We start from the raw sequence: 57671 nt of genomic DNA, 5'->3' as shown, positions 1-57671 counted from the left end.
TAAGTTTATTATCTACCAAAGCAGAACCTCAGGAAGATGGTAGTTATAAAATCACCGGGAATAAAATTTTCATCTCCGGTGGCGATCAAGAATGGACCGACAATATTATCCACCTTGTTTTAGCTAGATTGCCAGATGCCCCTGCCGGCGTAAAAGGGATCAGCTTATTTGCGGTACCTAAAATTATGGTGTCAGAAAATGGCGAGCTAGGAGAAGCAAATTCATTGTCTGTAGGCAGTTTAGAAAAGAAAATGGGCATAAAAGCTTGTCCAACCTGCGTCATGAACTTCGACCAAGCTACAGGCTTTATTGTTGGCGCTCCTCATAAAGGATTAGCTTGCATGTTCACCATGATGAACGACGCTCGCTTTCAGGTTGGCTTACAAGGTCTTGGCATCGCTGAGGGTTCGTACCAAGGCGCACTTGAATATGCGCGAGATCGTTTGCAATCAAGAGCACCTCAAGGAGTACAAAACCCAGAAGGTAAAGCAGACCCAATATTAGCTCACCCTGATGTGCGCAAAATGTTACTGACTCAAAAATCCCTAACTGAAGGCTGTCGTGCACTGTCATTTTTATACGCTAGCCAAATGGATATTGAAAAAAGTGCGGACGATGAAGCAAGTAAACAAGCTGCTTCAAATGTAGTTGCGTTTTTAACTCCCATTGCTAAAGGTTTTATGACTGATGTAGGTCAGGAAGTAAGTAGCTTAGGAGTTCAAGTATACGGTGGCCATGGCTTTATCCGTGAATGGGGTATGGAACAGTACATGCGTGACAGCCGTATCACCCAACTTTACGAAGGCACTAACGGTATTCAAGCAGCGGATCTAATTGGCCGTAAACTATCCCGAGACAATGGTGACATGTTAAACGATACCTATCAGGTGTTTGACAAAATGGTGGGTGAAATCGCTGATCCTAGCCGTTTGGAAAAAGCAAAATCGATATTGGAAGAGTGGCATCAAATGTCATTGCAAGTTAAACAGCAGTCGGCGGTAAACGTGGCTGGTTCGGCATACGATTATATGAATTACAGTGCCTATAGTTTGCTAGGGATATTGTGGTTGAGCATGGCAGACAGCGCTTCACAAAGCGACAACCAGTCGATTCAACAGGGCAAACAAGCGACCTGTGACTTCTACATCAAGCGTATGTTACCTCGTAAAGATGTTTATAAAGTTAATCTATTAGAAGATGCCAACGACTTAATTGAGGTGGCAGATAATTTATTTGATTATCAATAAGCAACTTTTTGCTACATGGTGAATTGAAAAAGCGCCTATAACCTAAAGCAAGACATAAAAAAAACCGGTAAAACTTAGTTTTACCGGTTTTTTATTTATCTAGGATTTAATTAACGAGTAGAACAAGCTAAGCGTGTACATAAACTGCGTTGTGCAGATACGTCACGGGCATCAAGTAGTCCGTCGTTATTATAATCATGCTCTTCAACAGTCGCCTCACCAGCTTGGATAAGTAACATTAACGCACGTAAATCATAATAATCTACGTCCGAATCACCATCGATGTCACCTTCAAGAGTTGGAGACTCAAGCTCAAAGCTTATCATCACAGGATCATGGTCTGACACTCTAAATACATCAGCAGCGTAGAAATCATTCACTTGCGCGTCTGATTTAAATTCTACGTTGTAATCCAATGCATAAGGCTCGTCAGCATTGATATGCCACTCAACAGTATCAACGGCTTGTGCAGACAAACTCGCACTGGCTAAAGCATGATCTAAGTAACCAAATTCACCGCTGAAGGTATAAGAGTAAGCTTCAGCACCTTGGAAAGTTTCAACCAAGTTTACAAAACCTTGATCTTCAAGGGCAGCAATTGGGTCTTCTTTGGCATATGAATTCAAATCACCAATGATTAACACGTTATCTTTAGTCGATAATGACTCTTCAGAAGCTAACCATGAGGTCAGTGCTAAAGACTGTTGCGTACGTTTAGCATTGTAACAACCTTGGCCATCGCCTTGATCAGCATCATCGCCGCTGGCACTCGTACAACCTTTAGATTTAAAGTGATTAACTACAACAGTAATATCGGCACCATTTGCAGCAGTGAATGACTGTGCAACGGGAGGACGATTGAAAATACTATCGAAGTTGATTTTCACGTCACCATCTAAACTAAGGTTGGCAGGTTTGTACAACAATGCAACAGCAATAGCATCGGTACCAATTGGGCCAGAGTAGCTTACAAAATCATAAGTTCCTTCACCCATTTCTGCATTCAAACGGTTGGTTAATTCAGCAATCATACTAAACTCGTCAAATCCGTCATTCTCGATTTCCATCAAGCCGACAATATCCGCATCCATAGTAGAGATGGCTGCAACGGTTTTAGTAATCTGACGCTCGTATTCAAACAAGGTGTCAGCACCACGCTCGGTTGGGAAACCTTCACCTTGTCCGTCGCCATTAAACAAGTTCAATACATTTAAGCTAGCAACCGTCAGGTTACCTCGCGTAATTGCAGGCTCAGACTCACGTGCATTTGATTGCACTATGGTTGGTGTCTCTACTGGATGAATACGGAACGAACTAAAGCTGTAATCCAACGCACCTTTAACCGTCACCACTGTATCACCAGTACGCAATGTATTAGACGCTGACAAATTACCGTCAGGATAAATAACAGTTTCTGGATTTTGAATGTCTAAACCATCATCCATAATAATGTAATTAAGGGCATTTTCAGCAGCCAAATCAACAGCTTCTGTAGAAAGCGGAGCATGAAGATTGGTTGGATTAAATAGTCTACCGAAAGACAAACCCACTTCTCCGAAACGCGCCAAAGTATAGGTATCAGTTACAGTTAATGGAGATTCATTTACTACCAACATATTCTCTAATGATTCAGCTTCTAAAGCGCTGCTAAATGGCATAGTAAATACGGTCGGAGCGACACTACCAGTGCCACATACAACAAGTGCAGAAGACACATTAAGTTGAGTACGACCAAAATTCTCAGTCACAGTACCAATTACACGTACCACACTCCCTTCTTCAGGTAATGTATCCGTATCGTAATAACTGACGTAAATCCCTTCAGACGTGGCAGAATCTCCATCAGCGTCAAAATCTTCTTCTTGTAAGTAGAAACCACCAAAGTCAGTTACTACTGAAGTCACAACAGCTTCGACTACGTGCTCTTGCGCTTCAAGAAGAGAAGCAAAGTCATTACCTTGAATAGTACTAATTAGAGTCGCAGGGTCAGTACAAACACCAATTTCTGGTACTTCTTCTACCGGATCATCTTCACCACCACCGCTAGTGCCGCCGTCAGGGCCAGAACCAGGAGTACCGTTGTCACCGTCACCATAAGTTTCAGTTGTTTCAGTAACCCAGTTTTCACCCACATTGTTATCCAGACTTGCTGAAATCAATGTCATTGATGCACCGTTAGGATCTGGGAACACAGGTCCACCATCGTATTCGACTATATCTTCGATAGTACCATCAGGGCGAACCAGAACAACTTCGTCACCACCGTTAGCAGCAGTAAACCCGCTGTATTGATAAAGTACGTCTATGCCACCATTGGTTTCAGAATCACCGTTGATTGCTAATACAGCATAAGTGCCAGCAGGAACATATACATCACCAACAATAGTGTGAGAATCACTATCGTTATCACGTAACACCCAACCATTTAAGTTAGCTGCAATCACACCGGTATTAAGTACTTCAATCCACTCACCGTTTGCATCACTTACCGCACTCGGATTTTGCATAATCTCGGTGATAACTAAACTAAAGCTTGCATCACCTGTACCTGGTGTACCTGAGTCGGAGCTACCATAGAAGTTAGTAGTGTCTTCTGCCCATTTAGTGCCTATGTTGTTGTCTCCATAAAGGTCAACTAGATACATAGACGCGCCATTTGGATCAGGGAAAGTGTCACCATCATCATAAGCTATCTCGTCGATGATATTGCCTTCAGGATCGACCAACACGACTTCATCAGAACTGTTTGACAAAAACATTGAATTACCAAAGGCATAAGCCAAAATAATTCCGCCATTTACTGATGTATCTGCATTTTTACCTAATACGGCATATTCACCAACACCAATAAAGACATCTTCATCGACCACAAAAGAGTCTGTATCGTTGTCGCGGATAGTCCAACCATTTAGGTTAATCACTTGCGTACTGGTATTAAGTACTTCAAACCATTCACCGTATGAATCACTTACCGCACTCGGATTTTGCATGATTTCGGTAATCACTAACGCGTTAGCTTCTACTAAACCAGTATCAACGGGATCTTCGCCGTCGTCACCGCCACCATCATCACCACCACCATCATCGTCTCCACAGACTTCAGCAGTGTATAAGGTTGCAACCCATTCAGGGTGATCAATATAGGGGTTACGGTTGCCTTGGTACTCGTAAATGGTTTCATTACGTTGTTGCTCTAAAGCGTCAACTGGATCACCATTGTGCCATTCAATCAAACGGCAAAGTCTGCCAAGCTGTGCTTCACCGACACTAGTCAAACCATTACTTAATAATAAATCAGGTGTAAGGTCACCTAACCCTTCATAACGTGTGTCCATATAAAACATCATACGGGCCACATCACCTTTGACTTCATCTCTTGGTTCAAAAGAATCACCGTCAACACTATTACTAGGTGCTTCCGCTAGCGGTGTATCACTATTGTCAAAATCTAGGTTGCCGCGAGAACTATTGACTGAAATATCAGAAGGACGTAAATGATGGATATCTGTATAGGCTTCATAATCACGATCCGGAAAGCCATGGCTATTAGGCCAAACGTGTTCACGGTTCCAATTATCAGGGTTAGAGCTTTGTTCTGCACTACCGTTTGACAATTTAGCCAGTGAAATACCTTTATAAATAAGTAGCACGTTATCTGCATTACTTGGATCTTCATCAGACTCAGTTAAAGCAGTCCAAACTTGATCATAAGTTAGTACGCGATGATCAGTAGAGATAACATCGGTCAATGCCGATTTAATCATTGTAGAAGTAGAACCATTCTCCACTTCAGTAATAACAGTTGCATAATAGCTGGCGTCATTAAACTCAGCGGCATCGGCAACTTTATCTAAATCTGGGCAGTTAAAACAAACGCCCTCTAGGCTGCCTGTATCATCACCGCCACCGTCATCGCCGCCACCATCATCGCCACTACCAAACGTTTGGCCTGTATTGACTGCACTAAAGGTATTAGCGCTAGCACTTTGCCATGTAAAGTCAGCGTAAACAGTACCTGAACCAGAAAGCTGCAATGAATCACCAACAGCTGTACTGCCACTTTCTGAAACACCGATATTAATGGATGTCATGCCATCGGCAACACCACCTGATGCAGTCAGAGAGCCTTCGTAGCTAATGAATTGTTTCACCGTATTGCTAGCATCAACTAGCGCAATAGCGTCAGGACCATTTTGAATACCATTAGATGGATAAGAAACCGTTAAGGTACCAAAACCGTCTTGTTGATTGGGTATGCTGCCGCTTAATGAAGTTGTTCCGTAGGCTGAATTATTACTGCCGTTATATAAAACTAAACTCCATCCTGTTAAGTCAGTGCCTGCAGGACCAGCAACTTCAATTGCTTCGCCGGTATCAGAACTAACATTATCGTAATGAAATTCGTTGATGAATACGTCTGCATGAGCAAAAGGTGCACACACAAGCGCCAGCAACGCTGGATACTTAACTTTCATAGCCTCTCCTAACCTGAGTACTTAGAATGCCATTTAATGGCTTATAATTTGTTATTTTTATTGGGCTGAGCCCTTTATAGTGGTGGTCGGATGGTATTGTCTATGTGTGACATTAACATGACAAACTGGACCTTTTTCCGTCAATGATATTGTCAGAAACAGGTCAGTAATTCAACGGAATAAAAAGGTCTAGAAACCTATTGAGGGTAATATTATTTCACAAGGAAATTAGTGAAATAATTGTTTCATGTTGATTTTAAAGGATTATTCAAATAAAAAACCTGAACAAATGGTCAGAAAAAAACCGCCAAATGGCGGCTTTTTTTTCATTTTTTGGCAATTAAATCTGGAAATTCATCTTTGAACCATTCTTTAATCATTTTCTTTTCATATCGTAGTGAGTCATTTCTTGATAAGAAATTAGCATTATCCATAAAGGTCATATCTTTCAATTTCACCTCCTCTGCCGAATGCAAAACCACACCATTGGTATCTGTTAGAGAGTAAGAGAAGGTCATTCTTGGGATGTCGAGTTGCTTCACTACTCTCACTTCACCGCCACCTGTACCCATGCCAACAAAAGCAGATGGCCAAACTTCACCAGCCAAGTCCAGATCTGTCACAGTGATGGACAGTTTTTGCCCATCGGGTAAATCCTCAGCGAGCTCATTAATATACTCTTCAAGATGACTAAAGGTTTGCTCTCTGAATTTAGTTCGCGATTGTAGTGTGGGTTTAACATCTCGAAACTCTTTCGGGTTTTCCCATGTAATTTCCACATCGGCTTTGGCATAACTGAAACAAGAAGCCGTTGTTGCAACCATAGCAAACAGTGTTAATGACAATTTTTTCATTATTAAACTCCTTAGATTAAGTTAAACAATCAGTATTGTTACAGTTTAAACCCCATTTATGAACGTTCACTGAATAGCCCGTTTACTTAAATAATTCCATGCCTATTTATTTAACCCAATTCACTGTATGAAAAATAGACGGATAAAGCAATTAAACTCTATGCTACAAAAAAATAGACAGGGAAAGTACCTAAAATGTTCCCAATACAATCCCACTGCTAAAATAAAAAATAGCCGCCTTAATAAAAAGACGGCTCTTAAGGCCTAATACCCCGACTCAGAGGGCATTACATGGACAGCCTTAAAAAGGTCCGGTTACGGCACTTGGGTTTTTCCAAAGCGCTTGCCAAACGTGATTTCCATGGAAGAAATACACGTAATCCCCTTGGATAACACTGCGATCTTCACCAGAATAACTATAGTCGTTAGCACCATCATCCGCTTTGACATTCCCTAACCATAACAACTCCGGCGTTGTACTCTTCGATTCAACTTCAAACAACATCAAACTGTTGTTAGGTACATCAACGACATTGCCTGCAGAGCTGGTATTGATAGAGACGTTCAGTTTCTCCACTGGAAATGCAAATCGATACGAGCCATCAGTTTCTAATACACTTAAGGTTTTATAGTTAAACTCCACAGGTGTATATGCATCCGCGGCTATTATCGACGAAAGTTCAATGGGATGACTGGGGTCACGAATGTCAAACAAGCTTACTTTCATTCCAACGGGCTCAGCAGGTGGTGGAGAAAGCATTACCTCTGCAACCTCCTCAGATTTGGACTGATTATCTTCATTGTTAGTTGTTTCACTATTAGTAGGCAGATCTTCAATCTGCACCTGTTGCCCAACACCCAACAACAAACCATTTTGCAGAGGATGCAAATAACTAGAAAATCCTGGTATTTCCAAACTCCCGGCAATAAAAGGGGCGGTGTTGTCGCTCAAATCAACCACATAGAGGGGATCGATACTTTCGAAAGTCACTATGTATGCTTTATCATCAATAAATCTCACTGCATAAATATCTTCTCCAGGTTTACCAATCGCTTCGCTTTGAATGTCATTGGGCAAACTCGCAACAGCAGTTAATTGATTGCCATTTTGAGTAAGCACACTGAGTTGATGGGCAACAGGGGAAACTGAGTTATCTGTGGTGACTACCCGCAGATAATCGTCACTTTCATCAATTTTGAACAAAGGATCACTGCGCCAACTCAAAATACCATTAACCTCACCGGAAGCCTGATAGCTCATATTCGCCAAACTAATTTTATGGAATGCCGTTTGTTGATCTTTAATACTGCTGGCTAGATAGATTGACTGTTCAGACATATAGAGTAAGTAGGCTTGAACACTCATACAGATGGATTGGTTATCGTTTGGGTTATCTATATTGATTCTGGTTACTGATAATATCTGCCCATAACCGTCATTTTCGGTAGCCGCTTCAGGTACATAACATTCAGCCATGTGATTCAATGTATTGGAATGACCGTCAATATCCAATTGCGGCATCAATTCATCGGAAGCGAACTCCGTGACTTTTTGGTAGTTGGTGAGTTTATCTTCATCAGTAGTGGCAAAGGGATGAAGCCCATCGATATAAGGCACATAACTACTGGCAATATAAAGCTGATTATCAATGCGTCGAGTTGCAAGCAGTGAACCGTCAAAAGTAAGTAGGTTTTCTGAACTAGCATTCTGTGGATCGCTAACATTAAAGATTTGAATACTAAATTCCTGTTCTACCGGCTCCCAAGGCGCAATGGCTAGAACATGAATAGGATAAATAGGCGATTCAGAGCTTATTGTAACTAGGCGATTTTGGTATAAATAAATACCGACAATATCGTCATTTTCTCGTGTTAATTGAAGACTATCTAGACGACTTAGGGTCTCGTTAGCCTGTCGCTGAACAATACCTATTTGCGCTGGGTTTTGATTTTCATCGGATGCAAAGGAGGAATTTGCCAGATAGAAAGTTTGTCCATCATATTTAACTCTATCGGCCTCATCTACGCCACTTTCTATGGTATTAGTTGTTGAAAAATTGCTGCTTCCCACAGTAGGGCTTGATATATCCTCTGCAGACACATAATCAGCGCTATCTAAAGATGCGGCATAAATACCATTTTTAATATAACTTTCGGCTTGCCCTGAACCTTGCACTAAAGGTCCATTAAACCCTGTAGCTTGATTAACCTGAGGAGGTTTATTGTCAATCTCCTTGGAGGTGGTTTCATCCTTACCTCCACCACCTCCGCACCCAAAAACGAGTAGGGCTGTAGACAAACAAATTAGTGCAACTTTATGTCCATACATAGCAAACACCTATAATTAAATCTTGAGACATTTATTGAACTAATCCTAGTCGTTGAATTTGCCATTTTCTATTGCGAATTTGGCAATAATTGTGAATATTTGTAACCCTAAGATGTAGGTTTGTAAAAGGTCTGTTAACCTTTCAATATTGAGGGAATATTTGCTTAATAAAATTGGGCTTACGAAAGGTTGAAAACAGGGTGTTTAAACACTATCTGATATACGTCATATTTTTCATTACAGTGGGCTTTGCAAGCCCTACTTTGGGCTGTGATACATCTAAAAACTGTATTCAAGAAGGCGAATGGGATGTTGGCTTAGCCCTAGGAGTAGGCTTACGCACCAACCCGTTGGTCGACGGCGATAACTTCCCCAACCTAATTTTGATTGATATAGCTTGGTATGGCGAACGGTTTTATTTTGATAATGGAGAAGTTGGTTACCAATGGCAGCAATCCACAAACTTTGGCGTTGAGAGCTATCTAACCCTAGATAGAGAGAAGACATTCTTTGAACTCTGGCATCCTGGTAATCTCACTGTCCCAGCGGTCATCCCCTCCTCCCCTTCGGTGGACTCTCCCGATAAAGGCTCAGGCGATGATCCCCCTCCTGAGGATTTAAGGCTATCAGTAAATGAAATAAGTGACCGAAATTGGGCTATTAATTTCGGTACTCGATTGCATTATTACTATGGTAATCACGAAATTAGTTTCTCTATTGAAACCGATGCGAGCAATGTTCACCATGGACAAAAAGCGAATCTATCCTATCAATATTTTTGGGCTAGCGATGACTGGCAATTTATATTACGCCCCAGTTTAATTTGGAAAAGTGCAAAGTTAGCCAACTATTATTATGGAATTAACGAAAAAGATACTATTGAGCCCAATTTCCATTATTCAGTCTCGTCTGGAATACAACCAGGAATATCCTTTCTATATACTAAAAAAATTAATGAACAATGGCACTGGGTAAGCAACCTAGCATTTCGCAAGCTTCACTCTTCAATGGTCAAAAGTCCCATTGTTGAGGAGAATAATGTAACTAATGTATTTTTAGGTGTGGGGCGTCGATTTTGATGAAACACCTCGAATCCAAAACTATATTAATTTACTTTTTCATGCTGACTTTCATGTTACTTGCCTATTTGCCAAAGGCATGGAGCAACTCTCCTAGTTGGCATGTTCAGCCAAAAGTGTGCATCGTAGAAAATCTAGGTGATACCTGCGAAATGGTGTTAACCATGCATTTTAAGAATCTAGCACCAGGGGCTTACTGTTACTATCAAGGGCAAACGCCCTTAAACTGTTGGACAGACGCTCCTCCAGAGAAAACACTTGTTATTCGCTTTATAGAAGAAACGACCTTGTACCTTAAATCGCAAGATGGCAGCGTGATTTTATCCCACACCATGGACATCAAAGCGAGGGCCAACAAGAAGCAAGTTAGACGTGTAAGGCAACCTTGGAGTCTATTTTGAGCAAACGTATTCTACTGATTGAGGATGATAAACGGCTAAGTCAATTGATGGCTAATTTTCTAAATCAGCAAGATTTTGAAGTCCAGTGTTTATATGACTCCGTTAATTTGTCCAGCACCATGGAAACATACAAACCTGACATTATTATTCTGGATATTATGCTACCAGGGGAAGACGGCTTTGAATTATGCAAAACTTTGCGTAAAACCTTTACCGGTCCGCTGCTATTCGTGACCGCAAAAAGCTCTGACTTTGACCAAGTGTTAGGGTTAGAGCTTGGGGCTGATGATTATGTAATTAAACCGGTTGAACCCCGTGTATTGTTAGCTCGGATAAATGCCTTGTTAAGGCGCAGCGAAACACAAAGCAGTGATACGCTGTTCCAAAGCGACCAATTGCGTTTTGGAAAGTTGAAAATAAACCGCAATTCTCGACAAGTGCTTTTGTCAGATGAACTCATACAACTGACTAGCCATGAATTTGATATGTTGTGGAAATTAGCCAGTAACCCATCTAAATTGGTTGAACGTGAGACCTTATACAACGAGTTAATTGGTCGTGAGTACGATGGTTTAGACCGTTCAGCGGATGTGCGTATTTCTCGTTTACGTAAAAAGCTACGAGATAATCCGCAAAATCCTTACAAGATCAAAACAATTTGGGGCAAAGGCTTTTTCTTCGTTCCTGACGCTTGGGAGTAACCCAATGTTAAACACACTTCCAGCCTCAATATGACTCGCTTATTTTTAAGTTTATATATATTTATTGCCCTGTCCCTTATTGCGCTGAGCGCTTTACTTAATCATGTATTTTTTAATGACGACGCCGTAAATCAAAGTGACGCAGCGTTAATTAATTCACTTACAGTTTTGCAGCAACGAGGTGGGATCACAGCCAAAGACCTAGATAAAAGCTTATTTTCAGTGAAAACGTTGAATATGGGCGATATGGCATGGAACGCAGAAGAATTAGCTAAGCTAGAAAAGCAATTACCCATCGTTTTGTTTGATGACCAAAATGGTACGCAAATTTACTTCCAATCAACTGATGCTAAGTTACTTGAGATCACTCTGTTACATAATCAAACCAGTAGTAGCAAGTACTTACTTTACAGTGGCTTATTTTTCTTTTTATTAGCAGGTTTAATTGCGCTTTGGTTATGGCCCTTATGGAAAGATCTTCTGCAACTAAAACAAACCGCAACTCGCATTGGTCCTAGTGGAGATTTTCCCCCCATTGATATTGAGCGTACGTCGGTTGTTTATCCCATTGCCATTGCATTGAACGACTTAGGTAATCGTGTACGTGAATTATTAAACACACAACGAGAGTTAACTGGTGCGGTGGCCCACGAATTCAGAACGCCGTTATCACGTTTAAAATTCGCCATTGCGGCCCATGACTATGATGAGTCTGGTCCTTGGACTGAAATGAATAAAGATATTGATGAATTAGAAAAGTTAGTTCAAGAAATGTTGAGCTACACCAGTATGGAAGTACAACAGCCAGAATTGAATATTACTGAAATCCCCCTTCTCACCTTATCTAGACTACGCATCGCCTATTTACAAAAAAGCATCCCACAGCACATTAAAATTGATATTGTCGGTTCAGAGTCTACTATTTTAGGTGATGAGCACTTCATCGAAAGAGTTATAGATAACCTTATTAACAACGCCAGTCGATACGCCCACTCGACGATTAAAGTTGATGTTTCCGAAAATTCGAAAGGTATATTATTGCGTATGGAAGACGACGGTTTAGGTGTGCCTGAAATTTATCGAAAACGTATTTTCGAGCCCTTCTTTCGACCTGATAATAGCCGAGATAGAAAACGAGGTGGAGCCGGATTAGGTTTGGCGATTATCAAGCGCATAATGCACTGGCACCAAGGTGAATGCTGGGTAGAAAACGCTGAGTTAGGTGGAGCAAGCTTTTGTCTTTTATTCAAAACAACTCGCATAATTAATCCACCTCATAATTAACTTTTACGGTCATTTAACTCAAACGAACAGGCAAAGCTATTTCGATTGAAAACTAAGTGGACTCTTCAGTTTCTAGCAAAGTGGAGTTACTAATGGTGTGACAAACTAGCTCTAAGTTTGAACCATTTACGAAAGGGTTTATTTCACGCTGAACACAATATTTAGCGTGAAAATTGACTAAATTTTCGGAGGTATCCGTAATTTCCAGAATGTAATCACGCTGAAAATCCCGCATCTGATCAGTATAAGGAGCTAAAGAATAACGCACCTCTTTAAGCTGCGCTTTTTCCATTTTCATTGATATATCAGTCATTAATTGAGTCAAACTATTTTGCATATCAGATAACAAATACTGGGCGAATGACGAGCGTAGCGCCATAACCAATATCACTATTTCTGCTAAAATAATTAAATACCTAAACATACTTTCACATCTAAACGCGGCAAAATAGCCCCAGAACCAAAATGAACGATTAACTTAGACTAACTAGTCTAAACTTTAAAGGCCTCTGTATTATCCCAGCTTATACAAGAGTCTTTTAATCAATACCCATATAAACAATTACTTAGCTCTTGTTACCCATTAAATGACGGTTCTATTTGCTGCTTCGCAATACCCAATGGCAACTCGAATAATATGAAAAGCCTTGGAGTGTCTAAATCTTGCGGTCTCCTACTCGTTATATAAATCCCTGGACCTCATTTGTGCTTCACTGTGAATACTGTTTATTTGGTAATTAAGTATCGATGGGATTGCTTATTATTAAAAACTTGGTTAAAACATAATGGACAGGGATTAAATTATAATGGGATATGAATAGACAGATGACTTATACAATGCGGAACAAAACATCCAACAAGTCAACACGTGTATCTAGCCCAACAACGCAGAGTAAACGCACCGAAGCAAAACGAAATAAACGTAAAGTGATTTTGCAGGCGGCTCTAGATTTGTTTTCTAGTAACGGTGTACACGGTACAAGTGTTGAACAGATTGCAGAGTTAGCAGAAGTTTCCAAAACAAATTTACTCTACTACTTTGCCAGCAAGGAACAGCTTTATTTAGATGTAATTCAGCAGTTATTAGATGTTTGGCTAAAGCCTTTACAGGGCTTTTCACCAGAACAAGATCCCATCGAAGCTATCTCGAGTTATATTGAAGTGAAACTCACTTTATCCCGAGACAATCCGAAAGAGTCTCGATTGTTCTGTATGGAAGTTGTACAAGGAGCGCCGCTTTTATTTAATCAGCTAGAGTCTCCATTAAGGGCCATTGTACAAGCTAAAGTCGAGGTTATTTCTGGTTGGATAGAAGCAGGAAAGCTAGCGCCAATTGATCCCTATCATTTAATCTTTAGCATTTGGGCCACAACTCAACATTACGCTGATTTTCGGGTTCAAGTGGAGGCAGTGACAGGTCAAAGTTTAGACGACCCCGAGTTTTTTGCAGCTACATTACATAACATTCAATCAATTATACTTAACGGTGTAAGGCCGCAACCCAGTTGAAAGTGCAAAAAAAACAGTTGATTCATTGATCCAGATTAACAATTTGCGGGCAGTCTGTGCGATAATAGGGGGATTAATTACTAACCTATAAAAATTTCGATGTCATCGAGATTTTTAGTAGTCCCGTAAAGGATAATTGAATGAGTGAACGCATTCCAATCAAAGACGTAACCGCAGTAAAAGTTCACCAACCCGAAGCCAGTAAGCATGAAAATGCATACACACCACGAAGCCGCATATATGTCCGAGCAGTTGAAGGTACTTTAGAGACTTTTCGACGCTTTTTCGGACTATTTTTCCTTGGCATTTTTGCACTCATCCCTTGGATTCAATACAACTCAAATCAAGCAGTTTTGTTCGATATAGGCGCCCAGCGTTTTAATATTTTTGGACTTACCTTGTGGCCACAAGATTTAACCCTACTGGCTTGGATTTTAATTATTAGCGCCTTCGCTCTATTTTTTGTCACCACTTTTGCCGGAAGGGTTTGGTGTGGGTTTATGTGCCCCCAAACCACATGGACTTTTATTTATATTTGGTTTGAAGAAAAAATAGAGGGCGCTAGAAACAAGCGAATTAAACTAGATCAGCGCAAAATGGACTTCGACAAGTTTTGGCGAAAAGCTTTAAAACATTTTGCTTGGATAACAGTTGCCTTGCTTACGGCACTAACGTTTGTGGGCTATTTCACCCCCATTAACCAATTGTTTATTGACTTTTTTACCTTCGATGTCAGTTTTTGGGCAGGTTTATCAGTTATCTTTTTTACTGTTTGCACCTATGGAAATGCCGGCTGGATGCGGGAAATCATGTGTACACACATATGTCCCTACGCTAGATTTCAATCAGCCATGTTTGATAAAGACACTTTTACTGTGGCTTATGATCCTACCCGTGGCGAGAAGCGTGGACCGCGCTCAAGAAAAACCAGTCACGAAGAAATCAAACAAAAAGGCATTGGCGACTGTATAGATTGTAACTTGTGCGTTCAGGTATGCCCCACAGGTATCGATATCCGCAATGGTTTGCAATACGAGTGCATTAACTGCGGTGCCTGTGTTGATGCTTGTAACGGGGTAATGGAAAAAATGAATTACCCTAAAGGATTGATTAGTTTTACTTCTGAACATGAACTAGCCGGAGGTAAGACTAAAATATTTCGACCTAAATTAATTGGGTATGCGGTTGTACTATTTATAATGACCTCCCTCTTAACCTATGAAATTATTGCTAGAGTGCCATTAGAAGTCGACATTATCAGAGATCGCAACTCACTATTTAGAGAAACCAACGACGGTCTTATTGAGAACGTATATACCTTAAAAGTACTGAATAAGTCACAAACTGAACACACGTATAAAATTGATGTTGTAGGCTTAGAGGGGAATAAATACATAGGTCCAGACCAAGTCACTGTTGCAGGTGGTGAAGTCTTAAACTTGCCCATAAGCCTTGCTATTGACCCTTATGCGTTAAACGAAACTGTAACAGAATTCCAATTTAAGGTTACTTCAATTGATGGCAACAGCGATCCCGTTGAGATGAGCGAAACTAGTAAGTTCATTTATCGATGAATGACTTAAATGCAACGACCTTTGATTTTGCACAACTCGGCCCTGATACCATTTTAGATGCCATTGAGTCTAAAGGATACTTAGTAGACTCAGGCCTATTGGCATTAAACAGCTATGAAAATAGGGTTTATCAGTTTGTTTGTGATGACAAACGACGCTATGTGGCCAAGTTTTACCGGCCTCAGCGCTGGACTCGAGAACAAATTCAAGAAGAGCATGATTTTGCTCAAGAATTGCATGACCATGAAATCCCTGTAGTGGCTCCCTTACGGACCAAAAGCGCATCATTACACAGTTATCAGGGGTTTTATTTTGCTATATTTCCTTCCGTTGGTGGCCGTCAATTTGAGGTTGATAATCTTGACCAACTGGAATGGATGGGACGCTTTATTGGTCGTATCCACCAAGTGTCAAAAGGCCAGTCGTTTGCTTATCGACCAACGTTTAGTATTCAGGAGCACTTGCTTGAAGCAACAGCAACCCTACACAAAACAGAACTTATTCCGAGCAGCTTGCACACCGCATTTTTCACTATTTTAGAGCAAGTGACAGCGTTAGCGGCGAGCTTATATAAACCCAACTCTTCCATACGTCTTCACGGAGATTGCCACCCTGGCAATATTTTGTGGCGAGACGGTCCAACTTTCGTAGATTTGGATGATTGTAGAATGGGACCCGCCATTCAAGATTTATGGATGATGTTGTCTGGTGATACCTACCAGCAACGAATACAAATGGATACCCTAGTTGAAGCCTACGAAGAGTTTGCTCAATTCGATAGTGGGCAATTAAGCTTAATTGAACCTTTACGCGCAATGCGCATGGTCCATTATATGGCGTGGTTGTCGCGTCGTTGGCAGGATCCCGCCTTTCCTCAAGCGTTCCCTTGGTTTGCAGATGCTAAGTATTGGGAACAACAGATTTTAGCCTTAAAAGAACAATATTCCGCCCTCCAAGAACCAAGTCTGACTTTATTTTAATAACAGAAAGCATAAACCCCTATTCTTTTAAGAACAGATGGATATAATGCTCACCTCTTAGGTGCCACCATCGGTGGTTAAACGGGAAGACAGTGCAATTAGAGTAATATCTGATTTATGCTGACGCTGCCCCCGCAACGGTAAACAAGTGATACCCAAAGGTATTGATGATTAATAAGTTACCACTGTTTGAAAGAATGGGAAGGTATTAATCGAGTCTGTTAAGACACTTGTAAGCCCGGATACCGGCCTGAGACGCATAGGTTTGTGCACAAAACCACAAACTGTCACTCATATGATCTAGTACTCGGGCGGAGTACTTAACAAGGCTAAACAAAATGCAAAATAAAACTACTCTTATAGGGGTAAGCGTTAGCTTGGCTCTAGCATCTTCCAATCTCTATGCTCAATCAAACTCGCCAGAACAACAAGACATTGAAAAGATGACCGTTGTATCTAGCCGAATTCAGTTACCCACTAACCGACTAGCGACCAGTGTTTCTGTGCTAGACGAAAGTGATATTGAAATGCAAACAGCAATCAATGTAACTGAAATTTTGCGTCAAACCCCAAGTGTTGGCGTATCAAATTCAGGCGGTTTGGGTAAGAGTACAGCTGTCAGAATTCGCGGTGAAGAAGCATTCAGAACCAAACTTTATATAGATGACGTAGAGCTAAGCGATACATCTTCTCCACAAGTTGCTCCAATTTTTGATGATGTGTTAATAAACCAATTATCTCGAATAGAGATTTTACGTGGTACTCAAGGGCTTTCTTACGGTGCTGACGCTGGTGGTATTATCAGTATGTACAGTAAGCAACCAGTAAAAGGGTTTGAGGCTAGTGGCACCTTAGCTGCGGGTTCATTTGACACACAAATATTTAATGCTGACATTGCTGCTGGCAACAATAGCGGTTCTTTCTTCTTATCGGCTTCAAAAGTCAAAAGTGACGGTTTTAACGCGAAAACTAGCGATGAAAGTGGCGAGAAAGATGGTTATGACAACCAAAGCGTGCATTTTAAAGGACAGCTGGCCTTAACGGAAAACATCGCGGCGTCTTTAGTGTTTCGAAATGTCGATGCCGAAAATCAATACGATGGTTGCTACGATAATGCCACTTTTGCGCTAATCAACGCCTGTAGCACTGAGGCTGAACAGCAAACATTTCGCGGCGCTGTAAATTATCAAGGGGACAATAGTCAGCATCAAATTGCTTATAATAAAACTGATGTAGATCGAGATTATATTAATAATGGCGAATACGGGTTTAGCAATTCAGGTAGCATCGATAAGTTCGAGTACTTAGGTAGCCTAAACTGGAAGCAGCACGACTTCGTCTTTGGCTTGGAAAAAGAAACCCAGGAAATCGATGGCAATGATTTAAGCCGAGATCAGAAAAGTCTATTCGTAGAATGGCTAGGTCAATTCGACAATCAACTGGCATTCAACCTAGGTTACAGATACGACGATAATGATACCTTCGGTAAACATAATAGTGTGCGCTTAGGTGCGGTTAAAATCGTACCATTTGATTTTGCTGACGTGAAGTTTAAAACCACCTATGGCACCGGCTTCCGCGCACCAAGTATTTATGAACAAAGCTATAACGATGGTCCTTATGCATACGGTGACGCTGCAGGATTGCAATTGGCTGAAGAAAACAGTGAAGGCTTAGATCTAGGTTTTGTCATCGATACCAAAAATGGATTGAGTGCTGAAATGGTCTTTTTCAAACAGTCCATAGAAAACGAAATTGTTTTCGATTTAGCATCTTATCAAGGGTATTTACAATCTAGCGGAGAAAGTAAATCCAAAGGTATTGAAACTAGCCTAGAACAAGTGTTCGCCAACGGATTGAAAGTGTGGGCCAACTATACATACAACGACGCAGAAGACAGTGCTGGTGAAGCTCGCTTGAGAAGACCTAGAAACAAATTCAATGTCGGAGTTAGAAACGCTTGGTTAGACGACAAACTCGCTGCAGAGCTAACATTTAGAAGTGTTAGAAATGCGGTGGATATTGCTGGTGTAGAAATAGATGACTACCAAGTAACAAACTTAACAGCTCGCTGGCAAATAGTTGAATCAGTGAGTGTTAAAGCCGGTGTAAATAATCTTTTTGATGACGATTATCAGGAAGTAAATGGCTTTAATACGGCAGGTCAAAACTTTTTTGTGTCAACCACCATTAGCTTGTAGAAAACTTAAATATACAAAAAACCGCTTCTTGAAGCGGTTTTTTTATGCATTTCATCCGCAGATTATATTCATCTGGCTGATTAACTATACCTAATCTTTTACTAGCTATGATAACCTTTAGCAAATTTTTGAAGGAATTGATTGATATGAAAAAACTATCAACTGTATTTGCGTTATTTATACTGTTATCACTGCAAGCCTGCTCAAAAGAGAGCCCATCGGAACCATCTGCTCCACCAGCTAAATGGAAAGAAGGCACTCACTACCAAATCATTAGTGACGAGGTTTCAGAAGAGCCCGAAGTACTTGAGTTCTTTTCATTCTGGTGTCCACATTGTTTTAACTTTGAACCTATTGTAGAACAGATAAAGCTTAAATTAGATAAAGATGTCACGTTCAAAAAAGTGCATGTAAACTTTATGCGCTTTACTAGCCCAGAAATTCAAGATGCGGCAACAAAAGCCCTGCTAATTGGCAGAAGTATGGACAGAGAAGAAGAAATAAATAGCGCTATCTTTAGTTATATTCATTTACAACGTCAACTGATTACCGGTACGCCAGAGTTACGAAACATTTTCTTAGCCAAAGGCGTTGATAACGGCGAGTTCGACAAAATGGAGACTAGTTTCCAAATTAATAATCTGCTTAAACAAAATAACCAAACCATCGAAACCTATCGTCAGCACTTGAGTGGGGTTCCTAACTTTATTGTAAATGGAAAATATCAAGCAACCGTTGCACAAGGTATGACTAGAGACGATATCGCAGATTTAGTTGTTTGGTTATCTAAACAACGTTAATAACATTACTTTTATAGGATTTTATTTATATGATTTTTAAATTAACGCGCAATTTTTTAATAGCATTTATATGCGCAATTCCAGCTTTAGCCATGGCGCAATCGAAGTGGGAAGAAGGTGAACACTACACTGTAATAAAAGAGATACCGAGCCAAACTAAACAGGTTCGTGAAGTGTTCTCGTTTTGGTGCCCACACTGCTTTACTTTCGAGAGCATAGCAAAAGAACTTAAAGGTAAATTGCCCAGTGATGTGACTTTCACCAAAGCCCATGTGAACTTTATGGGTGGTGCCGAACAAGATACCCAGAATGCAGCGACCAAAGCAATGTTAGCCGCGCGACAATTAGGTGAAGCAGACAAATTTAACACTGCGCTTTTTACTGCTATCCATAAAGAACGCAAAAGCATTGCTTCCATGGATGATATTTTGCAAGTTTATTCTGAAGCTGGCGGTGATAGTGAAAAGTTGAAAAAGCTAGCCAATAGCTATGGAATACGTGGCGCAGTGCGTAAAAATGATAAATTAACCCAAGGGGTCCGCAGCGTTCCAACGTTTATTGTGAACGATAAATACAAGGCAATTTTTGGCGCGAAAATGACGCCAGATGAGTTTGTTGAATTGATTATTTGGTTAACCAACCAATCATAATAGGTTGTTATTCCATGGCCTAAGGGCCATGGAATATATCATACCAACAGCGGCACCTTTCCCCCTCACTTGTAGCATGGCCTTTAGGCCATGGAATATGCCTAAACGTCACCGATACCTTTTACGGGGCTAAAGCACCCGCCTACAACGGAATGAACCATTCCCACAAGAGGCTAAACACCCCAACCTGTAGCATGGCCTTTAGGCCATGGAATATACCTAAACGAAACCGGCATCTTTTACGGGGCTAAAGCACCCGCCTGCAAGGGAATCATCCATTCCCACACGAGGCTAAACCACCTCACCTGTAGCATGGCCTTTAGGCCATGGAATATACCTAAAGGAAACCGACACCTTTCACGGGGCTAAAGCACCCGCCTACAAAGGAATCATCCGTTCCCACAGGAGGCTAAACCACCTCACCTGTAGCATGGCCTTTAGGCCATGGAATATACCTAAACGCCACCGATACCTTTTACGGGGCTAAAGCACCCGCCTACAAGGTAATGATCCATTCCCACAAGAGGTTAAACACCCCAACCTGTAGCATGGCCTTTAGGCCATGGAATACACCTACCTTTCACGGGGCTAAAGCCCCGCAAAAGTTTCGCTGTGCTTAACCTAATTTATCCGAGGCAATGCGATAACGAGGATCTTCATTTACATTCATTTCCACGTAATCCTGTGCTTTGGTCAACAAATTACTGCACTCGGGGCTGATATGACGAATATGTAACTTTTTACCCTGAACTTTGTACTTGTCAGCCAAACCGTCGATGGCATCCAAACCAGAGGAGTCCCAAATTCGTGACTCACGGAAATCGATTACCACATCTTGTGGATCGTTCTGCGGGTCGAATAAATCTCGAAAATGTAATACCGAACCAAAAAATAGCGGTCCTTCAAGGTCATAAACTTTCCAACCATCTTCATCGGTATGGGTTTTAGCACTAATATGAGTAGCGTGTTTCCAGGCAAATACCAACGCCGAAACAATCACACCCACTACCACAGCAATGGCCAAATCAGCGGCAACGGTAATACCGGTTACCAAAAACAACACAAATGCATCTTCTTTGTTTACACCACGCACAATGCGGAAAGAAGCCCATTCAAAAGTGCCAATGACAACAATAAACATAACGCCAACCAAAGCGGCTAAAGGGATCATCTCAATTAATGGCGCAGCAAAGAGAATAAAACCAAGTAAGACTAGCGCTGCGGTAATCCCAGATAGACGTCCACGACCACCTGAGTTAATGTTAATCATGCTTTGACCAATCATCGCACAACCACCCATGCCACCAAAGAATCCATTAACTGTGTTAGCAACACCTTGACCTACACACTCTTTGTTACCACGACCACGGGTATCGGTCATTTCATCTATAAGCGATAAGGTTAATAAAGATTCAATCAAACCCACTAAACATAAAATTACTGAGGTGGGTAAAATGATATACAAGGTTTCCATATTCAACGGCACCATAGGTACATTAAAACTGGGTAGTTCGCCCGCTAGAGTAGCGGCTGCTCTTTGATCTTCAGGTAACATGCCTCTGACAAAATCGATAACTGTGCGCGCTTCGAGATCCAACCCATGAACTAATAGAGTCACGGTTACAATGGCCACAAGGGAAGCAGGAACCGCTGTGGTTAACTTCGGTAAAAAGTAAATAATGGCCATAGTTAGGGCCACTAAACCTAACATCAAATAAAGCATACTGCCCTGCATCCACTCTTGAACACCTAGCTCATTTACGACTTTAAATTGGCCTAACTGGGCGAGGAATATAACAATTGCCAACCCATTAACAAAACCTAGCATTACTGGGTAAGGCACCAAGCGGATGAATTTACCTAACCTGAAAACTCCCGCCAGGATTTGTAAAATACCTGCTAAAATCACCGCGGCAAAAAGGTATTGAATACCATGTTGAGCCACCAACGCCACCATGACCACAGCCATAGCACCCGTTGCGCCTGAAATCATTCCAGGTCTGCCGCCAATTGCGGACGTAATTAAGCCCATCATAAAAGCAGCATATAGCCCTACCATAGGTTCAACACCAGCAACAAAGGCAAATGCAACCGCTTCAGGAACCAATGCTAAGGCAACGGTTATTCCTGATAGCACGTCATTTTTGACGTTACTGTCACGGTTGGTTATCAGGTCAATCATTTACTACCCCAAATTTATAGTTTATTAATTTAATTGTTAATCGTTCATTTTAGCAGCTAAGCTAGTTCAGGTCTTTTAACGGTTTGTTAAAAGACACAAAAAAAGGCCGGATAAATCCGACCTTTTCAATCGATAGTTGCAAATATTAAGCAACGATATCTAATAGTTCCACATCAAATACTAATGTACTGAAAGGACCAATTGCGCCACCAGCACCTTGCTCACCATAAGCCAAGTCGTGTGGTACGTGTAAACGCCATTTAGAACCAACTGGCATCATTTGTAATGCTTCAGTCCATCCTTTGATAACACCATTAACTGGGAACTCTGCTGGTTCACCGCGCTCATAAGAACTATCAAATACATTACCGTTAATTAAAGTACCGTGGTAATGTGTACGTACTTTAGAAGTTGCAGCAGGTTTTTCACCTTCGCCAGCAGTCAACACTTCGTATTGTAAGCCAGAAGGCGTTACTGTAATTTCAGAACGCTTAGCATTTTCTGCTAAATATGCAGCGCCTTCTTCGATAGCATCTTTATGCTGATCAGCTTTAGCCGCTTGCATGCGTTGATGAATTTCGTTGAATGCAGCACCCAAGGTCTGATTGTCAACTTGTGGCGCTTGCTTAGCAAAAGCGTCTTCTAAACCAGCTTTTACTGCTTCGATGTCAAGACCTTCAAATGGATTAGAAGCCAATTGTTCGCCCATTTGGTAACCAATACCATAGCTTGCTTGAAGCTCAACACTGTTATATTTTTCTGTCACGTTATATCCTGTTTTGATTGGGAAAAGATAAAACGTCAATGGTAACATAGTTCAGGTGTTGCCTTGTACCCCAAAAGCTAATTGGTTAGATACAAAATTAGTAAAATAATAAAAGTCGTAAAATAAGCGTCAAAATAACAATAAAAGTTTATTAAAACGACCTGAAAATAAAAGAATGATTTAACTTTGTACCCGAACTAAAACATATTTTTATAAATAATAAATTCTAATTTGTATATTCAGTTTGGAGGATATGTGAAAGAGCAACTAGCAGTTCAATTAAAGGAATCTGTTCGATTTCTAGGTTCGACTCTCGGCGACACAATTCGTGCTCAGCTTGGTGAAGAGTGGCTTGAGCGTATTGAGTCGATTCGTATCGGCGGGCGCAAGTCTCACTTAGGCGAAACAGATTCAACTCAGCAGTTAAAAGATTTATTTGCTGAACTTAATAACGAAGATCTTCTGACCGTTGGCAGAGCATTTTCACAATTCCTTAATTTAGCCAATATAGCCGAACAGGAATTCAATAGCATTTCCATTACAGATGATCCTGTGGAAAAGTTATTCGAACATTTAGATGACGCTAAAGTCGAACAAAAAGATTTCGCTGATGCTTTTGAGCAGCTTAAAATCGACTTAGTACTCACTGCCCACCCAACCGAAGTAACTCGTCGTACGCTTATTCATAAACACGGTGAACTTGCCCGCTGTCTCCGTGAAATGCATCAAAGTATGCTATCGGAAGAAGAGCGTAGTGAAATAGAAACTCGCATAGCTGACCTTATCAGCCAAGCCTGGCACACCGAAGAGATACGTTCAGTGCGCCCTACTCCAGTTGACGAAGCACGCTGGGGATTTTCAGTTATAGAAAACTCCTTATGGGACGCTGTTCCTGCCTTTATTCGCTCATTGGATAAAAAGGTTAACAACAAATTTGGTATTTCATTGCCAATCGACGCATCGCCGGTGCAATTTAGTTCGTGGATGGGCGGAGACCGTGACGGTAATCCGAATGTCACCTCTAAAATTACCCAAGAAGTTTTGTTATTAGCCAGAAAACGCGCGGCTAAACTATTTGCTAAAGATATTGATGGCTTGCAGGTAGAGCTATCCATGGGTGATTGTAACCAAGCCCTAAAAGATCTTGTCGGTGACGATAAGCTAGAGCCCTATCGTGCCTTACTGCGCCCTCTTTATCATAGGCTTGCTAAAACTCAGGAAGGTATCGAAGACTTCTTAGCCGGACATCAAGTAGACGACAGTAATTGGGTTACCTCCCAAGATGACATACTTTCACCTTTGTTAGTTTGTTACGAATCCTTACACGCATGTGGAATGCAGGTAATCGCCGATGGCAAATTACTCGACACCATTCGACGTGTACATTGTTTTGGTGTTCATCTGCTTAAACTTGATATTCGTCAAGACTCAGAGCGCCACGCCGAAGTATTCGGTGAATTAACACGTTATTTTGGCATGGGCGACTACATGCACTGGAGTGAAGAGGATAAACAAGCATTCTTATTAAAAGAGTTGAGCTCAAAACGTCCACTCATCCCTGAAAACTGGGAACCTTCGGCAGACGTACAAGAAGTATTAGATACTTGTCGTATTATCGCCAAAAACAATCAACAAGGTTTTGGAATCTATATCATTTCCATGGCCAGCCTGCCCTCAGACGTACTTGCAGTGCAATTACTACTCAAAGATACTGGGGTAAATTGGCCTATGCCTGTGGCTCCCCTGTTTGAAACCTTGGATGACTTAAATAACGCAGCATCAGTGACGAAACAATTACTGAGTATCGATTGGTACCGAGGTTATATCCAAGGCACTCAATATGTCATGATCGGTTATTCCGATTCGGCTAAAGATGCTGGCGCATTAGCTGCTGGCTGGGCTCAATACGAGTCTCAAGAAGCGTTAGTTAAACTCGCTGAAGAATTTGACACTAAATTAACCTTGTTCCACGGTCGCGGCGGAACTATTGGTCGAGGTGGTTTACCTGCTCATGCGGCTATCCACTCACAACCACCAGGATCCCTTACTGGCGGTTTCAGGGTAACAGAGCAAGGCGAAACAATACGTTATAAGTTTGGTATGCCTGAGCTTGCTAAAGGAAGCCTAGGTTTATATGCCAGCGCGATTTTAGAAGCGATTTTGTTCCCACCACCTAAACCTAAACAAGAGTGGCGAGAAGCAATTACGGCTATGGCCAATGAAGGTCGTGACAACTACCGTAAGACAGTACGTCATGACGAAAACTTCGTACCTTATTTCAGAGTTGCTACGCCTGAACAGGAATTAGGCAAGTTGCCCCTTGGAAGCCGACCAGCAAAACGTAAACCGACAGGTGGTATTGAGAGTCTTAGAGCCATTCCATGGATCTTTGCATGGGCTCAAACTCGCTTAGTACTTCCCTCTTGGTTAGGTTCAATGAAGGCCGTAACGGATTATTATCAATCAGGTCAACAACAAATCATTGATGACATGTTGGAAAACTGGCCCTTCTTCCATTCTCGTTTATCAATGCTTGATATGGTATTCAACAAAGCTGATACCAGAATCAGCAAAGAATACGATGACCGCCTAGTACCGGCAGAATTGCAATACTTTGGCCAAGCCTTGAGAACGGAGCTGGAAGAAAGTATTGAGTCATTGCTTAAATTACTCGGTCAAGAAAGTGTCATGGAGACAGATCCGCGAGGAAAAGAATCTATGAGTATTCGAGCGGGTTATCTACAACCTTTGCATTTCTTACAAATTGAGCTGTTAACTAGGATCAGAAAATTAGATGATAGTGAACATGATGCTTTGTTAGAAAGAGCCATGATGGTGACTATCGCTGGTATTGCGGTAGGTATGCGTAATACAGGTTAATTTAGAATAACCTTAGAAAAGCATAAAAAAAGCCCCTTGTAGTTAACTACAAGGGGCTTTTTAATAGGGTTTGTAGCGGTTAACGAATTAACCGTTTACGAATTTAACACCTAATTCAATATCTCCACGCAAACCGTCAAGCATTGATTCTTTTGCATTTTGTTCAAACTCGCTCAACTCACCGTAAGATAGAATTTCTTCTACGCCGTTCGGACCTAATCTAACAGGATGAGAGAAGAATACTGCGTCGTCTGAATTAGTTTCAACGTAAGTATACTCAACAACGTTGTCGCCTTTCATTGCAGCTACTAGAGACAAACAGAATCTTGCAGCAGCTTGGCCCATTGACAATGTAGCAGATCCGCCGCCAGCTTTAGCTTCAACTACTTCAGTACCTGCATTTTGAATGCGAGTGGTTAAACTTGCAATTTCATCATCGCTAAATGAAACACCTTCAACCTGTGAAAGTAGAGGCAAAATAGTTGTACCAGAGTGACCACCAATAACTGGAACGTGCACGCTAGTAGAGCTCAAACCTTTCAATTCAGCTACGAAAGTTTCAGAACGGATAACGTCAAGAGTCGTTACACCAAACAATTTGTTTTTGTTGTAAACACCCTTAGCTTTTAAGGTTTCAGCTGCAATAGCAACAGTCGTGTTAACTGGGTTTGTAATAATACAAGTACATGCATCTGGACAGTTGTCCGCAATACCTTCAACTAGGTTCTTAACGATACCTGCGTTGATATTAAACAAATCAGAACGATCCATACCAGGCTTACGAGGTACGCCTGCTGGGATCAAAACAATATCACAACCTTGCAAAGCAGTTGCTAAATCATCTTTACCAAAACCTTCAACTTTTACGTCTGTAGGGATATGGCTCAAATCAACCGCCACTCCTGGCACAACAGGTGCAACATCATATAAAGCTAACTCGGAACCAGCTGGTAACTGGGTTTTCAATAGAAGAGAAAGGGCCTGACCAATACCGCCTGCAGCACCTAATACCGCTACTTTCATAGTTGTCTCCTGTGGGACTATTAAATTCACGGCAAACCATAGAGTAAGCCGCATAAAAAAACAATTTATTGTGGTGAATGTTCACTATCTGTTTTGTATATAGCTCTTTTAGCCTAACATTCAGTTAGTTTTTAAGGCTTAACAGAATATATGGGTTACAAGCGATGAATTCAATAGCTTGAGGCAACTCAAAACAGATGCTTTAACTATATGATATTTATTCAAAGTATTCTGCGACTTATAAACAAGGCTACCTACCCCGTTTAGATTGTGTCAAACTATAGCGGTGAATAGCGAGGGTGGCATGTCTAATACAAAACAAGAAGAATTGGTCAAAGCGTTTAAAGATATCTTAAAAACAGAGAGTTTTGGCTCTCAAGGTGAGATTGTTGATGCATTAACGGAACAAGGTTTTGGCAGTATCAGTCAATCCAAGGTTTCCCGTATGCTCAGTAAATTTGGCGCAGTACGTACCCGTAACGCACGGGGAGACATGGTTTACTGTTTACCGCCAGAGATGGGTATGCCCACGGCGAAAAGCCCTCTGCGTCAATTAGTATTAGATATAGTCCACAACAATGTGATGGTAATCATTCGCACCAGCCCGGGAGCTGCACAGCTCATCGCCCGCTTACTAGACTCCCTTAGCCAAAAAGATGGGGTATTGGGCACTATAGCCGGTGATGATACGATTTTCATTGCCCCCGCGGATATCAGCAATATTGAAGAAACCCGCAAAAAAGTTGAAGCGCTATTTGAGAACGTATAAAGGTTATTTCTACAAATAAGCGGTAATCCAGTTCAACAATAAATTAATGGGTTTCACACTCAGTGTCCTTTCATTTAATTGTGAGTTGTTAAGCAATGATTTTTATTGAGCAGTTTCATCACCCCAAACTAACCGTTGATTGTTGGCAAATTGAAGCAGATAGTGCCGTAGCAGTATTAGGCAAAAACGGCGCTGGCAAACAATTTGTCGATCAGCTTCTTTTAGGAAAACTGAACGACTTTGAACATAGCCGCTTAAACTTACCCAACCCAGATGTGGTTCGCTTAGTTTCGTTTGAAACTCTGCAAGCGGTGTATGAAAATGAATTGAAAATAGATGAAACTGATATCACTGATGAAATTGATTTTGGCACACCAGCTAAAGACTTTTTACCACAAGATAAACTCGACCACCCTCTGATCACCCAATTTCATTTAGAACATAGATTAGAAACTGGCTTCCGCCAACTCAGCACAGGTGAGTCGCGTAAGTTATTAATCTTAAAAGCGATATTATCAGGTGCTAAATACCTTATCTTAGACAACCCCTTCGATGATTTAGATGTCGCCTCAAGGGCACAACTGAGCCAAGTGTTAAGCCAACTCAAACCTCAAGGCATCACCTTAATAATATTATTGAGCAACCGGCAAGATATTCCCCAGTGGATCAGCACTTTTGCATTGGTTGATAACCATAGTTTGCACGATTTAAGAGGATTATCAGTTGAGGATGCACAAGCCACCATCGACACCATATTTGCCTTTGATGCGTTGGATAAATCCCTACTTGAACGGATGATCTCTGACAAGCACAGTCACAATAAAAAATCCTTAGTGCGCATCAATAACGCCAATGTTATTTACGCTGAAAATCACGCTCTAAAATCGGCCAATTTAACCATTGATACCTTCGAGCACACTATTATTACCGGCCCCAATGGTTCAGGTAAATCAACTCTATTGCAATTAGTTACCGGTGACTGTCCTCAATGTTTTAGCAACGATGTGACTGTGATGGGGTATAAACGAGGCAGCGGCGAAACCATTTGGGATATCAAAAAGCATTTAGGCATAGTCTCCCCCGATATCCACCGTTCCTACCGCGTAAACTGCAACGCCTTAACCGTGGTTCTTTCAGGGTTTATGGACTCCATTGGGCTTTATAAAGACATTAGCTCTGCGCAAAAACAACAAGCCTTAGCATGGTTGGATTTAATTGGTCTGAGACCACTGGCTAACACCAGTTTTAAACAATTGAGTTTTGGTGAGCAACGTTTACTGCTAATTGCCAGAGCCTTAGTGAAATTTCCATCCCTGTTGGTACTAGACGAGCCCACCCAAGGACTGGATGAAATTAATCGACGCTTAGTGTTGGACGTGATCACCACTATTGCTAAAAAGCAATTGGCGACCATTCTTATGGTCAGTCACCGTGAAGATGAACGTTTGCCCATATTTGTCCAACACAAAGATTTAAGCGGAAGCTAACGTAAACTGAGTTCTCGCCAAACCATTCGGTGATCAGAGGAGGATTTGCGGTCAGCCACTAATTCCTTGCCGCTTTCATTTTCACCTGGCCAAAATACCCCAGCATCAAGGGAAGAAAAACCGGCTTTTGAGGTGATCACGTAATCAACCCCCAATCCCCACGCTGCGGTGTGGTATTGGGCATTAGGATCATCAGGCTTAGACTCTTTCCCGCCCAAACTGGTGGGCAGTGACAGTTGAGAAACCAATGGATGAGCAAGCAAATCAGCCATCATAGTGCGTTGGCCATCACCGGCATCGGGAGATGCATTTAGATCGCCTAAAATAACAAAACGTTCACCACTGAACCCTCCGATATCCCCCTTATCATCGTAAATGTAATTAGCTTGCTCACCACTGCTAAGATAATCATTCCAAAATTGAATTTCATCATGATTACGGAAGCCATTGCGGTTTTCTGGCCCATCAAAGACCGGTGGCGTAGGATGGCTAGCCAGCACATGTACTATCTTCCCATCGACATCAACAGGAATATCCCAATGGGATTTAGAGGATAAACGTAAAACCTCCATGGCTTCGGCTGAATACCAAGCGCTGCCATCAGTGTTCTTAATTTTGCTTAACGAATTGTCAGGCATATCTTTCCATAAGAATGTTTGAAAGGTTCGTACATCTTGCATATGGATTGGGTAACGACTGAGTAATAACATGCCATATTGGCCTGCATAACGACCGTAACCGAATGCATCGCCGCCAGAATTCTCTAGCTTGCCGTCGTTATTTAAATCCACACCACTAGCCACGCCGGTATTCACTGGCCCATAATAAAAGTAAGGGTAATCAATACTCGCCTGCCCCTGTTGTGAAACATTTAAATAATTTTTAATAAAGGCTTCAGGGCCAAGTGATGGGTCACTACTGTAATCAAATTCGTTTAAAAGAATAATGTCAGGTCGCACGCGCTGAATAATTTGCGCAATATTTTTTATCTGTTGATTATCACCAGTGGCTAAATGCTTAAATAACAAAGTGGGATCATTCTGGTTTTGGGACGCTTCTGAGGCTCGATAATTATCCGCTTCCATACTCACATTAAAGGTCGCCACTCGAATTGACGTTTGCGCGCTAACACAGCCGACTAATTGCATACTTAATACTATTCCTAACGTTATCCACACCAGTTTCATTGCTTTTACTAACCTTACTCAATTAACTATATCGATTTGACTTAGTATATCTTACATCTAACCACAAAAAAGCCGGTCATGAAGACCGGCTTTTATATTGGATTAAGCTACAAATTAGAACTTGTAACTAATACCTAAACGCATTTCCCATAGAGAAGCATCACCTTGACGACTTTCTGGTGAAGTATCACCTAAGCGCGCAGTGTTAAAGTTAACTTCTTCTAAGATACCCCAATCGTCGTTTAACATATTAGTAAAGTTATCGATTGTGAGACTTACAGAAGCACTATGGTCTTCAGAGAAAGCTGGGATTTCTTGTCTAACGGCAATATCTACCTTAGTCCACCAGCTACTTTCTTCGCTATTACGCTCAACACCAATTGGCAACACGCTGTCGCTATCTAGGTAAGGAGTAAATCCGAACACGTCGTTGCCATCAGTACGGGCAAAGCTAAATGGACGGCCAGATTGCGTCAATGCGTACACGTTGAAGCGAGTATCTAATCCAGGGATTAGCTCAACAACATAACTAAAGTCTGCAGTTAAACGGTGCTCAATGTTCCAATCAGAAAGTGAAGAAACGTCTTCATTCGGATTAGTGAAAGCTCTGTATTGGTAGTTAGAGAATGCAACCGAGCTAGTCATTGGTTGTACATCTTCAGCATGGTTATATGAATAACCCGCTACCAAACGCATACCATTATCCCAAGTCTTTTGAAGAGTAGTAGTTAATGAGTAAGATGTAGAAACTTCACCAGAGTTGGTTAGTTCAAGTGAACCATAACCATTACGGTCATAATCAACATAACCTTCGTCAGTAAAGCCAACTTCTTCAATACCTACGTATTTAATCATCGCTTGGTCTTGAGTAAATGACACTAATAAATCTGCATTTAGAATATAATCAGATTCAGTTACGTGAGTCACACCAGCAGATAATTTCCACTCACTTGGCATGTCAAAATCAGGGTCTAGGTTGTTAGACTCAAAGTTAGAAGCAACTCCGCTATCTACCAAAGCATCTAGTTCAGACGGAACGCCGTAACCAGGGCCTACAGGAGCGCCATCTTCAACATTAACCCATACAACATCATCATCGAACAAGCTGCGAGAACCATCGTCATAACCGAAATCACCGCCGTCAACTTCACCACCAGCTACGTTAGTACCAGAGTAGTTATTTGACATCCAAACGTTCGGGTTACCACCAGAGAACAAGCCAATACCACCACGTATTTCAGTGCTGTCATTTAGCGTGTAGTTTAGGCCAATACGAGGTTGTAAAAGACTTACGCCATCTAGGTTAGCTGAGTTACTGTAACCATTTTGAGCTAGGAAATCTGCATTCTCTTCAGGGTGATCAGAAGAAGTGATCCAGTCATAACGTAAACCAGCAATTACTTTCAAATCATCTGTTAAGTAAAATTCGTCTTGAATATACGTACTGTGGGCAGTGTATCCCCAGCTTGCAGCACGGTCATCAAAGTCTCCAGAGAAAGAACCACCATATTCAACATCACTTGCAAAACCGTTTTCAAAGTCTTCAATGCTATCGAATGAAAGTGACGTTTCAGCGTGTTGAACGAAAATGTTAAATACATCTAACTTGTCGCTTTCATAACCGAAAGTTAGTGTGTGACCATTATCGAAGTAATAATTACCACGGAACATAAGGCTCAATGCATCCCAATCCAAATCATTGGCTTGGCGACTATCATCAGAACCTAAGTAAACGGTAACGTCATCTAAGAAAAGTTTAACTTCACCAAAATCGTTTCCGTACAAAGTACCGTCGCCGGTAAGTGAGTTTTGACGATTATCTAGATCTGTATAAGAAACACGTACTTCAGTTGTGAAGTTATCTGTCCAATCTGAATAAAGAACACCTGAGTAAGATGTCATTTCAGCGCCACGCTCATACAAGTGACTTGTTAATTCAAACTCATCAGAATCACCATCAGATTCAGAGAAGTTATTACCATCATTGTAGTTATAAGTGAATGAAGCACGGTGTTGCTCGTTGATATTCCAGTCTAATTTAATTAGGATTTTTTCATCTTCATTAGCAAGACTTGAAGGAACAGCGCCTGGATCAAACTGATATAAATCATTGGAAATACGAATGATTTCATCTAGTTGAGTTTGCGTAAGGTTAACTTCATTGATAGATCCTGAGCCAATTACACCACGATCGAATATGTTAGCACCTTCTAGTTTCTCGTATGCAGCAAAGATAAATAACGTATCTTTGATTAGTGGAGCACCGATGCTAAATCCGTAGCGTTTTTCTGAGTAATCACCGATATTAACGTCTTCACCTTCTAAAGAGTCGCCTCTTAGGTCGTTGCTTCCATAATCGTAGAAAGCCGTACCGTGAACTTCGTTAGTACCTGTTTTACTTACAGCACTGATATTACACGCTGAGAAACCACCATAGATTACATCAAAAGGAGCAATTTCTACTGCAACACCTTCAATGGCATCGTAAGAGAAAGGCATTCTTTCAGTAGGGTAACCGTTGGAGTTAAGACCAAACAAGTCATTCATGCGAACACCGTCAACAGTCAAACTGTTGAAGCGAGGGCTTTTACCCACACACTGAATTCCACCGTTACCGCCTTCGTCTACATAAACTCGAGGGTCAATACGAACGATATCGGTAATGTCACGGTTTATTGCAGGTGCATTTTGTAAAGTAGAAAGGTCAAAATTAGCCCCTGGGCCAATTTTACCAAAAGATAGGCTGCTAACTTGTGAAGCAGTTACTGCAATACGCTCGACGCTTTCTGTTGAAGCTAGCTCGCGGTAGATAGATGCAGTTTCACCCAAGTTCAAGTAAACATCATTGATGGTTTGATCAGAATAAGTATCTGAATCAACTTCAATAGTGTAAGGACCACCAACTCTAAGGCCGTCTAGGTTGAAAGTACCTGCAGCGTTAACAGTTGTTGTTTTAACTGCACCTGTAGGTACGTGAGTAACCTTAATTACCGTCCCTTCAGCAGGATTGCCATTTGGCCCTACAATTTGCCCATTCATACCTGAAGAGGTAACTTGAGCCATTGCTGCTGTTGACATGCCAACAGACATAGCCACTGCAATCGCAATACGATTCAGTTTGGTTTTTTTAAACATTGTGTTTTCCTAAGTAGTGTGTGTTCTTTTCTGCCCATCCAGTTTTCATTCACAGTCTTGTTGCGCTGCGTCATGAAACTATGATGCTTAAGTTTCAAATCGGGCGTATTGTATCAGGTCAATTATTACACTTTTATGACTATGGTGTCAGCAATAAAATTTAATTCATAAATTAACGCCAAAGCCACACGGTTATAACCTTTCATTTACTTTCTTGACCAATTGGTCAATCCCATTTAAAGTGAAAAACAATAAAATCTAGACTAAACAGTCACATACAAATCAGACCATTCAGTCTAGGGTTATTTTATACTTAATTTTTGAGCAAATTAGTATTATTTTTTTTATTCAGACTGACTTTTTTTGCGATGACTGGTATCTTTTGCCAAGTTTTTTATTGATTCAGGGTCGAAATGGCTTCTCCACTTATTATCGCGATTGCTGGTGCTTCAGGTTCTGGTAAATCTTTGTTTACAGAAAATCTATTAAATGAATTTGCTCAGCAGGGTCGTCCTGTCCAAATTTTAAGGGAAGATCACTATTACCGTGCGCAAGATCATTTGCCTATGCATGAACGTGAAAAAAACAATTACGATCATCCAAAAGCATTTGAGCATGAATTGTTGGTTAAGCATTTGACGGACCTGAAAGCAGGTAAATCCATCGAATACCCAACATACTGCTACAAAACCCACACTCGGCTGCAACAGAGAGAAGTTTTGGAATCTGCACCTGTCATCATAGTTGAAGGCATTATGTTGTTAGCGAGCCCTGATTTAGAGCCCCTTTACAATGTAAAAATATTTGTTGATACGCCGTTGGATATTTGTCTTTTGCGTAGAATCAAACGAGATATTGCAGAGCGAGGCAGAACCTTAGAGTCAGTCGCTCATCAATACGAAAGCACCGTGAAGCCTATGTACCATCAATTTATTGCACCAAGTAGATTTACTGCTGATGTGATTGTCACCCAAGGTGGTGAAAACTATATTGCTTTGGATGTGATTAAATCTCACATTCAGCAAGCTTTACTTAATGAATAGAATTAACTAAAAAAAAATAATAATAAAAGGAAATCCCATGATCGGTTTACTTGGAATTGTGGTGCTAATCGCCATAGCCTATGGCTTGTCGGCCCACCGAAAAAGCATCAACTGGCGAACAGTTGGCGGTGCTTTTACTATACAAGCAGTAGTAGGGGCGTTAATTCTGTATGTCCCTGCTGGCAAAGATGCGTTGCTAAAAATGTCTGCCGGTGTGCAATGGGTATTAGATATGGGGCAAGCGGGGATTGACTTTATCTTTGGTCCCCTTGGCAATAAGTCATTAGGTTTTATTTTTGCCTTTAACGTTTTACCCGCTATTGTTTTCTTCTCATCACTGATTGCGGTTTTGTATTACATCGGTGTGATGCAGTGGATTATCCGCTTAATCGGTGGTTTTTTGCAGTTTTTCTTAAAAACAAGTCGACCAGAATCCATGTCTGCCGCGGCGAATATTTTTGTTGGTCAGACTGAAGCTCCTCTGGTTGTCAAACCTTTCATTCCACAGATGACCCGTTCCGAACTATTCGCCATCATGGTCGGCGGTTTAGCCTCCATTGCAGGTGCGGTAATGGTGGGTTATGCCCAATTAGGAGTGGATATTAAATTTTTGCTAGCCGCGAGTTTTATGGCTGCTCCTGGCGGTTTACTGATGGCTAAAATTATTATGCCAGAAACCGAAACCTACAAAAATGAATTAGACGAATTGCAGAATGACGACGATAGCTACGCTAACGTATTTGACGCCGCAGCAACAGGGGCTGCTTCAGGTTTACAGTTAGCCCTTAACGTTGGTGCGATGTTATTAGCTTTTATCGCACTAATTGCTATTTTAAACGGCTTAATTGGTGGCATTGGCGGATGGTTTGGTCAAGGTAATCTAAGCTTACAAGTGATATTAGGCTATTTATTCCAACCTTTGGCATGGGTATTAGGAGTGTCATGGGACGAGGCGAATTTGGCGGGAAGCTTTATTGGTCAGAAAATGGTGGTTAACGAATTTATCGCTTATTTAGATTTTGTTAAATATCAGGATGAATTGTCGATTAAATCACAAGCAATTATCACTTTTGCATTGTGCGGATTTGCCAACTTTTCTTCCATCGCGATTTTGATGGGCGGCATAGGTGCACTTGCGCCAACCCGTCGTAAAGAAATTGCTCGTTTAGGATTAAAAGCGGTTATCGCAGCGACGTTATCTAACTTAATGAGTGCCGCCCTGGCCGGCCTTTTCGTTGCACTTTAACCCATAAGAACGCCAGAAAAATATATAAAGTTTGCAGCAAATTAAGTAAGAGCTGCAATTCACAGGAAATATTATGAAATTAGAAGCAGTAGATTATACCAAGCCAGGAGCGGACAAATTATTTGTTGAATCCTTGCACAAAACTGGGTTTGGCGTTTTAAAGAACCACCCTATATCGCAATCTTCAGTGAGCTCTATTTACCAGAATTGGCAAGCTTGGTTTGATTCCGAAGATAAACAAAACTTTTTGTTCGACAAAGAAACCCAAGACGGTTTTTTCCCAACCAGTGTTTCTGAAACAGCAAAGGGTTTTAAGAAAAAAGACATCAAAGAGTATTTCCATTATTACCCTTGGGGGAAGTGCCCTGCCCAATTGAAGCAAGAGGCCGCAAACTACTACCAGGCTGCCATGAATTTAGCCGCAGAACTGCTCACTTGGGTTGAAAAGTACTCACCTGCAGATGTGGCAAAACTATACAGCCAGCCACTTAGTAATATGATAAAAGACAGTGAGCAAACCTTACTTAGAATTTTACATTATCCACCGCTGACAGGTGATGAAGAAGCCGATGCAATCCGCGCTGCTGCCCATGAAGATATTAATTTATTAACCATTTTACCCGCTGCCAATGAGCCTGGCTTGCAGGTTAAAGGCACAGGCGAAGAATGGATAGATGTACCAAGTGATTTTGGTAACTTAATCATCAATATCGGCGATATGCTGCAAGAAGCCTCTGGTGGCTATTTTCCATCAACTACTCACAGAGTGGTCAACCCAGCAGGTGCGGATATGACTAAATCACGTATTTCACTGCCGTTATTTTTGCACCCTCGCCCTGATGTGGTTTTATCCGAACGCCATACTGCTGATAGCTACTTGAAGGAGCGTTTACGGGAACTTGGTGTCGCTTAAAAGCGATAAACCTATCTTAGTTACGACTCACAAGACAAAAAGCACTTACTCTGTATAGACTAAGTGCTTTTTTTATACGCTGAATTATTCGGTTAATTTATCCATTAATTTTAAAATGTTAAAACTTGTCTCTACCGCAGCTTGGAAAAAATCAGGATCCACGGTTTCAACCGTATCTTTTTCAGTATGGTAATAAATGTGTTCACCCACACCAACAAATAGATAAGGAATATCCACTTTCCCAAAAGACGCGTGGTCACTGGCTTTGCGCCAATCCGGCCCAAACGCCATTGCTGATCCTCGACGATTTCTTCGGTGTTGATTAACTAAGCACAAACCTGCCTCATCCGTTGCTTGGGCAATCACTTCTTTAAACGGCAAATAGTATCTTGCTCCTGATACATACAAACGGCTTTTTCCTTGACTTTGAGAAATCATATCCAAATTCAGGTTATATTTAATCTGGCTCAGTTCAACCGGGGGATTTTCTACAAAAGCTCTAGAGCCATACAAGCCTTTTTCTTCGGCATCGGTAGCCAAAAAGATGATTGAATGCTCCGCGCCTTGTTGTGCAATTTTCTGCGCTATCGCCAACAAACCTGCAACTCCAGATGCGTTATCATCTGCACCATTGAAAATTTTGTTTCCACGCATGCCTAGGTGATCGTAATGAGCCGTTATGACAATAAATTGCTGAGGATAAGTTTTACCCATTAAATAGCCACCAATATTCACACCATCAACATGGGAGAAGGTGGTTTCATAGCGAAACGGTAAGCGATACTTTTGCTCTTGTGTAAATGACTTTAAGCCTATTTCTGAAAATCGTGAAATTAAGAACTCCTGAGCCAATAAAGAGCCAGAAGACTGGTTTTTACGACCTTGCATATTATCAGAGGCTAAGTAGCTAAAGTCTTCCCATAAACGTTCCCTATCAATATTGTTGTAAAGTTCAAATTGGTTGCAACCTGCATAACTAATTAGTGGCCATAGCAAGCTTAAGCTTGCGATTAATTTAATGTTTTTTACTATCATCACGACTGAGTAAATCCAACTTTCCTTGGTAACGTTCTTGATCCTGATAACTACGCGCGCGATCTTTAGCTTTCTTAAAATACAATTGACTGCGACGTACGTCCCCTAACTCATAATAAACTTTTGCTAAACCGAAATATATTTCATGTTTACTTCTATCCAATTTTAAAGCGTTTCGATAGTGTTGTAAGGCATCTTCAAATTCTTTATTTTCAAAAGATTGCTCGCCTTGAATGAAGTGATGAAAAGGGTTATCACTTCTAGCGTTTTCGATTCTACTGGTGATCGCTGCTGCTTCATCCCCTCGCCCAACGGTCTCATATAAAAACGCCAAATTTTCCCAACCGGTAAGGTTATCGTCATCTAATTGAAGGGCATACTTATAGGTGTTTTCAGCAGATTCATAATCACCTACCAAACGATAAAGAATACCTAAATTAATCCAAGTAGAAACAAAGTCTGGAGACAAAACGGCCGCTTTTTTAAAGTACGCATAAGCTTTACTGTAAGACGCAGAAAGTAACGCATCAGCCCCTTTATTGTTGTAAAACATAGATGTGACGGAGCGTTTAGTCACTATTCGTTTAGGAAAGTGTTTCTGCGGACTTTGAGGATCAAAATCAACTTGTAAGCCGGTATTAATTAAATGTATGACTCCCGGTTCACGAGGCATGATCATCAGATTGATGTGGCCATTAAGCAAGCTATAACCTGCACGTCGAGTCCAGTACTCAGGGATTTGAACATCTTGGAAACGAACCGAAAAGCCAGCTTCTTTAGCCAATGCATAGGTCATAATAGACATCGATAAACAATTAGCCGCTCGACGCTGGAAAGTTTCGCTGGCGACGGTGTTTGCACTGCCCATATACAGAAGATTAAACTCGGAACGGTCGAAAATAAGGCGTACTAGAGTTTCCATCCTATCAACGGGATCTTTGACGCTAGCAACTTGTTCAGTAATGAAATCTTTTGCTTCTTGATTTAACGAAAAAATTTCCTCTTCGCTTTCAATCTCAATTGATTGGTAATCTGGAAAAGTATCGTCATTTAATAGGTGGCGAGAATCAATTGTTACTTGATTGGTCGTGCTTTGACATCCCGCTAAACAAAATATCGTACTACATATCATTAAAAACAGTTTCATACACAACTCCTAAAACCTAACTTAACCATAGTACATAAGCGGATTTTAGCCACCTATTTCGTCGCTTTTTAGGGGCTATTGGTCTGCATAAAAATCGTTGATATTAACAAAGATTAAACTGCCAATGGTAAGTAAGCTCAATACATAAAACACCAGTGGATTCAGACTAAGAGTCTTAGCACACAATATGTTATGATTTGCTTCGTTAATCGAAATAATGGCAAGTTTAAGGCAGTCTAAATGACAGCGACATTATTGAAGGTCACATGATTAAAACCCGTTTATCTTGTTCACACTTAACCAACTTATATTCTGCCCATGTATAAAATTAAATCTCTGCTTCCCGGTATTATGCTCGCCACCATTGTTGGTTTAGCAGCGCTATTCCTAAGTGAACATTATGGCGCACCATCAATGCTCTTTGCGTTACTACTTGGTATTGCTTTATCTTTTTTATACGAAGAATCACAGTGTAAAGCTGGCATAGAATTCACCGCCACCCACATACTACGTATTGGTGTTGCCCTGTTGGGTTTCCGTATTGCTTTTGGCGACTTAGTAGCTTTAGGCTGGAAAACCGCATTACTGTTAGTTGTCGCCATAGCAACCACAATTTTGGTGGGCATTGTTTTGGCAAAATTATTAGGAATGCAAAAGCGCTTTGGCGTACTGACAGGCGGAGCAGTTGGTATTTGTGGCGCATCAGCAGCAATGGCAATTGCCGCTGTATTGCCAGAGAGTAAACACAAAGATCGTGACACATTATTGACCATCATTGGTGTAACCGCACTGTCTACTTTATCCATGATCCTCTACCCTATTTTTGCTGCTCAACTTAATTTAGATCAGGTACATACAGGGATTTTTCTAGGAGCGACTATTCATGATGTCGCTCAAGTAGTTGGTGCTGGTTACTCAGTGTCGGACGAAAGTGGTGACTTAGCCACGCTGACTAAGCTAGTTCGTGTCGCATTTTTGATGCCGGTAGTTATTTCAATTCTACTGGTTTTGAAATTAAAATTAAAACACGTGGGGACGAATAAAGCTCCAGGTATTCCGGGGTTTCTGATTATTTTTGTTGTGCTAATGGTGATAAACAGCGTGTTTTCTATTCCTCCTAGCCTAACAGAAGCAACATCCCATATTTCGCGCTTCGCTTTAGTAGTGTCGATTGCCGCTATTGGCATGAAATCTAATTTAAAACAGTTAGTTGAAGTCGGCACTAAACCCATATTGTTACTCTTATTGGAAACCCTTTGGATAGCCACTTTAATTTTACTCTGTTTACCTATTTTGTAAGTTTAGTGGGTTAAATATTCATTAGTTTTACTAATCCGAAGAGTACAATAAATGTTCATTGCGTAGAAACTTTGTAGGCTCTACAATCCGCTCATCAAATAGTAGTCAACTAGCAAACGCTAGTGGCAAATTGGTTTTAACTGAGACTTCATAGAATTCTAAACATTAAGTGGCAAAGCAGTGGACAAGTCGGAATTTATTCAGATACGCAGATTTATACTCAAATTAGGCAAAATGTTGCACAAATATGGCTCACCTTCATTTCGACTTGAAGCCTACCTGTGTGAAGTTGCTGCGTACCTAGGTGTAAATTCTTCGTTCATTTCCACACCCACCTCTTTATCGATTGTCTTGTGGAGCGACCGACACGAAGATGAATATAACCATGCCGCTCGGATTGAACCCGGTGAATTGGATATGAACTCGTTATCCCTGACAGATGAATTGGCGTATCAATTATTAAAGGGTGAAATCAGCCTTGCTGATGCCGATAAACGTTTGGATCAAATTGATGCGATGCAAAGTCCCTACAATAAAACCCTTACTGGTGTAGCTTTTGGCACCTCAACCAGTGCATTTGCCATGCTAATGGGCGCAGGTTGGCCTGAAATTTTCTGGTCTGGTGTTTTAGGAGTCATTGTTTATTTTTGGACACTCTGGTCACTACGCTCTAAGCGAGTCAACCTAATGCTGGAATCGGTGGCGTCCTTTACCGTTGGTTTTGCCGCCTGCACTATAAATTATTATTTTGAATCGGGACTGAATATTTGGCTGATTATTCTATCGTCGTTAATTATTTTAGTACCTGGTTTATCCTTAACCATTGGGCTTGCTGAGTTATCGTCACGTAATTTGGTATCAGGTACCGCAAGGGTCATGGACGCTATTATGCAATTGTTCAAATTGTATTTTGGCGCATTTATCGGTATTACCCTTGGCTACCAACTATTCGGTCAACAAGAGTTACAAGTCGCCGACACCCTGCCCTTCTGGGTTAACTGGATGGGTGTGCTGTTATTAAGTATTGGTCTTGTTGCCATATTTCGCACTCGTTTAAAACATGTTCCCTGGGCTGTTGTATCAACCTTTATCGCTTACGGCGCTTCAACATGGAGTTCAGCCTATTTGGAAAACGGCTTAGGTGCTTTTGTTGGCGCATTTGCGTTAGGGGTATTTTCAAACCTATTTTCAAGAGTCATGAATGCTCCTTCCACCATAGTCGCTATGCATGGTCTGATTGTGTTGGTACCAGGTTCAAAAACCTATATAGGGTTGAACTCATTTATCTCCGGACAGGATTTTATCAAGGCCGACCATATCGGTCAGGAAACATTTTTGATTCTGATGTCATTAGTGGCAGGATTAATTTTCGCCAACATAGTGATGCCCACCAAAAAAGCATTGTAGGCGGGTGCTTTAGCCTCGCAGATGGTAGATTATTCCATGGCCTGAAGGCCATGCTACAAGGTGCCTGTAGGCGGGTGCTTTAGCCCCGCGAGTGTTCGACCTCCCCTGTAGGCGGGTGCTTTAGCCCCGCAGATGGTTAAATATTCTATGGCCTGAAGGCCATACTACAAGATGCCTGTAGGCGGGTGCTTTAGCCCCGCAGATGGTCAAACATTCCATGGCCTAAAGGCCATGCTACAGAGTGGATGCGGTGCCTTTAAAGACTTTTAATGCACCGGTTCCGGTTAATGCTGATAACGGCTCTTTGCCCTTACTATCTAACTGGCTTAACTGGGCAAATAACAATTCCATGGTGGCCAACGCATCATCTAATGCGTTGTGGGCCGGTGCCAGCGGTAAATTATGACGCTGTCGACAAGAGGTGAGTGTTGCTGCATTTGGCGCTGGCACACTCTCTGATTTACGAATTTGGTAGAGAGCAATTTGCAATGTATCTAAAGTGACTATGTCCGGCAGTGGGATCCCTAGTTTTATAAACACTTTGTTTAACACTGACATATCTAAATTGGTATTGTGAAACACCCAAACGTGGGATTGAGCGTAGTGTTTGAGCTTTTCTAACGCGACTTTTACTGGCTCTCCTTGGGCAATATGCTCATCCAACAAACCGTGGATCACTGGACTTTGATTTAGGGATGCCTTGGTTGCAATAACCTTGTAATAACAGCTCTGCAAAGCAATGCTACTCTGCCTACCTTCCACCCAGCCCACAGATAAAATATTGGACTCTTTTGCGTCTAGCGAGGTTAGCTCGAGGTCAATGGCCAGAAATGGAATTTGCTGCCAAGGCATATGTCGAAAGTGTTCTGGAATAGTGAATTTTGGTAAGAACCAATTTTTCAGTGTTTGCCACATCGATTGCTAATCCTATTTTGTCGACAATTGTGCCTTGTGCACACGTTTCAGTAACCATTGGAAATAGAGCACTTAACCACCAGCAAACTTCATTGACACTCCTTGTTGGCTGCGCTTAATGGTTTTAAACGCGGCTTTCAATTGATGACGCTGTATGGAAGATAAATCACTGATGGAAACAAAATTATTGGTCACATTATTTTGTAACTGGTGACGCCAACGTAATCGATTTAAAAACAACCAAATGTCGCGTAAATCATTCCCGTCACTTTCGGTTAATTGGGAACCCTCTTTAAGGTTATCCAGTCGCCCTAAGGTTGATGGCATTTCTAAGCCTTTTGCCAACGCATAAATTCGCACTAGGTTATTAATAATGGCAATAGCATTGACCTTTAAGTCGATACAATCTTCCGGTTGATGGCCTTTTTGGAACACAAATTGTTGAAATACCGATAAGGGCACCGCCACTTCTGCAGCATGCCGAGCCAAAGCAGAGAGAAACAAAGGCTGTTTTAATAAGGGTTTTCGGGCCGCTTGAAGAGCCGCAAATAAGTCTTTATTGCCGGCAACAGCGCGCACATCCAAAAAGATATTAAAATGTAAAATAGCTTCTAAGGTAGGCTCATTCACCCACTTTTCGGATTCTTTCACGGCTTCTTCAACGCTGAGCCGTAACTCAGGGTTTGACGCCATAATATTGCCATCACATAACTTAATGCCACATTTGCCTAAGCCTTCACATACATACTGTGACATCTGCGCAAAATACTCATCTTCCTGTTGATTAGGCCGCCGCTCTAGTAGTAATGCATTATCTTGATCTGAACCCATGTTTTGATCTTCACGGGCTTGAGAACCATAAACAAGCCAACAAAACTCAATAGGAGGGTTGCCATTTTGCTGCTGAAAGAAAGTAAGTAGTTTGCGAGTCATAATATCTGTAGCTTGGGATAACACCTTCCCTGCTACGTCAAAATCCCCTAAACGTTTAGCGTGCTTGGCAAAATAATGGGGTAACTGCCAGCTCAGACGAGTGAGCTCATATAGGTTTTTGGCTTTTGCTAATTCATCGATTAAAAATAGAATATTGCCTCGCTGATGGCGAATCATATCGCTGGAAGTTAACATTCCCAACGGCGCATGGGTTATGCGATCAATCACCGGGAGGTGATGAATATTGTGTTCAGTCATCATGCAAAGCGCATCAAAAAGTGTTCTATTTTCGGTGATTTTAAAAGGGTTGACGGTCATTACGTCAGAGACAGGTAAGTGAACACCCACTTCTTTTGCAACTACTCTATTCCTGATATCTCTATCAGTTAAGATACCTACCAATTTGTCATCATCGGTAATTAACAATGAAGAAATACTGGCCTCGGACATTTGCTGAGTTGCATGCAATATCGACGCATCAGTGTCACTGCTGATGACCCTATCAGAGATGACTTCACGAATAGGTTTATATAACCACATGGACTTCGAATCGGCTACGGCATCATTGTATAGTTGATCTGAATGGTAAGTTTCAAAAAACTTTGCCACTGCTGGATTTTCATTACATAAAATATCGAATTGCGCAGCGGGTAAACAATACAACAAGCCTGCACTATCCACGGTAATATCAATTGCATGGTTTAATTTATTGAGTAAATTACCAACCCCAAAAAAATCTCCCTCACTCAGGTTTTGCTCTACTTCATTGGAATCTTTAACCGTAAATTGACCACTGCTAATTAGGAACAGATTATTATTCCTATCTGCTAATATCTGCGCAGCATTTTCGGCGGTTAAATAGGCAACAGTAATATGCTTTGCCAACGCCATTATTTTTTCACTTGGTAGTTGGTCAAAAGGAGCAGAAGCTTTTAAAAAATCCAGCGATTGTTGCGGAATGCTAGTCACTTTATTCTCCTACTATGGATCTAATTCGTGATTGAAATTCAAATAAAAAAGCCCGATTGAAATCGGGCTTTTGATTCTAAAGTATAACCCGTTTTACCTAGTGAGCAGAGGCTTCACCTGCTCCTTTCGGATAACGGATATCTTCAACAAGTTGCTGAATCTCTTCAGGCGAGTCACCAGTGAATTTCAACACTACTAACGCAACTGCGAAGTTAACCAACATACCTATAGTACCGATTCCTTCAGGCGAAATTTCAAATAACCAGTTTTCCGGAACATTTGCCGCAGGATTCACAAACTTAAAGTAAATAATGTAAGCAGTGGTAAATGTAATCCCCGCCAACATGCCTGCAATAGCGCCTTTGTCATTCATACGCTTCATGAATATTCCCATAATAATAGCAGGGAAGAAGGATGATGCCGCGAGTCCGAACGCGAAGGCGACCACCTGAGCCACGAATCCGGGTGGGTTGATCCCGAAGTACCCCGCAATACAAATGGCAACACCTGCCGCTAAACGCGCATAGAAGAGTTCTTTTCTATCTGTAATATTCGGCATCAAGTTTCGTTTTAATAAATCGTGGGAAACCGATGTCGATATTACCAACAGTAAGCCTGCAGACGTAGACAGTGCGGCAGCAACACCACCGGCAGCCACTAATGCAATCACCCAAGCTGGTAAGTTAGCAATTTCAGGATTCGCCATTACCATGATGTCACGGTCTACGTCCATTTCATTGCGCTCATCGCCAGAGTAAAACATTTTACCGTCGTTGTTTTTATCGTCCCACTTAATTAGCCCTGTTTTCTCCCAATTAGTGATCCAACTTGGAGCTTCACTATAATTGGTTCCCATTTGGTCAGTACCATTAATGGTTTCAATCATATTAACGCGACCAAAAGATGCTAAAGAAGGTGCTGTAGTATATAAAATTGCGATAAATGCTAACGCCCAACCTGCGCTGTAACGAGCATCACGCACTTTAGGAACGGTAAAGAAACGAACGATTACGTGTGGTAAACCAGCAGTACCTACCATCAAGGCAGCTGTTATACAGAACACATCTATCATGCTCTTAGTACCCGAGGTATATTCGTTGAATCCCAACTCGATTGAGAGGCCGTCGAGTTTGTCTAGCATATACACCCCCGAACCATCAGCGAGCGTCGCACCAAACCCGGTTTGCGGTAAAAAATGACCTGTAACTATCATTGATATAAAAATGGTAGGCACTAAGTAAGCAAAAATAAGTACACAGTACTGTGCTACTTGGGTGTAAGTGATCCCTTTCATACCACCTAAAACAGTGTAGAAGAACACAATTGCCATCCCGATAACCACACCGGAAACAATATCTACTTCAAGGAAACGACTGAATACCACACCAACACCACGCATTTGGCCTGCTACGTATGTAAAGCAGACAAAAATGGCGCAGATTACAGCTACGGTTCTAGCAGTTTGAGAGTAATAACGATCACCGATAAAATCTGGCACCGTAAACTTACCGAACTTACGCAGATAAGGGGCTAAGCAGAGGGCAAGTAACACGTAACCACCAGTCCATCCTAGCAAATAAACGGCTCCGTCATATCCCATAAAGGAAATCAAACCCGCCATAGAAATAAACGAAGCAGCCGACATCCAATCCGCGGCAGTCGCCATTCCGTTAGCGATAGGGTGTACACCGCCTCCGGCAACGTAAAACTCATTTGTTGAGCCCGCTCTGGCCCAAACTGCAATGCCGATATATAGTAAAAATGAGGCACCAACTATGATAAAAGTTAAAATTTGTACGTCCATCTGAGTTCTCCTACTCTTCGTCTACGCCATAGCGTTTATCTAAAACATTCATTTGACGAACGTAGACAAAAATCAACGCCACAAATACGTAAATTGCACCTTGCTGTGCGAACCAGAAACCAAGTTTGAAGCCGAAAAATTTCACTTCATTAAGTACATCAACTAGCAGAATGCCGAATCCAAACGATACAACAAACCATACAATCAGCAGTTTTAGCATTAACGAGAGGTTATCTCGCCAATAGGCTTTTTTATCTTCTTCTGTTTTAAACGCCATGCTCATTTCCTCATGCTTTTAGTCTGGCAATAAACCTTGGAGTGGCACATACGCAAAAACTGATGCCGACCAAAGCTTGTCAATAATTAAATCGGAATGAATGCCATTCCGAACGTTTTCTAATCTATCCATGTATCTGTAGCAGTGAAATGAGACTATGGTCGTAGTACAACAATTAATTTTCTGAAAGTGTGCTAAATTACTAATATCGATAGTGTTTTAGGTACAGAATTAAATGACATTGGGTTGGGTTTTATTAGCCTTAATTTATCTAACAGGGTTATTTTGGGTGGCAAGATGGGGAGATAGAAACACGCCTTTGGCTCGTGCTATCACCTCTCATCCTATTGTTTATTCACTCGCTTTGGCAATTTATTGTTCAGCTTGGACATTCTTTGGCATGGTAGGTGAAGCGTCTCGAAATCAGTGGCAGTATATTGCGATTTTACTAGGCCCAATACTGGTTTACCTGTTTGGTTATCGATTTATTTATAAGTTGATATTAGTCAGTAAACGGCAAAATATTACGACCATTGCAGACTTCATCGCGTCTCGATACGGAAAGCGACAAACCGTCGCCTTGTTAGTCACTTTTATCGCTTTGTTAGCAACCATCCCCTATATGGCCCTGCAGTTAAAAGCGATTGGTTCTGCTTTTCAATTGATCACCGAGCAACAACACAGTGAAGTTATTGTATTAATAGCCTCCGTGTTTATTGCGTTTTTTGCCATTTATTTTGGAACCCAGCACTCAGATGTAACCGAGTACCGACGGGGCTTGATGTTAGCCATTGCATTTGAGTCGAGTATTAAGCTTATAGCATTAATCGTTATCGCCTCCCTAGCTTATTTTTGGGCGGTTGTGGAAAACCCCGAAGAATTTAGTAACGCATTATCGAAATTTAACTCTACTGCCCAATTCAGTACATTGTCATTTTTTGCCCAAACACTAATGTCTGCAGCAGCTATTATCTGTTTACCACGACAATTTCACGTGGCCGTGGTCGATAATTTAAAGCTGTCTCACCTTAAAACGGCACGTTTTATGTTCCCACTTTATTTAGCCGTAACTGCCGCTGTTATTCCAGTTATTGCTGCTGCCGGACAAACTCTAATTGGAGCTCAAGAACCGGATACTTACGTATTGAGTTTAGCGATCTTATCCGACTCCCTATTTGTTAAAATCTTAGTTTTTGTAGGTGGCCTATCTGCGGCAATGGCAATGATTATTATCGCCACTTTAACCCTAAGTACCATGGTAACTAATGACGTGATTTTGCCGAAAATGCTGTCTCGTCAAAACCATAACGCCCCTCAGTTTAATTATGCAAAAACCATTTTATTAGTCAGACGGTTAGTTATTGCTTCACTCATCGCCCTAGCCTATTTTTATCATCAACAAATGACCGGTAGTCGCTCATTGCTCTCTATTGGTTTAGTGGCATTTTCGTTAGTTATCCAACTATTGCCTGCGATTTTGGGCGGTCTGTATTGGAAAAAAGGGCATGCCCACGGCGTTTATGCAGGTTTACTTGCAGGGTTCATAACTTGGGTAATGTGGCTGATGTTTCCCATGTTAAATGAAGTTAACACCACTCAATTACAATCAGAAGTGATTAGTGTGGCGGCAATGGTTAGTTTAATCGCCAATACCAGTTGTTACTTACTGTTTTCCCACTTTGCTCAAGATAGATTAGTTGACCGTATACAGTCTCAAGCTTTTGTTTCGCCGCGAGAAGAGAATATCGAAGAAACTAAAAAGCAGCGCAAAACCGCCACCATTGGCGATCTTTCCACTCTATTATCAACTTTTCTAGGAGAGTCCAGAGTGGAAATTTTAATGGAGGATTTTGAAAATCGCTCCAAAATAAAACTGCAAGACCACCAATCTCCTGATCACGAATTTCTGCAATATTGTGAACGGGCATTAGGGGGAGCATTGGGTGCTTCAAGTGCCAAAGCTCTGATTGACAGTGCGCTAGGTGGTAAAAAATTAGATTTTGAAGAAGTGGTCAACTTTTTTGATGACACCACACAAGCAATTCAATTCAACACTACCGCGTTATTCACCTCCATTGAAAGCTTAGATCAAGGGATCAGTGTAATAGACAAAAACCTTAACATGGTTGCATGGAATAGGCGCTATCTTGAGTTATTCAACTACCCTGCTGATTTAGTCAATGTTGGTACTCCCATAGAAGATCTCGTTCGTTATAACGCACAACGAGGTGAATGTGGTGTAGGTGAGATTGAGTCACTGGTTCAAAAGCGAGTGGCCCATTTAAAAGCAGGCCACCCGCACAAATTTATTCGCCAACGCAGTGACGGCAGAATGATAGAAATGGTTGGAAACCCTCTGCCTGGTGGTGGTTTTGTTACTAGTTTCAATGACATTACTGCCCATATAGAAATTCAAAAAGCCCTAGAAGAGTCAAAAATAAACCTAGAGCGTCGAATTGAAAAAAGAGGCGAAGAAGTCCAAGCCATTAACGCCGAACTGCGCAGTGAAATAGAGCGCAGAGCGCAATTAGAAGAAGATCTTGTCCAAGCGCGAAAAGCAGCGGAAGACGCCAATGCCAGTAAAACACGGTTCCTTGCGTTGGCCAGTCATGACGTATTGCAACCTTTGAATGCGGCTAAGTTATATTTGTCGGCGTTAGGTGAAATCGATGTCGATCATGAAGCCAAAGAAATTCTCAACAAACTAAGCGATAGCGTGAACTCTAGTGAAACTCTTATTGCCACCTTGTTAGATATTGCTCGTCTAGACCAAGGTGAAATGAAGTTAACTATGGAAGATGTGTTACTGCCCAAACTGTTAAGCTCGTTAATCGACGAGTTTGCCATGAAAGCTGAACAAAAAGGGTTGCAATTGCGCACGCAAATTCCGGCCTATTGGGTCAATACTGATAAAACTCACCTGTACCGTATTGTACAAAACTTGCTGTCAAATGCAGTGAAATACACTAAAAAAGGCAAGATATTACTGAGCGCCAGAAAACGGCAAGGACGTGTACTTATTCAGGTTTGGGATACCGGAATTGGTATTTCGGCAGCAGAACAAAATAGAATTTTTAACGACTTTTACCGAGTCGATGGCAGCCCTCAGCACGGTGTTGGTTTAGGCTTGGGTGTTGTCACTCGCATGTCGAGTAAACTCGACATCAATGTTAGCGTTCGCTCTACACCAGACAAAGGAAGTTGTTTTAGCTTTGATATTCCATTGGGACAAGCTCTTTCACAACAACCGGAAAACAAACCCACAAACAATACGGGTTTAAAAGACATGCAGGTACTTTGTATCGATGATAAAGATGAAAACCTAGATGCAATGCAAACCGTATTGAATAAATGGAACGTGAATGTCATTACAGCCTTGGATCTTGCCCAAGCTAAACAGAAATTAAAGTCACGGGTACCCGATGTAATTTTGGTGGATTACCACTTATCCAACAACGTAAATGGAATCGACGTGATTTCAGCTTTACGCAGCCAATATGGTGAAAATTTACATGCGGTTTTAGTCACTGCCAATCAACAAACTGAGATTGTCGACTTATGTAAAAAGCTAAATATTAGCTACTTGAGCAAGCCCGTTAAGCCAGCCAAATTAAGGGCTTTGCTGAATAGCTTTAGGCTTGCCAGATCACCCCAATAAGGCCAAATAGCGCAAATAAAATGGGTTGATGAATAAGGTAGATAATTAAACTGTGTTTACTTGCAAATAAGACCGTTTTACTGCGCGCAAACCTGTGCGCAGGGTCTTGTAAAAACCAACCTTGGTAGGCTAACCAAATGCCGATCAGAACCACGCCAGTCCATGGAAACAACCCCACATAATCATTGGTGTATCCAGGCAACAAGTGGCGAATAGGCTGAAATGGCCAGATACTGCTCACCCAGTTCAAATTAAATGCGAGAATAATAACGAGACCAAGACCCAAGGCGAGGTTAGGAAATCGAGAAAATGGCACAGCGATTAAGCTGGCTATAGCGATAAAATGTAAAACCCCAAAGAAAATCCAATTGTTTGGAGCCATGATTAACGATGAAATAGTCACAGCCCCAGAGGCCAATAACAACTGGATAAATCGCTTAATAAAATGTTTTTGTTTAAATCCTGAAGCGTGGACGGCTGCTAATGAGAAGCCCACACATAAGAAAAACAACGTCAAAATTACATAACGAAATTCACGCCAACCGGCACCATCAGGGATGGTCGATGGCACCCAACCAAAAAATTTTAGATCATAAATAAAATGAAAAATAACCATTAAGACAATGGCTAGAAAACGCATTAAATCAACGGTATAAATGCGTTTAGAAGCAGATTTAGGAGACATTGAAACACTCTAAAACAGTAAGTCTGGCCATTGTAATAGGATTTAAGTTAATTTTCGCGGTTATTCAATTGACACAAAAAATTGAAGACCATAATAACCGCATCCTAAGGAACAAAAGCTAAGCCATTATTTTTGACATAGCTCGGGAGATGGCGGTGTCAATTCTAGTTGCGAGGCTATTAATACGGCTTGGGTACGGTTGTTAATACCAAGCTTCTTAAATAATGCTGTTACATGCGCCTTAACCGTCGCTTCTGCAATATCCAGTTCAAAGCCGATTTGTTTATTTAACAAACCATCTCGCATAAAACATAACACTTTGTATTGGGCATTAGTCAAACTAGACACTTTATCCGCTAAAGCAGCAAACTCGCTGTCCATTTCATCTATTTCATTGACTAGTGATTTAGGTACCCAAGTATCACCATCGAGAATGGTTTCAACAGCATTGGCAATATCTTCAGAGCCCGTAGTTTTGGGAATAAAGCCCATTGCCCCAGTGTTAATGACTTTGGATACAATGTTTTTATCCTCTAAACCAGATACCACAGCTACGGGTAATTCAGGGTAAAGTTTACGAATATGGATCAAACCAAATAAGTCGTTACTGCCAGGCATATGTAAGTCTAACAACAGTAAGTCGACGTCGTTATTTTGAATAGTATCGAGGGTTTGCGTTAAGTCACTAGCTTCTAAAATCGTTAATTGATGTTCAGATAAATTTAGCGCGAAGCGCAAAGCATCTCGATAGAGAGGGTGATCGTCTGCAATTAGCAATGTGAACATAGTGTTATCAGCGTGTCTATAAAGTGATCTAATTGAATCAGGACAATACCCTTAAATCAACCAAAAATCTCTAACTAAACGAAGAAAGGGGCAAATATTGCCCCTTTCTTGTTCGATAACGACTAATTAGTGCTAAATACTTCTTATTTAGCGGTTTAACCTTAGTTCGATTAGGCTATCAACCACACTAGGATCAGCTAATGTTGAAGTATCACCTAATTGTTCATATTCATTGGCTGCAATTTTACGCAATATTCTGCGCATAATTTTACCTGAACGTGTCTTAGGTAAGCCATTTGTCCACTGAATCAAATCGGGAACTGCGATGGGACTCAACTCTGTACGTACCCACTTACGGATCTCAGCAGTCAATTCATCAGTCACTTCCACACCAGAGACAGGCGTTACATAAACATATATAGCTTGGCCTTTAATATCATGGGGGTAACCCACTACAGCGGCTTCAGCAATAGCATCGTGAGATACCAATGCACTTTCAATTTCGGCAGTACCAAGGCGGTGGCCTGATACATTCAATACGTCATCTACACGGCCAGTAATCCAATAGTAGCCATCTTCATCACGACGACAACCATCACCAGTAAAGTAGGTGTTTTCGTAGGTGCTAAAATAAGTTTGCACGAAGCGAGCATGATCGCCATATACCGTTCTTGCTTGAGCCGGCCAGCTATCTTTAATAATTAAATTACCTTCGGTTGCGCCACTTAACTCATTGCCTTCGCCATCAACCAAAGCAGGTTGAACACCAAAGAACGGAATCGATGCTGCACCCGGTTTCAGAGCTGTAACACTAGGTAACGGCGTCATCATGATGCCACCGGTTTCAGTTTGCCACCAAGTATCAACAATTTGGCAGCGACTGCGACCAATTGTTTGGTAATACCAGGTCCACGCCTCAGGGTTAATGGGCTCACCCACTGAACCTAACAAACGCAGGGAATCACCAGTAGTGCCCTCTGCGGCAAATTGTCCCTGGGCCATAAGCGCACGAATAGCGGTTGGTGCGGTATAAAGAATATTAACATCATGTTTATCGACTATCTGGCAGATACGACGAACATCTGGGTAGGTTGGAACACCTTCGAAAATTAATGTTGTTGCACCATTAGCAAGTGGTCCGTAAACGATGTAAGTATGACCGGTGATCCAGCCTACATCGGCAGCACACCAATAAATTTCGCCATCTTGGTAATCGAAAACATATTTGTGAGTCATTGATGCATAGACTAAATAGCCACCTGTAGTGTGCACTACGCCTTTCGGTGTGCCAGTTGAGCCTGAGGTATACAAAATGAATAAAGGATCCTCTGCATTCATTGCAGCGGGCTCACAAGTAGGTTCACACTTAGCGGTTAACTCGTGCCACCAAATATCTTTATCACCTACTGCAACCTCGTTACCGGTATTTTTGAACACGATAACGTTCTCAATACTTGGGCAGCGATCATTTTTAAGGGCGTCATCTACATTGACTTTAAGTGGCACACAATTACCACCTCGTCGGCCTTCATCAGCAGTAATTATCAACTTAGCATCAGAATCATTAATTCTATCTGCGATGGCATTGGGAGAAAAACCACCAAAAATAATTGAGTGGATAGCACCGATACGCGTACAAGCCAACATCGCTACGGCCGCTTCTGGTACCATTGGCATATAAAGGGCTACACGATCGCCTTTTTGGATGCCAAGCTTTTTCATACCATTCGCTAGGCGACAAACTTGGTCATGCAACTCTTGATAGGTTACTTTACTGTCGGTATCTGGAGAGTCGCCTTCCCAGACGATAGCCACATCATTGGCCTTCTCCGGCAAATGCCTATCGATACAGTTATAGCTTACGTTGAGCTCACCATCTTCGAACCACTTAATACTGACATCATCTTTGGCAAAAGAAGTATTTTTAATTTTAGTTGGGAATGTAAACCAATCTAAGTTTGCCGCTTGCTCTTTCCAGAACTCATCTGGGGATTCGATTGATTGCTGATACATCTTGGCATGCAATTCAGGGGTTAAATGGGAATTTAGCTTGGCGGTCTCTGGGACCGGATATAATGAATCTGTCATAGGGTTCTCCAACACAATTTTTTGCAACTGGTCATACTGTAACCTTAATATTTTAGAGTGGAATGCGACTTTGGTCTTACCGAAGCTGACTTTGGTCTTACTTAATACAAAGCAGCCTCTTTATTTTTCTAAAACTCAGTTTCTAGACTATACGACTATAGTCTGATAGACCATCCGCTTATATGTAAAAAGTGTATCTTAGTGCAAAGTTTACTGAGCATTAAACTGCACTAGGAAAAGTCATGAAAACTAAAATTACAGCAGCAATTACGCTAGCACTTGGCACTTTGTATGGTACTGCAACCAATGCCAACCTCTTAGATAAAACCAACGTTAAATTTAGTGGCTACCTCAAAGCCGATGCCATGTTCAGTAGTTATAGTGATGGAACAATAGCTTCGGGGAGTATTGGTAGAGATTTCTATCTACCAAGTCTAACTCCAGTAGGCGGCGTAGAAGAATCAACTCAATTCGATGCCCATGTTAAGCAATCACGGTTTAGATTTACCACAAGTACAGACCTTGATAGTGGCGATAAAGTTGTCGGCGTTCTGGAATTCGATTTCCAAGCAACACCAGATGGAAATGAACGTGTCAGTAACTCTTATGAACCAAGAATTCGACACGGGTTTATCAAATATAATGATTGGTTAATCGGCCAAACTTGGACTACTTTTTTAGATGTTAAAGCCCTCCCTGAAACCTTAGATTTCATCGGTTCTACTGATGGCACCATATTCATCCGACAAGTCATGGTGAAATATTCCACGGGCAACTTTGAAGTTTCATTAGAAAATCCAGAAACCACAGTTTCCCCTTTTGGTGGCGGAACCCGGATTGTTACCGATGATAATCCCGTACCCGATTTAGCAGCAAGATATACCTTTAAAGGAGATTGGGGGCACTTTGCGGTAGCGGGTCTACTGCGTCAATTATCCTATGTGGACAAACAGGGTGGCAACGATATTGATACCTCAACCACCAGTGCGGGTATTAGTTTGACGGCTAAATTTAATTTAGGTCAGGACGATATTCGAATTGCAGCTAATTATGGACAAGGTTTAGGACGTTATATTGCTCTGAATGCAGTCAATGGTGCAGTTTTGAATGCCGATAACGAACTAGAAGCCATTGACTCAATGGGCTTTAGTATTGCCTACAGACATATTTGGGATACTCAATGGAGAAGTAACTTTACCTACTCCATGTTTAGCGCTGACAATGATACAGCTTTGACTGGTTTATCTACTACAAAAGAAACCTACAGCGCTCGCGCCAACATTTTGTATTCTCCAAGTAAGGAGCTTACTTTTGGTGCTGAGTACGCTTACGCAAAACGTGAGCTTGAAACCGGTGCTGATGGTGATATGAGTCGACTGCAATTCTCGGCGAAATATGCTTTCTAAGGTAAGTTAACTCCCATTTATTTAGGCAGCAACTCGAGTTATGTGCTGCCAACCGCTACCTATTTACAATAGTGGCCTGCAAGGCCACTATTTTCTTTACTACCAACCAACCATTTGTTGATAATGTTTATCCAATTTTTTGGCAAAATCTTTACCACTAATAGCCACTTTTTCTAACATTTCTTCTTCTTTACTTTGCGGCGAAAAATGCGGCACTTCAACGGGTGTACCGTTTTCATCTATGGCCATAAAAGTAATAAAACACCGGTTAGTATCGACGATTTCATCTTGCTTGGGGTCTGATGCTCTTACTACCACATAAATATGCATACTCGTTCTACCAGTATGGACGATGCGGGCAGTAATTGTCACCATTTGCCCGACTAAAATAGGCTGAATAAAACGAATGGCATTGGCGGAGACGGTGACACAATAATGTTTACTCCATTGCGCCGCACAAGCATAGGATGCCTGATCGATCCATTTCATGACCATTCCGCCATGCACTTTCCCACCAAAATTAACATCTGTCGGCTCAGCTAAAAATCGAAACTCTGTCTGGCTAGTTTTATTCATAATCAAAGCCTTATTTTTCAGTTAGTTAATTTACTATACTTGAGCTGACAAAAAATGCGCAACTTAATTTTATTTCTCTAAGAGAATTAACCAATAGGCTTTTTAAGAGCCTATTGAAAAACTCAAAAATGATTCTATTCTGTTTTTTGTTGGATTAAAGCTAGCATCCCAATAGCAAGCAAATTACTCCCCATAGGATATTTATTTATCGGTTTAAGGTAGAATAACCGCAATTAACAGAAATTGGCCCTTTTTATGAACCACAACGATATTTTACGCCGCCTACGCTTTGCCCTCAGTCTTGATGACATTGCTACTATCGCTATTTTCAAGTTAGCAAACTATGAAATGGAGAAAGACTATTTATCGATGCTCATGAAAAAAGAGGAAGAGCCTGGATTTATGCTCTGTCGAGATAAAATACTCAGTCTTTTCTTGGATGGTCTAATTATTCAAAAACGTGGTAAGCAAGAGGGTGTTGAACCCGTTGTATTAAAAGGTAGTGAGCGCCTATCTAATAACGACATCCTGCGTAAGATCCGTATTGCCATGAGTTATCGTGACGAAGACATGTTAACAATATTAAAACTGGCTAACTTTCGCTTGAGTAAAGGTGAACTTAGCGCGATGTTTAGAAAGCCTGATCATCGGAATTACAAAGAAAGTGGCGATCAAGTGGTCCGCTATTTATTGAAAGGGATGACGATTAAATATCGCCCAGATGCAGCAAAAACGTCAACAACCCCCGTTGTTAAGAAGAGTAAATATCAAAAAACAAATAAACCTCGTCAAGGTGCAAACCCAACGAACAAAGGGAAAATAACACCTGAAGAAAACAATTCAGTTTGGGGTAAGGTTGACCCTAAATGAAGATTGCCCAAGTTGGTGAAACAATCCTAAAAACGCCCGCGGTGGCAGTGCCCACTGCAGATTTATTAACTGACGAACTGACCCAGTTCCTTTTAGCATTGAAACAAACCATGTTAGATGCCAATGGTATTGGCATTGCCGCGCCGCAAGTATTTGATCCTCGCGCAATAATGATTATTGCTTCGCGCCCAAATGCCCGTTATCCAGATGCTCCACATATGGATCCGTTAACTCTGATAAATCCCAAAGTGATTGCCAGTAGTGAAACCCAGGATAAAGATTGGGAAGGATGTCTTTCGGTCCCTGGATTAAGGGGTAAGGTGAAACGCTTTACATGGATAGAAATTGAATATCTTGCTGAAAATGGCGATACCGTAAAACGATTATTCGAAGGTTTTGTGGCACGCATATTTCAACATGAATATGACCATCTTATTGGCAAAACCTGGCTCGATCATATTGAATCAGCTGAAGATGTAATGGCCAACGAAGTGTGGCAGAAAAAATACGCTTAATCTGTAGGCGGGTGTGTTAGCCCCGCAGTACGTTCAATCCTTTCCATGACCTGTAGGCGGGTGCTTTAGCCCCGCGATATGTTCAATAGTTTTCATGGCCTGAAGGCCATGCTACAGCCCCGCGATATGTCGAATCATTTCCATGGCCTGTAGGCGGGTGTTTTAACCCCGCGATATGTTCAATAGTTTCCATGACCTGTAGGCGGGTGTTTTAACCCCGCGATATGTCGAATCATTTCCATAACCTGTAGGCGGGCGTTTTAACCCCGCGATATGTCGAATCATTTTCATAACCTGTAGGCGGGCGTTTTAACCCCGCGGTAGGTTCAATAGTTTCCATGGCCTGAAGGCCATACTACAAATATTGTAAATACAAATTGCAGGCACAAAAAAAGCACTCCGAAGAGTGCTTTTTAAATGCTTTTGTATCTTATCTCGCTATTAAGCGATGATTTTAGCTACAACACCAGCACCAACAGTACGGCCACCTTCACGGATTGCGAAGCGTAAACCTTCGTCCATCGCGATTGGGTTAATTAGCTCAACTTTGAATTTCAAGTTGTCGCCTGGCATTACCATTTCTACA

At 41.4% G+C, this 57671-nt stretch carries 42 protein-coding genes, 1 pseudogene and 1 riboswitch (1 of these 44 running past the window's edge); of the genes and pseudogenes, 23 read left to right on the top strand and 20 right to left on the bottom strand.

Features of this window, described 5'->3' with window-relative positions; all coding sequences use genetic code 11:
- A protein-coding gene (locus ABJV04_RS00275) for an acyl-CoA dehydrogenase family protein (RefSeq protein WP_348489104.1) crosses the window boundary here: on the top strand, positions 1–1247 show its 3' portion. 517 nt of this gene lie to the left of the window's left edge; only the last 1247 of its 1764 coding nucleotides appear in the window; its start codon lies off the left edge, out of view; its stop codon occupies positions 1245–1247.
- A gap of 110 nt (positions 1248–1357) precedes the next feature.
- Here ABJV04_RS00275 and ABJV04_RS00270 read toward each other — a convergent pair whose 3' ends face one another.
- The 3 genes from ABJV04_RS00270 to ABJV04_RS00260 all read right to left on the bottom strand — a co-directional run bounded on the left by ABJV04_RS00270 (position 1358) and on the right by ABJV04_RS00260 (position 8905).
- Entirely contained in the window at positions 1358–5722 is a 4365-nt protein-coding gene (locus ABJV04_RS00270; protein WP_348489103.1) for an ExeM/NucH family extracellular endonuclease, read from the bottom strand.
- A gap of 326 nt (positions 5723–6048) precedes the next feature.
- On the bottom strand, positions 6049–6576 hold the full coding sequence (locus tag ABJV04_RS00265) for a DUF3016 domain-containing protein (protein ID WP_348489102.1): 528 nt from the start codon (positions 6574–6576) through the stop codon (positions 6049–6051).
- Between the two features lie 301 nt (positions 6577–6877).
- Positions 6878–8905 carry a beta-propeller domain-containing protein gene (locus tag ABJV04_RS00260; RefSeq protein ID WP_348489101.1) on the bottom strand — a complete coding sequence of 676 codons (2028 nt, stop codon included), beginning with the start codon at positions 8903–8905 and terminating at the stop codon, positions 6878–6880.
- Between the two features lie 200 nt (positions 8906–9105).
- On the opposite strand from ABJV04_RS00260, the gene ABJV04_RS00255 reads away from it, so the two are divergent.
- Genes ABJV04_RS00255 through ABJV04_RS00240 form a run of 4 tightly spaced genes read left to right on the top strand, consistent with a single transcriptional unit; the run spans position 9106 to position 12370 of the window.
- A complete protein-coding gene (locus ABJV04_RS00255) occupies positions 9106–9984 on the top strand; it encodes a MipA/OmpV family protein (RefSeq protein ID WP_348489100.1) in 879 nt (292 codons plus the stop codon).
- Entirely contained in the window at positions 9984–10385 is a 402-nt protein-coding gene (locus ABJV04_RS00250; protein ID WP_348489099.1) for a DUF3019 domain-containing protein, read from the top strand. Before ABJV04_RS00255 ends, ABJV04_RS00250 begins: the two co-directional genes overlap by 1 nt.
- Positions 10382–11086, top strand: a complete 705-nt coding sequence (locus ABJV04_RS00245) for a response regulator (RefSeq protein WP_348489098.1) — start codon at positions 10382–10384, stop codon at positions 11084–11086. Before ABJV04_RS00250 ends, ABJV04_RS00245 begins: the two co-directional genes overlap by 4 nt.
- Before the next feature lie 30 nt (positions 11087–11116).
- Positions 11117–12370, top strand: a complete 1254-nt coding sequence (locus tag ABJV04_RS00240) for an ATP-binding protein (protein WP_348489097.1) — start codon at positions 11117–11119, stop codon at positions 12368–12370.
- A gap of 52 nt (positions 12371–12422) precedes the next feature.
- Here the strand turns inward: ABJV04_RS00240 and ABJV04_RS00235 are convergent, their stop codons facing one another.
- Positions 12423–12794 (bottom strand): hypothetical protein, encoded by a 372-nt coding sequence (locus ABJV04_RS00235; RefSeq protein ID WP_348489096.1) that lies wholly within the window; start codon positions 12792–12794, stop codon positions 12423–12425.
- Positions 12795–13207: 413 nt separating this feature from the next.
- Here ABJV04_RS00235 and rutR point away from each other — a divergent pair, with 413 nt between their 5' ends.
- From rutR to ABJV04_RS00205, 6 genes are all read left to right on the top strand, one after another.
- Positions 13208–13879: an HTH-type transcriptional regulator RutR gene (gene rutR / locus ABJV04_RS00230; RefSeq protein ID WP_348489095.1), complete on the top strand. Its 672-nt coding sequence runs from the start codon at positions 13208–13210 to the stop codon at positions 13877–13879.
- A 140-nt stretch (positions 13880–14019) separates the two neighbouring features.
- On the top strand, positions 14020–15453 hold the full coding sequence (ccoG, locus tag ABJV04_RS00225; protein ID WP_348489094.1) for a cytochrome c oxidase accessory protein CcoG: 1434 nt from the start codon (positions 14020–14022) through the stop codon (positions 15451–15453).
- Entirely contained in the window at positions 15450–16433 is a 984-nt protein-coding gene (locus tag ABJV04_RS00220; protein ID WP_348489093.1) for a serine/threonine protein kinase, read from the top strand. Before ccoG ends, ABJV04_RS00220 begins: the two co-directional genes overlap by 4 nt.
- 42 nt (positions 16434–16475) lie before the next feature.
- Positions 16476–16702, top strand: a riboswitch (cobalamin riboswitch).
- 69 nt (positions 16703–16771) lie between these two features.
- Entirely contained in the window at positions 16772–18634 is a 1863-nt protein-coding gene (locus tag ABJV04_RS00215) for a TonB-dependent receptor (protein ID WP_348489092.1), read from the top strand.
- 146 nt (positions 18635–18780) lie between these two features.
- Positions 18781–19434: a thiol:disulfide interchange protein DsbA/DsbL gene (locus ABJV04_RS00210; RefSeq protein WP_348489091.1), complete on the top strand. Its 654-nt coding sequence runs from the start codon at positions 18781–18783 to the stop codon at positions 19432–19434.
- A 29-nt stretch (positions 19435–19463) separates the two neighbouring features.
- The gene (locus ABJV04_RS00205) at positions 19464–20084 is read left to right on the top strand and encodes a DsbA family protein (RefSeq protein WP_348489090.1); all 621 of its coding nucleotides are present in this window, start codon (positions 19464–19466) and stop codon (positions 20082–20084) included.
- 616 nt (positions 20085–20700) lie between these two features.
- On the opposite strand, the gene ABJV04_RS00200 is transcribed toward ABJV04_RS00205, so the two are convergent.
- Both ABJV04_RS00200 and ABJV04_RS00195 read right to left on the bottom strand, forming a co-directional pair.
- Positions 20701–22266: a SulP family inorganic anion transporter gene (locus ABJV04_RS00200; RefSeq protein ID WP_348489089.1), complete on the bottom strand. Its 1566-nt coding sequence runs from the start codon at positions 22264–22266 to the stop codon at positions 20701–20703.
- 145 nt (positions 22267–22411) lie between these two features.
- Entirely contained in the window at positions 22412–23032 is a 621-nt protein-coding gene (locus ABJV04_RS00195) for an FKBP-type peptidyl-prolyl cis-trans isomerase (RefSeq protein WP_348489088.1), read from the bottom strand.
- A gap of 255 nt (positions 23033–23287) precedes the next feature.
- On the opposite strand from ABJV04_RS00195, the gene ppc reads away from it, so the two are divergent.
- The gene (gene ppc, locus ABJV04_RS00190; protein WP_348489087.1) at positions 23288–25912 is read left to right on the top strand and encodes a phosphoenolpyruvate carboxylase; all 2625 of its coding nucleotides are present in this window, start codon (positions 23288–23290) and stop codon (positions 25910–25912) included.
- 87 nt (positions 25913–25999) lie between these two features.
- Here the strand turns inward: ppc and mdh are convergent, their stop codons facing one another.
- Positions 26000–26935 (bottom strand): malate dehydrogenase, encoded by a 936-nt coding sequence (mdh, locus tag ABJV04_RS00185; protein ID WP_348489086.1) that lies wholly within the window; start codon positions 26933–26935, stop codon positions 26000–26002.
- Between the two features lie 304 nt (positions 26936–27239).
- Between mdh and argR the strand changes: the two genes are divergently transcribed.
- Entirely contained in the window at positions 27240–27704 is a 465-nt protein-coding gene (gene argR / locus ABJV04_RS00180; RefSeq protein ID WP_216047590.1) for a transcriptional regulator ArgR, read from the top strand.
- 95 nt (positions 27705–27799) lie between these two features.
- A complete protein-coding gene (locus ABJV04_RS00175) occupies positions 27800–29191 on the top strand; it encodes an ATP-binding cassette domain-containing protein (RefSeq protein ID WP_348489085.1) in 1392 nt (463 codons plus the stop codon).
- On the opposite strand, the gene ABJV04_RS00170 is transcribed toward ABJV04_RS00175, so the two are convergent.
- Both ABJV04_RS00170 and ABJV04_RS00165 read right to left on the bottom strand, forming a co-directional pair.
- A complete protein-coding gene (locus ABJV04_RS00170; RefSeq protein WP_348489084.1) occupies positions 29188–30339 on the bottom strand; it encodes an endonuclease/exonuclease/phosphatase family protein in 1152 nt (383 codons plus the stop codon). The two genes, ABJV04_RS00175 and ABJV04_RS00170, sit on opposite strands and share 4 nt — an antisense overlap.
- 153 nt (positions 30340–30492) lie before the next feature.
- The gene (locus tag ABJV04_RS00165) at positions 30493–33513 is read right to left on the bottom strand and encodes a TonB-dependent receptor (RefSeq protein ID WP_348489083.1); all 3021 of its coding nucleotides are present in this window, start codon (positions 33511–33513) and stop codon (positions 30493–30495) included.
- 413 nt (positions 33514–33926) lie between these two features.
- On the opposite strand from ABJV04_RS00165, the gene udk reads away from it, so the two are divergent.
- From udk to ABJV04_RS00150, 3 genes are all read left to right on the top strand, one after another.
- On the top strand, positions 33927–34556 hold the full coding sequence (udk, locus tag ABJV04_RS00160) for a uridine kinase (RefSeq protein WP_348489082.1): 630 nt from the start codon (positions 33927–33929) through the stop codon (positions 34554–34556).
- Between the two features lie 37 nt (positions 34557–34593).
- Entirely contained in the window at positions 34594–35802 is a 1209-nt protein-coding gene (locus ABJV04_RS00155; RefSeq protein WP_348489081.1) for a NupC/NupG family nucleoside CNT transporter, read from the top strand.
- Positions 35803–35875: 73 nt separating this feature from the next.
- Positions 35876–36715 carry a 2OG-Fe(II) oxygenase family protein gene (locus ABJV04_RS00150; RefSeq protein WP_348489080.1) on the top strand — a complete coding sequence of 280 codons (840 nt, stop codon included), beginning with the start codon at positions 35876–35878 and terminating at the stop codon, positions 36713–36715.
- 84 nt (positions 36716–36799) lie between these two features.
- Here ABJV04_RS00150 and ABJV04_RS00145 read toward each other — a convergent pair whose 3' ends face one another.
- Together ABJV04_RS00145 and ABJV04_RS00140 are read right to left on the bottom strand one after the other, a co-directional pair.
- Positions 36800–37750, bottom strand: coding sequence for a M20/M25/M40 family metallo-hydrolase (locus ABJV04_RS00145; RefSeq protein WP_348489300.1), 951 nt, complete (start codon positions 37748–37750; stop codon positions 36800–36802).
- Positions 37731–38897 carry a tetratricopeptide repeat protein gene (locus ABJV04_RS00140; protein ID WP_348489079.1) on the bottom strand — a complete coding sequence of 389 codons (1167 nt, stop codon included), beginning with the start codon at positions 38895–38897 and terminating at the stop codon, positions 37731–37733. Before ABJV04_RS00140 ends, ABJV04_RS00145 begins: the two co-directional genes overlap by 20 nt.
- A gap of 318 nt (positions 38898–39215) precedes the next feature.
- Here ABJV04_RS00140 and ABJV04_RS00135 point away from each other — a divergent pair, with 318 nt between their 5' ends.
- Entirely contained in the window at positions 39216–40196 is a 981-nt protein-coding gene (locus ABJV04_RS00135; protein ID WP_348489078.1) for a putative sulfate exporter family transporter, read from the top strand.
- 180 nt (positions 40197–40376) lie between these two features.
- Positions 40377–41603 (top strand): threonine/serine exporter family protein, encoded by a 1227-nt coding sequence (locus ABJV04_RS00130; RefSeq protein WP_348489077.1) that lies wholly within the window; start codon positions 40377–40379, stop codon positions 41601–41603.
- A gap of 234 nt (positions 41604–41837) precedes the next feature.
- Here the strand turns inward: ABJV04_RS00130 and ABJV04_RS00125 are convergent, their stop codons facing one another.
- The 4 genes from ABJV04_RS00125 to ABJV04_RS00110 form a co-directional block, all read right to left on the bottom strand.
- The gene (locus ABJV04_RS00125; protein WP_348489076.1) at positions 41838–42518 is read right to left on the bottom strand and encodes a 3'-5' exonuclease; all 681 of its coding nucleotides are present in this window, start codon (positions 42516–42518) and stop codon (positions 41838–41840) included.
- Between the two features lie 72 nt (positions 42519–42590).
- Entirely contained in the window at positions 42591–44420 is a 1830-nt protein-coding gene (locus ABJV04_RS00120; protein ID WP_348489075.1) for a putative nucleotidyltransferase substrate binding domain-containing protein, read from the bottom strand.
- A gap of 97 nt (positions 44421–44517) precedes the next feature.
- Positions 44518–46224 (bottom strand): sodium:solute symporter family protein, encoded by a 1707-nt coding sequence (locus tag ABJV04_RS00115; protein ID WP_348489074.1) that lies wholly within the window; start codon positions 46222–46224, stop codon positions 44518–44520.
- 10 nt (positions 46225–46234) lie between these two features.
- On the bottom strand, positions 46235–46501 hold the full coding sequence (locus tag ABJV04_RS00110; RefSeq protein ID WP_348489073.1) for a DUF4212 domain-containing protein: 267 nt from the start codon (positions 46499–46501) through the stop codon (positions 46235–46237).
- A gap of 235 nt (positions 46502–46736) precedes the next feature.
- Between ABJV04_RS00110 and ABJV04_RS00105 the strand changes: the two genes are divergently transcribed.
- Positions 46737–50159 (top strand): PAS domain-containing hybrid sensor histidine kinase/response regulator, encoded by a 3423-nt coding sequence (locus tag ABJV04_RS00105; protein WP_348489072.1) that lies wholly within the window; start codon positions 46737–46739, stop codon positions 50157–50159.
- On the opposite strand, the gene ABJV04_RS00100 is transcribed toward ABJV04_RS00105, so the two are convergent.
- The 3 genes from ABJV04_RS00100 to acs form a co-directional block, all read right to left on the bottom strand.
- On the bottom strand, positions 50134–50844 hold the full coding sequence (locus ABJV04_RS00100; RefSeq protein ID WP_348489071.1) for a heparan-alpha-glucosaminide N-acetyltransferase: 711 nt from the start codon (positions 50842–50844) through the stop codon (positions 50134–50136). The two genes, ABJV04_RS00105 and ABJV04_RS00100, sit on opposite strands and share 26 nt — an antisense overlap.
- 126 nt (positions 50845–50970) lie before the next feature.
- Positions 50971–51630, bottom strand: coding sequence for a response regulator transcription factor (locus ABJV04_RS00095; RefSeq protein ID WP_348489070.1), 660 nt, complete (start codon positions 51628–51630; stop codon positions 50971–50973).
- A 147-nt stretch (positions 51631–51777) separates the two neighbouring features.
- A complete protein-coding gene (gene acs, locus ABJV04_RS00090; protein WP_348489069.1) occupies positions 51778–53718 on the bottom strand; it encodes an acetate--CoA ligase in 1941 nt (646 codons plus the stop codon).
- A 242-nt stretch (positions 53719–53960) separates the two neighbouring features.
- On the opposite strand from acs, the gene ABJV04_RS00085 reads away from it, so the two are divergent.
- Positions 53961–55124, top strand: a complete 1164-nt coding sequence (locus tag ABJV04_RS00085) for a DcaP family trimeric outer membrane transporter (protein WP_348489068.1) — start codon at positions 53961–53963, stop codon at positions 55122–55124.
- 99 nt (positions 55125–55223) lie between these two features.
- Here ABJV04_RS00085 and ABJV04_RS00080 read toward each other — a convergent pair whose 3' ends face one another.
- Positions 55224–55700: an acyl-CoA thioesterase gene (locus ABJV04_RS00080; protein WP_348489067.1), complete on the bottom strand. Its 477-nt coding sequence runs from the start codon at positions 55698–55700 to the stop codon at positions 55224–55226.
- A gap of 255 nt (positions 55701–55955) precedes the next feature.
- Between ABJV04_RS00080 and ABJV04_RS00075 the strand changes: the two genes are divergently transcribed.
- Positions 55956–56570, top strand: a complete 615-nt coding sequence (locus tag ABJV04_RS00075; RefSeq protein ID WP_348489066.1) for a DUF1456 family protein — start codon at positions 55956–55958, stop codon at positions 56568–56570.
- A complete protein-coding gene (def, locus tag ABJV04_RS00070; RefSeq protein WP_348489065.1) occupies positions 56567–57085 on the top strand; it encodes a peptide deformylase in 519 nt (172 codons plus the stop codon). Before ABJV04_RS00075 ends, def begins: the two co-directional genes overlap by 4 nt.
- Before the next feature lie 441 nt (positions 57086–57526).
- Here def and tuf read toward each other — a convergent pair.
- Positions 57527–57671, bottom strand: a pseudogene (gene tuf / locus ABJV04_RS00065) (elongation factor Tu); the annotation flags it as partial.

The sequence above is a fragment of the Aliiglaciecola sp. genome (genome assembly GCF_039982535.1).
Lineage (GTDB): Bacteria > Pseudomonadota > Gammaproteobacteria > Enterobacterales > Alteromonadaceae > Aliiglaciecola.
Note: the sequence above shows the minus strand (reverse complement) of the source record. Positions and strands in the feature narration are given on the sequence as shown.

Bases quoted from the DNA above. Each gene is read 5' to 3' on its own strand.
- ABJV04_RS00270 (WP_348489103.1), bottom strand. From the start codon at position 5,722: ATGAAAGTTAAGTATCCAGCGTTGCTGGCGCTTGTGTGTGCACCTTTT.
- ABJV04_RS00265 (WP_348489102.1), bottom strand. From the start codon at position 6,576: ATGAAAAAATTGTCATTAACACTGTTTGCTATGGTTGCAACAACGGCT.
- ABJV04_RS00260 (WP_348489101.1), bottom strand. From the start codon at position 8,905: ATGTATGGACATAAAGTTGCACTAATTTGTTTGTCTACAGCCCTACTC.
- ABJV04_RS00250 (WP_348489099.1), top strand. From the start codon at position 9,984: ATGAAACACCTCGAATCCAAAACTATATTAATTTACTTTTTCATGCTG.
- ABJV04_RS00240 (WP_348489097.1), top strand. From the start codon at position 11,117: ATGACTCGCTTATTTTTAAGTTTATATATATTTATTGCCCTGTCCCTT.
- ABJV04_RS00235 (WP_348489096.1), bottom strand. From the start codon at position 12,794: ATGTTTAGGTATTTAATTATTTTAGCAGAAATAGTGATATTGGTTATG.
- rutR (WP_348489095.1), top strand. From the start codon at position 13,208: ATGCGGAACAAAACATCCAACAAGTCAACACGTGTATCTAGCCCAACA.
- ccoG (WP_348489094.1), top strand. From the start codon at position 14,020: ATGAGTGAACGCATTCCAATCAAAGACGTAACCGCAGTAAAAGTTCAC.
- ABJV04_RS00220 (WP_348489093.1), top strand. From the start codon at position 15,450: ATGAATGACTTAAATGCAACGACCTTTGATTTTGCACAACTCGGCCCT.
- ABJV04_RS00215 (WP_348489092.1), top strand. From the start codon at position 16,772: ATGCAAAATAAAACTACTCTTATAGGGGTAAGCGTTAGCTTGGCTCTA.
- ABJV04_RS00210 (WP_348489091.1), top strand. From the start codon at position 18,781: ATGAAAAAACTATCAACTGTATTTGCGTTATTTATACTGTTATCACTG.
- ABJV04_RS00205 (WP_348489090.1), top strand. From the start codon at position 19,464: ATGATTTTTAAATTAACGCGCAATTTTTTAATAGCATTTATATGCGCA.
- ABJV04_RS00200 (WP_348489089.1), bottom strand. From the start codon at position 22,266: ATGATTGACCTGATAACCAACCGTGACAGTAACGTCAAAAATGACGTG.
- mdh (WP_348489086.1), bottom strand. From the start codon at position 26,935: ATGAAAGTAGCGGTATTAGGTGCTGCAGGCGGTATTGGTCAGGCCCTT.
- argR (WP_216047590.1), top strand. From the start codon at position 27,240: ATGTCTAATACAAAACAAGAAGAATTGGTCAAAGCGTTTAAAGATATC.
- ABJV04_RS00175 (WP_348489085.1), top strand. From the start codon at position 27,800: ATGATTTTTATTGAGCAGTTTCATCACCCCAAACTAACCGTTGATTGT.
- ABJV04_RS00170 (WP_348489084.1), bottom strand. From the start codon at position 30,339: ATGCAATTAGTCGGCTGTGTTAGCGCGCAAACGTCAATTCGAGTGGCG.
- ABJV04_RS00165 (WP_348489083.1), bottom strand. From the start codon at position 33,513: ATGTTTAAAAAAACCAAACTGAATCGTATTGCGATTGCAGTGGCTATG.
- udk (WP_348489082.1), top strand. From the start codon at position 33,927: ATGGCTTCTCCACTTATTATCGCGATTGCTGGTGCTTCAGGTTCTGGT.
- ABJV04_RS00155 (WP_348489081.1), top strand. From the start codon at position 34,594: ATGATCGGTTTACTTGGAATTGTGGTGCTAATCGCCATAGCCTATGGC.
- ABJV04_RS00150 (WP_348489080.1), top strand. From the start codon at position 35,876: ATGAAATTAGAAGCAGTAGATTATACCAAGCCAGGAGCGGACAAATTA.
- ABJV04_RS00145 (WP_348489300.1), bottom strand. From the start codon at position 37,750: ATGATAGTAAAAAACATTAAATTAATCGCAAGCTTAAGCTTGCTATGG.
- ABJV04_RS00140 (WP_348489079.1), bottom strand. From the start codon at position 38,897: ATGAAACTGTTTTTAATGATATGTAGTACGATATTTTGTTTAGCGGGA.
- ABJV04_RS00135 (WP_348489078.1), top strand. From the start codon at position 39,216: ATGTATAAAATTAAATCTCTGCTTCCCGGTATTATGCTCGCCACCATT.
- ABJV04_RS00125 (WP_348489076.1), bottom strand. From the start codon at position 42,518: ATGTGGCAAACACTGAAAAATTGGTTCTTACCAAAATTCACTATTCCA.
- ABJV04_RS00115 (WP_348489074.1), bottom strand. From the start codon at position 46,224: ATGGACGTACAAATTTTAACTTTTATCATAGTTGGTGCCTCATTTTTA.
- ABJV04_RS00110 (WP_348489073.1), bottom strand. From the start codon at position 46,501: ATGGCGTTTAAAACAGAAGAAGATAAAAAAGCCTATTGGCGAGATAAC.
- ABJV04_RS00105 (WP_348489072.1), top strand. From the start codon at position 46,737: ATGACATTGGGTTGGGTTTTATTAGCCTTAATTTATCTAACAGGGTTA.
- ABJV04_RS00100 (WP_348489071.1), bottom strand. From the start codon at position 50,844: ATGTCTCCTAAATCTGCTTCTAAACGCATTTATACCGTTGATTTAATG.
- ABJV04_RS00095 (WP_348489070.1), bottom strand. From the start codon at position 51,630: ATGTTCACATTGCTAATTGCAGACGATCACCCTCTCTATCGAGATGCT.
- acs (WP_348489069.1), bottom strand. From the start codon at position 53,718: ATGACAGATTCATTATATCCGGTCCCAGAGACCGCCAAGCTAAATTCC.
- ABJV04_RS00085 (WP_348489068.1), top strand. From the start codon at position 53,961: ATGAAAACTAAAATTACAGCAGCAATTACGCTAGCACTTGGCACTTTG.
- ABJV04_RS00080 (WP_348489067.1), bottom strand. From the start codon at position 55,700: ATGAATAAAACTAGCCAGACAGAGTTTCGATTTTTAGCTGAGCCGACA.
- ABJV04_RS00075 (WP_348489066.1), top strand. From the start codon at position 55,956: ATGAACCACAACGATATTTTACGCCGCCTACGCTTTGCCCTCAGTCTT.
- def (WP_348489065.1), top strand. From the start codon at position 56,567: ATGAAGATTGCCCAAGTTGGTGAAACAATCCTAAAAACGCCCGCGGTG.